This is a genomic window from Bacillus sp. N13C7 (genome assembly GCF_026790065.1).
In the GTDB taxonomy this organism is placed as follows: domain Bacteria; phylum Bacillota; class Bacilli; order Bacillales; family Bacillaceae; genus Bacillus.
On record NZ_JALAMO010000017.1, the window covers coordinates 1 to 55,707 of the forward strand.

72 protein-coding genes, 1 pseudogene and 2 other annotated features (1 of these 75 only partly in view) are annotated in these 55,707 nt (G+C 42.6%); of the genes and pseudogenes, 2 read left to right on the forward strand and 71 right to left on the reverse strand.

All coding sequences use genetic code 11. The annotated features are described in order from the left end of the window. Positions 1-280: 280 nt before the first annotated feature. The gene (gene pdaB / locus MOB98_RS17000) at positions 281-1,045 is read left to right on the forward strand and encodes a polysaccharide deacetylase family sporulation protein PdaB (RefSeq protein ID WP_268362124.1); all 765 of its coding nucleotides are present in this window, start codon (positions 281-283) and stop codon (positions 1,043-1,045) included. Here pdaB and kbaA read toward each other — a convergent pair whose 3' ends face one another. Then, on the reverse strand, positions 1,046-1,642 hold the full coding sequence (kbaA, locus tag MOB98_RS17005) for a KinB-signaling pathway activation protein (RefSeq protein ID WP_268362121.1): 597 nt from the start codon (positions 1,640-1,642) through the stop codon (positions 1,046-1,048). Positions 1,643-1,751: 109 nt separating this feature from the next. Between kbaA and gerD the strand changes: the two genes are divergently transcribed. Continuing rightward, the gene (gene gerD / locus MOB98_RS17010; RefSeq protein WP_003241955.1) at positions 1,752-2,309 is read left to right on the forward strand and encodes a spore germination lipoprotein GerD; all 558 of its coding nucleotides are present in this window, start codon (positions 1,752-1,754) and stop codon (positions 2,307-2,309) included. Positions 2,310-2,348: 39 nt separating this feature from the next. Here gerD and salA read toward each other — a convergent pair whose 3' ends face one another. From salA to MOB98_RS20915, 70 genes and pseudogenes are all read right to left on the reverse strand, one after another. Next, on the reverse strand, positions 2,349-3,407 hold the full coding sequence (salA, locus tag MOB98_RS17015; RefSeq protein ID WP_268362119.1) for an iron-sulfur carrier protein/transcriptional regulator SalA: 1,059 nt from the start codon (positions 3,405-3,407) through the stop codon (positions 2,349-2,351). A gap of 94 nt (positions 3,408-3,501) precedes the next feature. Then, a complete protein-coding gene (gene cwlD / locus MOB98_RS17020) occupies positions 3,502-4,215 on the reverse strand; it encodes an N-acetylmuramoyl-L-alanine amidase CwlD (protein WP_268362118.1) in 714 nt (237 codons plus the stop codon). A 59-nt stretch (positions 4,216-4,274) separates the two neighbouring features. Continuing rightward, complete coding sequence (locus MOB98_RS17025) at positions 4,275-4,718, reverse strand: YbaK family protein (RefSeq protein ID WP_268362116.1); 444 nt, start codon at positions 4,716-4,718, stop codon at positions 4,275-4,277. Positions 4,719-4,890: 172 nt separating this feature from the next. Beyond that, entirely contained in the window at positions 4,891-5,658 is a 768-nt protein-coding gene (locus tag MOB98_RS17030; protein ID WP_268362114.1) for a class I SAM-dependent methyltransferase, read from the reverse strand. A gap of 444 nt (positions 5,659-6,102) precedes the next feature. Continuing rightward, positions 6,103-6,495: a 30S ribosomal protein S9 gene (rpsI, locus tag MOB98_RS17035; protein ID WP_004399691.1), complete on the reverse strand. Its 393-nt coding sequence runs from the start codon at positions 6,493-6,495 to the stop codon at positions 6,103-6,105. A 20-nt stretch (positions 6,496-6,515) separates the two neighbouring features. Continuing rightward, entirely contained in the window at positions 6,516-6,953 is a 438-nt protein-coding gene (rplM, locus tag MOB98_RS17040) for a 50S ribosomal protein L13 (RefSeq protein ID WP_003241966.1), read from the reverse strand. Between the two features lie 161 nt (positions 6,954-7,114). After that, on the reverse strand, positions 7,115-7,858 hold the full coding sequence (gene truA, locus MOB98_RS17045; RefSeq protein WP_268362111.1) for a tRNA pseudouridine(38-40) synthase TruA: 744 nt from the start codon (positions 7,856-7,858) through the stop codon (positions 7,115-7,117). Positions 7,859-7,867: 9 nt separating this feature from the next. Further along, complete coding sequence (locus MOB98_RS17050; RefSeq protein WP_268362109.1) at positions 7,868-8,665, reverse strand: energy-coupling factor transporter transmembrane component T family protein; 798 nt, start codon at positions 8,663-8,665, stop codon at positions 7,868-7,870. Continuing rightward, a complete protein-coding gene (locus tag MOB98_RS17055; protein ID WP_268362107.1) occupies positions 8,662-9,531 on the reverse strand; it encodes an energy-coupling factor ABC transporter ATP-binding protein in 870 nt (289 codons plus the stop codon). Before MOB98_RS17055 ends, MOB98_RS17050 begins: the two co-directional genes overlap by 4 nt. Beyond that, entirely contained in the window at positions 9,507-10,352 is an 846-nt protein-coding gene (locus tag MOB98_RS17060) for an energy-coupling factor ABC transporter ATP-binding protein (protein ID WP_268362105.1), read from the reverse strand. Before MOB98_RS17060 ends, MOB98_RS17055 begins: the two co-directional genes overlap by 25 nt. Before the next feature lie 129 nt (positions 10,353-10,481). Continuing rightward, positions 10,482-10,844, reverse strand: a complete 363-nt coding sequence (gene rplQ / locus MOB98_RS17065) for a 50S ribosomal protein L17 (RefSeq protein ID WP_003225836.1) — start codon at positions 10,842-10,844, stop codon at positions 10,482-10,484. A gap of 77 nt (positions 10,845-10,921) precedes the next feature. After that, positions 10,922-11,866, reverse strand: a complete 945-nt coding sequence (locus tag MOB98_RS17070; RefSeq protein WP_003225835.1) for a DNA-directed RNA polymerase subunit alpha — start codon at positions 11,864-11,866, stop codon at positions 10,922-10,924. Between the two features lie 176 nt (positions 11,867-12,042). Continuing rightward, the gene (rpsK, locus tag MOB98_RS17075) at positions 12,043-12,438 is read right to left on the reverse strand and encodes a 30S ribosomal protein S11 (protein ID WP_009966385.1); all 396 of its coding nucleotides are present in this window, start codon (positions 12,436-12,438) and stop codon (positions 12,043-12,045) included. A 20-nt stretch (positions 12,439-12,458) separates the two neighbouring features. Further along, a complete protein-coding gene (gene rpsM, locus MOB98_RS17080; RefSeq protein ID WP_003235095.1) occupies positions 12,459-12,824 on the reverse strand; it encodes a 30S ribosomal protein S13 in 366 nt (121 codons plus the stop codon). Positions 12,825-12,846: 22 nt separating this feature from the next. After that, complete coding sequence (gene rpmJ, locus MOB98_RS17085) at positions 12,847-12,960, reverse strand: 50S ribosomal protein L36 (RefSeq protein WP_003156543.1); 114 nt, start codon at positions 12,958-12,960, stop codon at positions 12,847-12,849. Positions 12,961-12,993: 33 nt separating this feature from the next. Next, positions 12,994-13,212 carry a translation initiation factor IF-1 gene (infA, locus tag MOB98_RS17090; protein ID WP_003156508.1) on the reverse strand — a complete coding sequence of 73 codons (219 nt, stop codon included), beginning with the start codon at positions 13,210-13,212 and terminating at the stop codon, positions 12,994-12,996. Beyond that, positions 13,190-13,435 (reverse strand): annotated as a pseudogene (locus tag MOB98_RS20845) (RNA-binding protein); the annotation flags it as partial. The gene infA and the pseudogene MOB98_RS20845, both read right to left, overlap by 23 nt. Before the next feature lie 87 nt (positions 13,436-13,522). Next, positions 13,523-14,269 carry a type I methionyl aminopeptidase gene (map, locus tag MOB98_RS17095; protein ID WP_003225828.1) on the reverse strand — a complete coding sequence of 249 codons (747 nt, stop codon included), beginning with the start codon at positions 14,267-14,269 and terminating at the stop codon, positions 13,523-13,525. After that, positions 14,266-14,919: an adenylate kinase gene (locus MOB98_RS17100; RefSeq protein WP_268362104.1), complete on the reverse strand. Its 654-nt coding sequence runs from the start codon at positions 14,917-14,919 to the stop codon at positions 14,266-14,268. Before MOB98_RS17100 ends, map begins: the two co-directional genes overlap by 4 nt. Positions 14,920-14,973: 54 nt before the next feature. Next, a complete protein-coding gene (gene secY / locus MOB98_RS17105) occupies positions 14,974-16,269 on the reverse strand; it encodes a preprotein translocase subunit SecY (RefSeq protein WP_268362102.1) in 1,296 nt (431 codons plus the stop codon). 1 nt (position 16,270) lies between these two features. Continuing rightward, positions 16,271-16,711, reverse strand: a complete 441-nt coding sequence (gene rplO, locus MOB98_RS17110) for a 50S ribosomal protein L15 (protein ID WP_003225819.1) — start codon at positions 16,709-16,711, stop codon at positions 16,271-16,273. Positions 16,712-16,741: 30 nt separating this feature from the next. Then, a complete protein-coding gene (gene rpmD, locus MOB98_RS17115) occupies positions 16,742-16,921 on the reverse strand; it encodes a 50S ribosomal protein L30 (protein WP_003156497.1) in 180 nt (59 codons plus the stop codon). A gap of 13 nt (positions 16,922-16,934) precedes the next feature. After that, positions 16,935-17,435 (reverse strand): 30S ribosomal protein S5, encoded by a 501-nt coding sequence (gene rpsE, locus MOB98_RS17120; protein ID WP_100276429.1) that lies wholly within the window; start codon positions 17,433-17,435, stop codon positions 16,935-16,937. A 24-nt stretch (positions 17,436-17,459) separates the two neighbouring features. After that, positions 17,460-17,822, reverse strand: a complete 363-nt coding sequence (gene rplR, locus MOB98_RS17125) for a 50S ribosomal protein L18 (protein ID WP_003225816.1) — start codon at positions 17,820-17,822, stop codon at positions 17,460-17,462. 32 nt (positions 17,823-17,854) lie between these two features. Beyond that, positions 17,855-18,394 carry a 50S ribosomal protein L6 gene (gene rplF, locus MOB98_RS17130; RefSeq protein ID WP_004399690.1) on the reverse strand — a complete coding sequence of 180 codons (540 nt, stop codon included), beginning with the start codon at positions 18,392-18,394 and terminating at the stop codon, positions 17,855-17,857. A gap of 29 nt (positions 18,395-18,423) precedes the next feature. Continuing rightward, positions 18,424-18,822 carry a 30S ribosomal protein S8 gene (gene rpsH / locus MOB98_RS17135; protein ID WP_003241998.1) on the reverse strand — a complete coding sequence of 133 codons (399 nt, stop codon included), beginning with the start codon at positions 18,820-18,822 and terminating at the stop codon, positions 18,424-18,426. Between the two features lie 31 nt (positions 18,823-18,853). Then, on the reverse strand, positions 18,854-19,039 hold the full coding sequence (gene rpsN, locus MOB98_RS17140; RefSeq protein ID WP_003156488.1) for a 30S ribosomal protein S14: 186 nt from the start codon (positions 19,037-19,039) through the stop codon (positions 18,854-18,856). A 22-nt stretch (positions 19,040-19,061) separates the two neighbouring features. Beyond that, entirely contained in the window at positions 19,062-19,601 is a 540-nt protein-coding gene (gene rplE / locus MOB98_RS17145) for a 50S ribosomal protein L5 (protein ID WP_003225809.1), read from the reverse strand. A 26-nt stretch (positions 19,602-19,627) separates the two neighbouring features. Continuing rightward, positions 19,628-19,939: a 50S ribosomal protein L24 gene (gene rplX / locus MOB98_RS17150; protein WP_003156486.1), complete on the reverse strand. Its 312-nt coding sequence runs from the start codon at positions 19,937-19,939 to the stop codon at positions 19,628-19,630. A 36-nt stretch (positions 19,940-19,975) separates the two neighbouring features. After that, entirely contained in the window at positions 19,976-20,344 is a 369-nt protein-coding gene (gene rplN, locus MOB98_RS17155; RefSeq protein ID WP_003225805.1) for a 50S ribosomal protein L14, read from the reverse strand. A gap of 40 nt (positions 20,345-20,384) precedes the next feature. After that, on the reverse strand, positions 20,385-20,648 hold the full coding sequence (rpsQ, locus tag MOB98_RS17160) for a 30S ribosomal protein S17 (RefSeq protein WP_003225804.1): 264 nt from the start codon (positions 20,646-20,648) through the stop codon (positions 20,385-20,387). A gap of 22 nt (positions 20,649-20,670) precedes the next feature. Continuing rightward, the gene (gene rpmC / locus MOB98_RS17165; RefSeq protein ID WP_003156482.1) at positions 20,671-20,871 is read right to left on the reverse strand and encodes a 50S ribosomal protein L29; all 201 of its coding nucleotides are present in this window, start codon (positions 20,869-20,871) and stop codon (positions 20,671-20,673) included. Further along, positions 20,861-21,295, reverse strand: coding sequence for a 50S ribosomal protein L16 (gene rplP / locus MOB98_RS17170; RefSeq protein ID WP_003225801.1), 435 nt, complete (start codon positions 21,293-21,295; stop codon positions 20,861-20,863). Before rplP ends, rpmC begins: the two co-directional genes overlap by 11 nt. Before the next feature lies 1 nt (position 21,296). Continuing rightward, the gene (gene rpsC / locus MOB98_RS17175) at positions 21,297-21,953 is read right to left on the reverse strand and encodes a 30S ribosomal protein S3 (protein WP_003242001.1); all 657 of its coding nucleotides are present in this window, start codon (positions 21,951-21,953) and stop codon (positions 21,297-21,299) included. A 3-nt stretch (positions 21,954-21,956) separates the two neighbouring features. Then, entirely contained in the window at positions 21,957-22,298 is a 342-nt protein-coding gene (rplV, locus tag MOB98_RS17180; RefSeq protein ID WP_003156475.1) for a 50S ribosomal protein L22, read from the reverse strand. A 16-nt stretch (positions 22,299-22,314) separates the two neighbouring features. Next, positions 22,315-22,593, reverse strand: coding sequence for a 30S ribosomal protein S19 (rpsS, locus tag MOB98_RS17185; protein ID WP_268361328.1), 279 nt, complete (start codon positions 22,591-22,593; stop codon positions 22,315-22,317). A gap of 57 nt (positions 22,594-22,650) precedes the next feature. Continuing rightward, positions 22,651-23,484, reverse strand: coding sequence for a 50S ribosomal protein L2 (gene rplB, locus MOB98_RS17190; RefSeq protein ID WP_003225795.1), 834 nt, complete (start codon positions 23,482-23,484; stop codon positions 22,651-22,653). A gap of 31 nt (positions 23,485-23,515) precedes the next feature. Further along, entirely contained in the window at positions 23,516-23,803 is a 288-nt protein-coding gene (gene rplW / locus MOB98_RS17195; RefSeq protein WP_003156467.1) for a 50S ribosomal protein L23, read from the reverse strand. Then, complete coding sequence (gene rplD / locus MOB98_RS17200) at positions 23,803-24,426, reverse strand: 50S ribosomal protein L4 (protein ID WP_004399658.1); 624 nt, start codon at positions 24,424-24,426, stop codon at positions 23,803-23,805. The genes rplW and rplD overlap by 1 nt, the downstream gene beginning before the upstream one ends. 27 nt (positions 24,427-24,453) lie before the next feature. Beyond that, complete coding sequence (gene rplC / locus MOB98_RS17205; RefSeq protein WP_268361327.1) at positions 24,454-25,083, reverse strand: 50S ribosomal protein L3; 630 nt, start codon at positions 25,081-25,083, stop codon at positions 24,454-24,456. 39 nt (positions 25,084-25,122) lie between these two features. After that, positions 25,123-25,431, reverse strand: a complete 309-nt coding sequence (gene rpsJ / locus MOB98_RS17210; RefSeq protein ID WP_003156464.1) for a 30S ribosomal protein S10 — start codon at positions 25,429-25,431, stop codon at positions 25,123-25,125. A gap of 233 nt (positions 25,432-25,664) precedes the next feature. Then, positions 25,665-26,624 (reverse strand): alpha/beta fold hydrolase, encoded by a 960-nt coding sequence (locus tag MOB98_RS17215; protein ID WP_268361324.1) that lies wholly within the window; start codon positions 26,622-26,624, stop codon positions 25,665-25,667. 98 nt (positions 26,625-26,722) lie between these two features. Next, positions 26,723-27,913 (reverse strand): elongation factor Tu, encoded by a 1,191-nt coding sequence (tuf, locus tag MOB98_RS17220; RefSeq protein WP_268361322.1) that lies wholly within the window; start codon positions 27,911-27,913, stop codon positions 26,723-26,725. 119 nt (positions 27,914-28,032) lie between these two features. Further along, on the reverse strand, positions 28,033-30,111 hold the full coding sequence (gene fusA / locus MOB98_RS17225) for an elongation factor G (RefSeq protein ID WP_268361319.1): 2,079 nt from the start codon (positions 30,109-30,111) through the stop codon (positions 28,033-28,035). A gap of 53 nt (positions 30,112-30,164) precedes the next feature. Beyond that, positions 30,165-30,635 carry a 30S ribosomal protein S7 gene (rpsG, locus tag MOB98_RS17230; RefSeq protein WP_003225784.1) on the reverse strand — a complete coding sequence of 157 codons (471 nt, stop codon included), beginning with the start codon at positions 30,633-30,635 and terminating at the stop codon, positions 30,165-30,167. A gap of 41 nt (positions 30,636-30,676) precedes the next feature. Beyond that, positions 30,677-31,093: a 30S ribosomal protein S12 gene (rpsL, locus tag MOB98_RS17235; RefSeq protein WP_003225781.1), complete on the reverse strand. Its 417-nt coding sequence runs from the start codon at positions 31,091-31,093 to the stop codon at positions 30,677-30,679. A 113-nt stretch (positions 31,094-31,206) separates the two neighbouring features. Then, positions 31,207-31,455 (reverse strand): 50S ribosomal protein L7ae-like protein, encoded by a 249-nt coding sequence (locus MOB98_RS17240; RefSeq protein ID WP_268367361.1) that lies wholly within the window; start codon positions 31,453-31,455, stop codon positions 31,207-31,209. Positions 31,456-31,634: 179 nt separating this feature from the next. After that, on the reverse strand, positions 31,635-35,234 hold the full coding sequence (gene rpoC / locus MOB98_RS17245) for a DNA-directed RNA polymerase subunit beta' (RefSeq protein ID WP_268367362.1): 3,600 nt from the start codon (positions 35,232-35,234) through the stop codon (positions 31,635-31,637). A 61-nt stretch (positions 35,235-35,295) separates the two neighbouring features. After that, positions 35,296-38,877 carry a DNA-directed RNA polymerase subunit beta gene (rpoB, locus tag MOB98_RS17250; protein WP_268367364.1) on the reverse strand — a complete coding sequence of 1,194 codons (3,582 nt, stop codon included), beginning with the start codon at positions 38,875-38,877 and terminating at the stop codon, positions 35,296-35,298. A 249-nt stretch (positions 38,878-39,126) separates the two neighbouring features. Beyond that, positions 39,127-39,732: a class I SAM-dependent methyltransferase gene (locus MOB98_RS17255; RefSeq protein ID WP_268362829.1), complete on the reverse strand. Its 606-nt coding sequence runs from the start codon at positions 39,730-39,732 to the stop codon at positions 39,127-39,129. A gap of 88 nt (positions 39,733-39,820) precedes the next feature. Beyond that, complete coding sequence (gene rplL, locus MOB98_RS17260; protein WP_003156436.1) at positions 39,821-40,192, reverse strand: 50S ribosomal protein L7/L12; 372 nt, start codon at positions 40,190-40,192, stop codon at positions 39,821-39,823. 45 nt (positions 40,193-40,237) lie between these two features. After that, complete coding sequence (rplJ, locus tag MOB98_RS17265) at positions 40,238-40,738, reverse strand: 50S ribosomal protein L10 (protein WP_014662526.1); 501 nt, start codon at positions 40,736-40,738, stop codon at positions 40,238-40,240. 65 nt (positions 40,739-40,803) lie between these two features. Then, positions 40,804-40,944: a sequence feature (ribosomal protein L10 leader region), on the reverse strand. Positions 40,945-40,989: 45 nt separating this feature from the next. After that, entirely contained in the window at positions 40,990-41,688 is a 699-nt protein-coding gene (rplA, locus tag MOB98_RS17270; RefSeq protein ID WP_268362031.1) for a 50S ribosomal protein L1, read from the reverse strand. Positions 41,689-41,782: 94 nt separating this feature from the next. After that, the gene (gene rplK, locus MOB98_RS17275) at positions 41,783-42,208 is read right to left on the reverse strand and encodes a 50S ribosomal protein L11 (RefSeq protein ID WP_003156430.1); all 426 of its coding nucleotides are present in this window, start codon (positions 42,206-42,208) and stop codon (positions 41,783-41,785) included. Positions 42,209-42,375: 167 nt separating this feature from the next. Then, positions 42,376-42,909 (reverse strand): transcription termination/antitermination protein NusG, encoded by a 534-nt coding sequence (nusG, locus tag MOB98_RS17280; protein WP_003225764.1) that lies wholly within the window; start codon positions 42,907-42,909, stop codon positions 42,376-42,378. Between the two features lie 182 nt (positions 42,910-43,091). Further along, positions 43,092-43,271 carry a preprotein translocase subunit SecE gene (secE, locus tag MOB98_RS17285; RefSeq protein ID WP_268362025.1) on the reverse strand — a complete coding sequence of 60 codons (180 nt, stop codon included), beginning with the start codon at positions 43,269-43,271 and terminating at the stop codon, positions 43,092-43,094. A 33-nt stretch (positions 43,272-43,304) separates the two neighbouring features. Continuing rightward, positions 43,305-43,454 (reverse strand): 50S ribosomal protein L33, encoded by a 150-nt coding sequence (gene rpmG / locus MOB98_RS17290; protein WP_003156421.1) that lies wholly within the window; start codon positions 43,452-43,454, stop codon positions 43,305-43,307. A gap of 90 nt (positions 43,455-43,544) precedes the next feature. Further along, positions 43,545-44,201, reverse strand: coding sequence for an RNA polymerase sporulation sigma factor SigH (gene sigH, locus MOB98_RS17295; RefSeq protein WP_003225758.1), 657 nt, complete (start codon positions 44,199-44,201; stop codon positions 43,545-43,547). 62 nt (positions 44,202-44,263) lie between these two features. Next, complete coding sequence (rae1, locus tag MOB98_RS17300; protein ID WP_268362022.1) at positions 44,264-44,776, reverse strand: ribosome-dependent mRNA decay endonuclease Rae1/YacP; 513 nt, start codon at positions 44,774-44,776, stop codon at positions 44,264-44,266. 6 nt (positions 44,777-44,782) lie between these two features. Then, entirely contained in the window at positions 44,783-45,532 is a 750-nt protein-coding gene (rlmB, locus tag MOB98_RS17305; RefSeq protein ID WP_268362019.1) for a 23S rRNA (guanosine(2251)-2'-O)-methyltransferase RlmB, read from the reverse strand. Then, the gene (locus tag MOB98_RS17310; RefSeq protein ID WP_003242030.1) at positions 45,516-45,947 is read right to left on the reverse strand and encodes a mini-ribonuclease 3; all 432 of its coding nucleotides are present in this window, start codon (positions 45,945-45,947) and stop codon (positions 45,516-45,518) included. The genes rlmB and MOB98_RS17310 overlap by 17 nt, the downstream gene beginning before the upstream one ends. A 3-nt stretch (positions 45,948-45,950) precedes the next feature. Next, positions 45,951-47,351: a cysteine--tRNA ligase gene (gene cysS, locus MOB98_RS17315; RefSeq protein ID WP_268362016.1), complete on the reverse strand. Its 1,401-nt coding sequence runs from the start codon at positions 47,349-47,351 to the stop codon at positions 45,951-45,953. Beyond that, on the reverse strand, positions 47,348-48,001 hold the full coding sequence (gene cysE / locus MOB98_RS17320) for a serine O-acetyltransferase (protein WP_003225749.1): 654 nt from the start codon (positions 47,999-48,001) through the stop codon (positions 47,348-47,350). The genes cysS and cysE overlap by 4 nt, the downstream gene beginning before the upstream one ends. Before the next feature lie 70 nt (positions 48,002-48,071). Then, positions 48,072-48,303, reverse strand: a binding site (T-box leader). 2 nt (positions 48,304-48,305) lie between these two features. After that, positions 48,306-49,757 carry a glutamate--tRNA ligase gene (gene gltX / locus MOB98_RS17325; protein ID WP_268362014.1) on the reverse strand — a complete coding sequence of 484 codons (1,452 nt, stop codon included), beginning with the start codon at positions 49,755-49,757 and terminating at the stop codon, positions 48,306-48,308. 90 nt (positions 49,758-49,847) lie between these two features. Further along, complete coding sequence (gene ispF, locus MOB98_RS17330) at positions 49,848-50,324, reverse strand: 2-C-methyl-D-erythritol 2,4-cyclodiphosphate synthase (RefSeq protein ID WP_014475594.1); 477 nt, start codon at positions 50,322-50,324, stop codon at positions 49,848-49,850. Further along, entirely contained in the window at positions 50,317-51,015 is a 699-nt protein-coding gene (ispD, locus tag MOB98_RS17335) for a 2-C-methyl-D-erythritol 4-phosphate cytidylyltransferase (protein WP_268362011.1), read from the reverse strand. The genes ispF and ispD overlap by 8 nt, the downstream gene beginning before the upstream one ends. A gap of 14 nt (positions 51,016-51,029) precedes the next feature. Then, a complete protein-coding gene (locus MOB98_RS17340; RefSeq protein WP_268362010.1) occupies positions 51,030-52,130 on the reverse strand; it encodes a PIN/TRAM domain-containing protein in 1,101 nt (366 codons plus the stop codon). 115 nt (positions 52,131-52,245) lie between these two features. After that, on the reverse strand, positions 52,246-53,328 hold the full coding sequence (gene disA / locus MOB98_RS17345; RefSeq protein ID WP_003225736.1) for a DNA integrity scanning diadenylate cyclase DisA: 1,083 nt from the start codon (positions 53,326-53,328) through the stop codon (positions 52,246-52,248). Positions 53,329-53,331: 3 nt separating this feature from the next. Further along, on the reverse strand, positions 53,332-54,708 hold the full coding sequence (gene radA / locus MOB98_RS17350; protein WP_268362009.1) for a DNA repair protein RadA: 1,377 nt from the start codon (positions 54,706-54,708) through the stop codon (positions 53,332-53,334). 91 nt (positions 54,709-54,799) lie between these two features. After that, positions 54,800-55,707 carry the 3' portion of an AAA family ATPase gene (locus tag MOB98_RS20915; RefSeq protein ID WP_419901013.1) on the reverse strand. The gene runs 22 nt beyond the window's last position, so only the last 908 of its 930 coding nucleotides appear in the window; its start codon lies beyond the right edge, outside the window; it ends in the stop codon at positions 54,800-54,802.

The following is a 55,707-nucleotide window of genomic DNA, read 5'->3' on the forward strand; positions in this document are numbered from 1 at the left end:
TTTAGTTTTCAAAGATCATTACTGCCGCTTAACGAAGCAGCTTTATTACTATAACATTTAGCTTCCTTTAAGTCAACAACTTTTTTCGAAGTATTTAATGAAGCTTTTAGTTGATGTCAGCTGTTTATCAGCGACGAATAATAATATATCACGGATATTATCAAAAGGTCAACACCTAATTTAAGCTATAAGTGAAGAGGCATTTTATCGGTTATATTCAATTGGCCATGCTCATAAGATGTAATACAAGAATGATGGACAAGATAAGGAGGCATCATCAGTGAATCACTTCTATGTGTGGCACATTAAACGCGTGAAACAATTTATTATTATACTTATCGCCGCATTTGCAGCAGCCAGCTTTTTTTATATCCAAAGAGCTGTCCCGCTTCCCGTGTTTTCAACTGACACCGGACCTAAAGCTATTTATAAAGGAGAAACGGATTCGAAAGACATCTCACTTACTTTTGATATCAGCTGGGGGGATGAGAGAGCAGAACCCATTCTTGATACCTTGAAAGCGAACGGAATTAAAAATGCGACATTTTTTCTTTCCGCTTCTTGGGCCGAACGTCACCCTGACACAGTGGCACGTATTGTAAAGGATGGGCATCAAATCGGGAGCATGGGATACGCCTATAAAAACTATGCCAATTTAGAGAGCAGCGAAATAAAAAAGGATATTAACCGTGCTCAAACTGCCTTTGAAAAGTTAGGGCTCAAAGACATACACCTATTAAGACCCCCAACCGGACAGTTTAATAAGAATGTTCTAACGGTCGCAAAGCAATACAATTATACAGTCGTTCATTACAGCGTGAACTCTCAGGATTGGACAAATCCCGGAGTTGAAAAAATCATCGACAATGTGACCAAGCAAGTTTCCGGAGGGGACATCATTCTATTACACGCATCCGACTCGGCAAAACAAACAGAAGAAGCGTTGCCTGATATCATCCATCAACTGAAAGAAAAAGGATTAAATAATGTTACCGTGGGTGATCTCATCGCAAATTCAGATGCCAAGTCTGCAGAAGTAAAGTAATTATTTCGCTGCAAACTTCGGCAGCATCAGCAATTGGAAAGCATTACACGCCATTAACGGAAAAAGCATTAAATAAAGCCAGTCCTCATCATTTACTCTTAATGCAGGGAACCATTCTAGTGCAGTAATCACAACCATTAAAAACAACGATGACACAAACGTTTTCTTAGAGGACTGCTTTTGCTTAATATAAGCTGTAATCACTCCAAAGATCAATAAAAATACTGGTAACCACGCATAGCCAGCCATCGATTCTCCGCTATCTCCAAAAAATAAAAAACGCACGTACATGAGATCAAAAGCAACAAACAGGATGAAAAACAGCTGAAGCAGATTCCATAATGATGAGGATCTTAATATCTCAAGCGCAAACCGGTGAACGGTTAGAAACACGAAAAAACCCATTTGGCTGATCACACTGAATATCATGCCAACACCGATAAACCAAAATAATACAGAGAAAATCTGTCCCGCTTCAAAAGCAAGAAACAGCCCCTTATATTCTCCCCACTTTAAAGCAAAACCCACGATACTCGTGATAAGCGCTCCGACAGCTAAAATAGAAAAGAAAAAACGAACTAAACCACGGCTTTTCATTTCTTTATTCAACCCCTCAAAAATCGCTAACCGCGATATTTTGTTATGTATAATTCCAAACAGATGAATCATATTAAAAGTAAGACAAGTATGTGAAAGGAGCTTAAGCATGTCAAAAGCCAAAACGCTATTGATGAGCTGTTTTTTGTTATTATCTGTAACAGCTTGTGCTCCAAAAGACCAAGCAGCGGATATGGACTATGATCAGACCAAAAAAATGGTTGTTGATATATTAAAAACTGATGATGGAAAGAAAGCCATTAAGGAATTATTAAACGATGATGCGATGAATGAAGCGCTGGTGATTGACCAAGATGCGATTAAAGGAACAATAGAGAAAACACTCACCTCTAAAAAGGGTGAAGAATTTTGGAAAAACATCTTTGAAGACACTGATTTTGCCGAAGGCTTTGCGAAAACTCTTCAGACAGAACATGAAAAAGTGATTAAAAAACTGATGAAGGATCCGGATTACCAGAAGATGCTGATGGGCGTTATGCAGGATCCGGGCATGAATAAAAAGTACAGCGAACTGGCAAAAAGCCAAGAATTCCGCAGTTATTTAGAAGAGGTTATTAACGAAACACTTTCAAGCCCGCTTTACAAAAAACAGTTCGAAGATGAACTGAAAAAAGCAGCAAAAGACACTGCCAAGGAAAGTGAATAAGAAGGAAGCCGGGATGCAGAGAATCCCGGTTTACCTTTTTTATACTTGCACTGACATTTTTGCAACAATTTTTTTTGCGATGTCTTGATATATTTCTCCTATAGGATGGCTTTTGTCATAAACAGACGGAGCAAATTGGTCCTTATCCCAATCTGGCTGTTTCAGCGGGATTCGTCCGAGTAAAGGCACATTCAATTCCTCAGCCAGTTTATCTCCGCCGCCCTTCCCAAACACATATTCTCTTTCTCCTGTCTTTGCGCTCTCATAGTAAGCCATGTTCTCTATGACACCAACGACCTCGTGATCGGTTTTAATTGCCATAGAACCCGCTCTGGCTGCTACAAAAGCAGCTGTGGGATGCGGCGTTGATACGATGATTTCTTTACAGCTCGGAAGCATTGTATGTACATCTAGAGCAACGTCCCCTGTTCCAGGCGGTAGATCGAGAACGATATAGTCTACTTCTCCCCACTCTACTTCATGGAAAAAATTATTCAGCATTTTGCCAAGCATCGGGCCTCTCCATACAACCGGCGCATTCTCTTCTACGAAAAAGCCCATTGACATCACCTTTACCCCGAAGCGTTCAACAGGAAGAAGTTTCTCCCCTTCAATGGTTGGTCGTACAGTGATACCCATCATATCCGGCACACTGAAGCCATAAATATCTGCATCAATTAAACCGACCTTTTTCCCAAGACGAGCCAGAGAAATAGCAAGGTTTACTGACACAGTTGACTTGCCTACGCCGCCTTTACCGCTTGCTACAGCAAGAAAGACTGGCGGGTTATCCATATTTAACAATGTTTTGTGCTCAGCTGAAGGCGCCCGGAATTTAGCAACCGTTTCTTCAGGCAGCTCTTCAAATCGAAGGCCAACTGTCTCAGCACCTGCCCCTTTTAACACGTTTACGATCTCTTGCTGAATCTGCATTTGTTCTGCAGTTCCGGTTTTTGCAAGTGCTATTTTTACACTAACATGCCGTTTTTCAGGCTTTATTTTAATTTCCTTAACGGCATCCAATTCTCCCAGAGGTCTTTGAAGAAAAGGTTCGCGCATTTCACCGATTAGTTTTCTTACTTCATCTTCTCTTATCATCGAACCTCACCCTTTTGTGTATTCGTTTACAATTATTATTATATCATACATAAATGGCGGGTGTCTTATGCTTAGAACCATAAGAAAACCCTCCTTACTCCGGAGGGTCTCCTTTTTCTGTGAAATATCGCAAAATGCCCTTATATATGGAGGATGCCACCTTGTCCTGATATTTCGGCTTCCCGAGCATCCTCGCTTCGTTAGGATTGGATAAAAATCCGACTTCTACAAGCGCTCCCGGTTTGGTGACGTTTTGCATTAAATAGATACCATGAATCCGCTTTGCCTTCCGGGTCGTATTTTCTAGATTTCTTCTCAATTCATCCTGAATATATTTTGCGACTTTCTCATTTTCCGCATATTTTCCGTAGTAAAAGCTTTGCGCTCCGCTCCACTTTTGCGACGGAATCGCATTGAGATGAATGCTAAGATAGAGTTCAGCCTCTGAATGGTTGATTAATTTAACCCGCTGTCTTAAGTCTTCGGCTTTTCGTCTGCTATAGCCCTTCGTTCCTTCTGGAGCGAGATCGGTATCACTTTCCCTGGTCATAATGACAAGCGCTCCTTGTTCCTGAAGGTAATCCCTGACTCTAAAGGCCACTTCCAAGGTTACATCCTTCTCTAACAGCTTTCCGCCGACTGCCCCGCCGTCTGGCCCGCCATGACCTGGATCTAAATATATAATTTTCCCGCTCAAAGGCAGACTCCATGGCTTCCAAGAATCATTATTGCTGAATTGATACTTGAATAGAAACAGTAATACGATGAAGCCTAGCAAAAAACTGAGCCATTTAAGCTTTTTCCTCATCCCTTCCCCTCCCGCTTGTCCGTTATTACATAACTATGGGACAGGGCCGGGAAATATGATTATCGCATGCGTAGCTTACATTGTTTTTCTCTTTGGACAAATCCTGCTGTCCACCAATCTTTAATAAACTTGTGTGCTGCTTCGTAAACCGTGTTTTTATCAAATGTTGCGTATTGCTCATGTATCCAATTATAGAGATAATCAAAAAACTCCAGACGAAGCTCTTCTTCTTCTCTTGCAGAGCGGGCACTGATGCTCTGCATGGATTCTCCGTAATAGCCGAATATCCCAAAACGTCCGCCTAACAAATAAGCCTCTATAGCAAAATCAATACAGCCTTCGCTAATAATATCTCTTTCATCGTGTAAAAACGGGAATAATGGTTCCAGACAGTCCTTAACAGACTGAATAATTTGCCTTAGCGAGAGTTCTTTAAGCAAGTTCTTTTCTAATTCAAAATCCTTTTGGCGTTTCACATCCATAAAAGACAGTACCTCTGCCATACAAATTCACTCTCCTTTTACCGATATTTTGAGGTTTGGATGGTGAAACCATGCCCGAATTCGGATGGAAATTCGCCCAAATGAAGGTGCAGAGACTGATAACACAGGGAAGGAACAAATGTTCTGCAGACAATAATTAAAAAAGCAGCCCCTTTAATAGGTCGCTGCTATTTCATAATTTCACGCTTCTTGTTGCAGAATATGTATGAATATACTGGTCCAATACAAATCCGCCTTTATCTTCATAAAAACCTGTGACGACAAAACCGGCATCAATTTGGCCTTTGATTTGGTCTTCTAGAGAATGTCCGAATTCCAGAGCCTCCTGATTTTCAATCAATTTTTTCACTTTATGTTTTGGAAGATCCTCTGAGTCGGCATATGGAATGGAGTGTTTTACTTTTAAAATGCCTTGCTGTTCCAATTCTACATCAAACAGGAACACGACTGGATTGACAAACCCGGAAATGAGAACGCCGTTTGTTTTCAGCACACGGTACGCTTCCTTCCAGACCGGGAGGACATTCTCAACAAAAACATTGGCAACAGGATGTACAATGACATCAAAAGATTCATCATTAAACTGACTGAGATCATCCATGCTTCCTTTGACAGTATGTATTGTGAGACCGTCGCGCTCAGCAACCATTCTGTCCTGATCCAGCTGTCTTTCTGAGTTATCTAATACAGTGACATCAGCGCCTGCAGCCGCCAAAATCGGGCCTTGTTGACCGCCACCTGATGCTAAACAGAGCACCTTCAGCCCTTTGATAGGGGGAAACCAATCCTTCGGTACATTTTTCATTGGTGTCACCCTTATATCCCAATTACCTTTTTTCGCTTGTTCGATGACAGGCTGCTCAACAGCAACAGTCCATTCATTGCCTGTTTCTACTTTTTGATCCCAGGCTTTGCTATTATGATCTACTAATACATTCATTAATCGTTCTCCTTACTTTAATGTATAGAGTATAACAAATATTTCTAGATTGAAATCGCTTTCCCTCTGCGTATTTAGAAGAAATTCATAAAAACGCAAAAAAACCACAAAGGAAATATGTGATTTACGTCAACAGATCTCATAAATAATGTCATCCGGACAGTTGGAAAATCAGCTGTGAGATTTAACAGGTAGGTGATCAGTTTTTAATTGAACTGGATTGACGACATGCCTATTAAAACACTTTGACCAGCTTTCCAAGCTTCATTCAATTAAATGAGCTGGTAAAGAAATGAAAGATACAATGATTATTACAACAGGACTGTTTAGAAGCAAGCAATTTGTTTAGATGTATGCAGTGTACCAAGAAATTGTATATCGGCGTTATATTAAAACACAAAAAAGCTCCCAACACAAGGTCGAGAGCTTTTTGAAAACGCAAAATTAACGTTTTGAGAACTGAGGTGCACGACGAGCGCCTTTAAGACCGTATTTTTTACGTTCTTTCATACGAGCGTCACGAGTCAGAAGACCTGCACGTTTAAGAGTTGTACGGTATTCTGGATCTGCTTCAAGCAAAGCACGAGCGATACCGTGACGGATTGCTCCAGCTTGACCAGATAAGCCGCCTCCATGTACGTTTACTAAAACATCATAAGTGCCAGCTGTTTCAGTCAAAGTTAATGGTTGTTTGATATCTTCGATTAAAGCTGCAGATGGGATGTGTTCGCTGATTTCACGATTATTAACGACGATACGACCTTCTCCTGGAACTAAACGCACACGCGCTACAGAGCTTTTACGACGGCCAGTACCGTAATATTGAACCTGTGCCAAATTGGTAACCTCCTTTTTAATTAACCGCGAAGTTCGTAAACTTCAGGTTTTTGTGCTTCGTGTGGATGCTCAGAACCACGGTATACGTTCAATTTTTTGAACATTTGACGACCTAGAGAACCTTTTGGAAGCATGCCTTTGATAGCAAGCTCAAGCATTTTCTCAGGGTAGTTTGTACGCATTTCAAGAGCAGTTCTTGATTTTAATCCGCCTGGATGTTGAGTATGACGGTAGTAGATTTTGTCAGTTAACTTTTTACCAGTTAACTCGATTTTTTCAGCGTTGATGATGATCACATGATCTCCAGTATCAACGTGTGGTGTGTAAGTTGGTTTGTGTTTTCCGCGAAGGATAGCTGCAACTTCTGAAGAAAGACGACCTAAAGTCTTGCCAGCAGCATCAACAACTAACCACTTGCGTTCAATAGTACTTGCGTTAGCCATAGGTGTTGTACGCATTGAATTTCCCTCCTAAATGATCTGTCATTTTCAATAAACTTCGATTACGTTCTATTTCACAACACAATAAGTTCCGGGGCTTATCGTGGGGTTGAAATACATACCATATGATATCTTATAACTTTATGCAGACTCTGTCAAGAAAATATTATACACCTGGTTTAGTTGTCATAGTAAACGTTCCATAAATATAGCCCGTGCCCCGGTGCTGTGCGCCCTGCCGCTTCGCGGTCCTTCGCTTCCAGCATCCATTTCACGTCATCGGGAGAAATTTTTCCAATACCTGCATCCAGCAAAGTGCCCGCAATAATTCTGACCATATTATATAAGAAACCGCTGCCTGTGATCCGCATTTGCAGGCCGTCAGCCGTCTCAGTCCAATCAAGTTCGTAAATCGTCCTTACCTTGTCCTGCACCTCTGTTTTAGCCGCGCAAAAGCTCGTAAAATCATGTGTCCCTAAAAGATGCTTTGCCGCTTCTCTCATGTTCTGCACATTAAGGCGATATGAAAAATGGTAAGCGTAATGCCGTTTAAATACGTCCGGGTATTTCTCCGTGTATACAAAATAGCGATATTCTTTTTTGACTGCGCTAAATCGTGCATGGAACCCATCATCCGCAATTTCTGCCTTTTTAACTGCGATATCGTCCGGAAGCAGTGCATTTAAGGCATACGGCCATCTCTCAACAGGGATAGACAGCGGAGTGTCAAAATGAATCACCTGTCCGGCTGCGTGAACCCCGCTGTCTGTTCTTCCTGACGAAACGACCGGAACTCTGTCTTTCGACTTATGCAGGACAGCCAAAGCCTTCTCCAGTTCATCCTGAACCGTTCTTTTACCTGGCTGAACCTGATAACCATTAAACAAATGTCCGTCATAAGAAATCGTGCATTTCAGTCTCATACAGCACCTCTAAGCTCTTAAGAAAAATAGCAAAGCAGCTAATATCACCAAGCTGACAATGACAGAAGTGTCTTTTCCTGTCCAAACAAGCTTTCTGTATTTCGTACGTCCCTCTCCGCCTTGATAGCCTCTGGCTTCCATTGCCACTGCGAGCTCCTCAGCGCGTTTGAATGCACTGACGAAGAGAGGAACAAGAAGCGGGACAATAGCCTTCACTCTGTCTTTGACAGGTCCGCTTGTAAAATCAACGCCTCGGGCCATCTGAGCCTTCATAATCTTATCTGTCTCCTCCATCAAGGTCGGAATAAACCTTAAAGAAATTGACATCATAAGCGCCAGCTCGTGAACAGGAAGTTTTAATTTTTTCAGCGGATTCAGCAGCTGTTCCATTCCATCAGTAATTTCAATCGGAGTTGTTGTCAACGTTAATAACGTTGTAATTAAAATCAGATAGACGAATCTAAGAGAAATGAATATCCCTTGAACCAAACCGCCCTCATAGACTTTGAAAACACCTAAAGTAAAGATAACCGGCCCTTCATGTGTCATGAAAATATGAAGAAGGAACGTAAAGAGGACAATCCAGATGATAGGCTTTAACCCTTTCATTAAAAAAGAAAAGGAGACTCTTGTTAAAGAAACGACGCCAATTGTAAATAAACCAAGCAACGCATATGTCTGAACATTATTGGCTAAGAATACAATGCAGACAAATAAAAAGATCGTGATGAGTTTTGTTCTGGGGTCAAGCCGGTGCACAAGTGAGGAGCCCGGTACATACTTGCCGATAATCATGCTGTCCATCATAAGGTTTTCTCCCCCTGAAAAAGAGCATGGATTTCAGCTGCGGCATCTTCAATTGTAAGCATCGGCTCTTTGAATCTGACACCAAGCGCAGCTTCCAGCTGCTTTTGGAATTTTATCGTTTCCGGAAGATCCAGCCCCCAGCCGGCCATCTCTTCGCCTTTTAAAAACAAATCACGCGGACTGCCTGATGCTTGGATCGTGCCTTTATGCATGACAATCATTTCATCAGCGTATGCAGCCGCATCCTCCATGCTGTGTGTCACAAGGATCGTCGTCAGGTTCCCCCGTTGATGAAGCTCATAGAACATGTCCATAATCTCTTTTCGCCCTCTTGGATCCAATCCTGCAGTCGGTTCATCAAGAACAAGCACTTCAGGATCCATTGCAAGTACGCCGGCAATTGCAACTCTGCGCATTTGCCCCCCGCTTAATTCAAAAGGTGATCTGTCCAGAAGCTCTTCAGATAAACCTACAAGCTTCAGCATCTCTCTCGCCTTTCGTTCTGCATCTTCTTTTTTTACACCAAAGTTCATCGGTCCGAACGAGATATCTTTAAGAACTGTTTCTTCGAATAATTGATGCTCAGGAAATTGGAAAACGATTCCGACTTTTTTACGAAGGGCTTTTAGCTCTTTATTCTTTTTCCCTGCCTGAATGACAGTGCTGCCTAGTGATATCTGCCCCTTCGTCGGCTTCAGGAGACCATTCAGGTGCTGAAGAAGAGTGGACTTGCCGGAGCCTGTATGCCCAACAACGGCTACATAGCTGCCTTCTTTAATCGATGCATTGATATCATACAGTGCAAGGCGCTCAAAAGGCGTCTTCATCTGATAACGATGCTCTACATCTTTGATTGTAATGTCCATAGCTCTTTCACCAGCCCTTCCTGAGTCAGATGATTTTCTTCTAAAGCTAGTCCATTTTCTCTTAAAAGCTGGCTTAGCTGGAATGAGAAGGGTAAATCAAGCCCGATTTGAACAAGTTCCCTATTCAATTTAAAAATCTCTTCAGGCGGCCCTTCGGCGTATTTTTTACCGCCATTCATGACAATGATTCTGTCTGCTTTTGCAGCCTCATCCAGATCATGAGTGATGGAAATGACAGTCGCCATGCCATGCCCCTTTAAATGTCTTACCGTTTCAAGCACTTCTTCTCGCCCGATCGGGTCAAGCATAGATGTTGCTTCATCTAAGATAATAATATCAGGACGTGCGGCAATAACCCCCGCAATCGCAACTCTCTGCTTTTGGCCTCCGGAGAGATGGTGCGGCTCTTGATCGAGAAAATCTTGCATATTCACCTGTTTTACTGCCCAGTCTACTCTCTCAATCATTTCTTCCCGCGGTACACCATTGTTTTCTAAACCAAAAGCCACATCATCGCGAACAGTCGTTCCGACAAATTGGTTATCCGGATTTTGAAAGACCATACCTATCTTCTTACGCACTTCCCAAACCGATTCCTCTGTTAATTGAATCCCGGCAACCTTGATGTCGCCTGATTCAGGAAGGATTAAACCGTTCAATGCCCGTGCCAGTGTTGATTTCCCAGAACCGTTATGACCTACAATTGCAAGCCATTCACCCTCATACACCTGCAGGGAGACGCCGTCTAGTGCTCGTCTTTCTGCGTCTTTCCGATATCGAAATACGATATCCTCTACCGATATCAACTGATTTTGATTCATGGAAAACCGGCCTCCTCTCAGCTCATGCTCTGCTTTTCTCTCTATCTAAAAAGTTGCAGTATCTAAAAAAAGGGCATAGATCCAGTTAGAAACTGTCCCGCCCTTCTTTAGATACACAAAAATATGTGATTAAACCAATTCGATAATTGCCATTGGTGCTCCGTCACCACGGCGAGGACCAAGCTTCATAATACGTGTGTATCCACCTTGGCGCTCCTCGTAACGAGTTGCAATGTCAGAGAATAATTTTTGAAGTGCATCTTGGTTATTTTCTTCGTTTGCAACCTCGTTGCGGATGTATGCAGCAGCTTGACGGCGAGCGTGAAGATCACCGCGTTTGCCAAGCGTGATCATTTTTTCAACTACAGAGCGAAGTTCTTTCGCACGTGTTTCAGTTGTTTCGATTCTTTCGTTGATGATCAAATCAGTTGTAAGATCACGAAGCATAGCTTTACGCTGTGCACTCGTACGTCCTAGTTTTCTGTATGACATGTGATGTCCCCTCCTTTATTGGAATGCTGTTTCTGAATAATAAACACACGAAAATCCTAGTTCACAAGGGAAACTAGTCAATCGTCTTTGCGAAGTCCGAGTCCAAGTTCTTCTAGTTTTGCTTTCACTTCTTCAAGTGATTTGCGTCCTAGGTTACGAACTTTCATCATATCTTCTTCCGTCTTATTCGCAAGCTCTTGAACCGTGTTAATGCCCGCACGCTTTAAACAGTTGTAAGAACGAACAGAAAGATCTAATTCTTCAATTGTCATTTCAAGAACTTTCTCTTTTTGATCTTCTTCTTTTTCAACCATGATTTCAGCATGTTGAGCTTCGTCAGTTAAACCAACGAATATATTAAGGTGTTCAGTTAAAATCTTTGAACCAAGCGCAATGGCTTCTTTCGGTCCAGTGCTTCCATCAGTCCAAACATCAAGTGTAAGTTTATCATAGTTTGCAACTTGGCCTACACGAGTGTTCTCTACCTGATAAGATACACGAGAAACTGGCGTATAGATAGAATCGATCGGAATCACGCCGATTGGCTGATCGTCTCTCTTGTTTGCGTCAGCAGGCGTATACCCACGTCCTCTTTGAGCAGTAAGGCGAACTCGGAAACTCGCATTCTCACCAAGAGTCGCGATATGAAGATCAGGATTTAAGATCTCTACATCACTATCGTGTGTAATATCAGCTGCCGTTACAGTTCCTTCACCCTGTACATCAATTTCTAGCGTCTTCTCTTCATCAGAGTAGATTTTCAATGCAAGCTTTTTAATGTGTAAGATAATCGTTGTAACATCTTCCACAACGCCTTCAATTGTCGAGAATTCGTGCAGTACACCATCTATCTGGATTGATGTTACAGCGGCACCAGGGAGTGAGGATAAGAGGATACGACGTAAGGAGTTACCCAGAGTTGTACCATATCCACGCTCAAGTGGCTCTACGACAAACTTACCAAATTTGGCATCGTCGCTGATTTCAACCGTTTCGATTTTTGGTTTTTCAATCTCGATCATTACTTAAAACCCTCCTTCAAAACGTCGAAACCTCGAATAGAATCATATGAGATTCCATCCGAAATTCCCCATTGTTTAGTCCCGTATGTGCTCAGGCAACGAGTCGGTGCATTCGTTTCATAAATAACTGTATCATAACCCATTATTGACAGGGACACAAAATCTATACAAACAAATTACACGCGGCGACGTTTTGGTGGACGGCATCCGTTATGAGGAACAGGAGTTACGTCTCTGATAGCAGTGACTTCTAGTCCAGCAGCTTGAAGTGCACGGATTGCAGCTTCACGGCCTGAACCAGGTCCTTTAACAGTAACCTCTAGAGTTTTAAGACCATGTTCGATTGAACCTTTAGCAGCTGTTTCTGCAGCCATTTGCGCAGCAAAAGGAGTAGATTTACGAGAACCTCTGAATCCTAAAGCTCCGGCACTAGACCAAGAAATAGCATTACCATGAGTATCAGTGATCGTAACGATCGTGTTATTGAAAGTTGAACGAATATGAGCAATTCCAGACTCAATATTCTTTTTCACGCGACGTTTACGCGTGTTAGATTTACGAGCAGCAGCCATTGTTTAAGAACCTCCCTTACTTATTTTTTCTTGTTAGCTACAGTACGACGCGGACCTTTACGAGTACGCGCGTTGTTTTTAGAGTTTTGTCCGCGAACAGGTAATCCTCTGCGATGACGGATTCCGCGGTAGCTTCCGATTTCAATCAGACGTTTGATATTAAGAGAAACTTCACGGCGAAGGTCACCTTCTACTTTCAGTTTGTCAATAATATCACGGATTTTACCAAGTTCTTCTTCAGTAAGATCGCGCACACGAGTATCTTCTGAAACTCCAGCTTCTTTTAAAACTTGCTGAGCCGTTGTGCGGCCAATTCCGAAGATGTATGTTAAAGAAATAACAACACGTTTGTCACGTGGGATATCTACACCAGCAATACGAGCCATTCTCTGGGCACCTCCTTATAAATTATCCTTGTTTTTGTTTATGCTTTGGATTTTCACAGATCACCATTACTTTTCCTTTTCTGCGAATAACTTTACATTTTTCGCAGATTGGTTTAACTGATGGTCTCACTTTCATGTGTTTCCAACCTCCTTCAGTTTCCGGAGTGCTTTATTTGTAACGGTACGTAATCCTGCCACGAGTTAAGTCATATGGAGATAATTCTACCGTAACTTTGTCTCCAGGTAAAATGCGAATGAAGTGCATGCGGATTTTACCAGATACGTGAGCCAAAACAGTGTGGCCATTTTCAAGTTCAACTTTGAACATCGCGTTTGGCAGTGTTTCGACTATAGTACCTTCCACTTCAATTACATCGTCTTTCGCCATTCAAGTGTTCTCCCTTCTTCAAATCAGTAACTTGCTTTCTGACAAATTTCAAAAGAAGTTTGTCACACGCCCTGTTTCGTTTATACTGTTCTGAACTTCCGGAGATACGCAATCATAAAGGGTTAAATGATTGATATTCTTATTCTTAGGAGAATGTAATGTACGCATTTCTCCGTCTGCTGTTAGTACATTGATGATGGTCAACAATTCCTATGACAACGGCAAGATGAATTCGGTCCTGCCAATGTTCATCCAAACTTTCTGCCCTATCAAGCCGGAAAAACACCTGCCTTCGGAACGTTTACATCACCTAGACTCTCGTCAGTATATCAAAACCCGTTTCCGTAATCGCAATTGTATGTTCAAAATGAGCACACTTTTTCCCATCTACCGTTACAACCGTCCAGTTATCAGCCAATGTTTTCACGTAGCGGCTGCCAGCGTTCACCATAGGTTCAATAGCGAGAACCATGCCAGGTTTGAGCCGTGGTCCTTTGTTGGGCGGACCGTAATGAGGAATTTGCGGGTCCTCATGCAAGTCTTGACCAACACCATGTCCGACATACTCCCTAACAACTGAAAACTGCTCATTTTCGACATACGTTTGTATTGCGTGGGAAATATTCGACAAACGTTCACCTGGTTTTGCTTCCTGCAAGCCTTTATATAAAGACTCCTCTGTCACTTCCAGAAGTTTTTTGTCATCATCGCTGATGTTTCCTACCGGATATGTCCATGCAGAGTCACCATGATAACCATTTAATTTAGCACCGATATCAATACTGATGATGTCACCGTCCTTCAGAACCCTGCTGCCAGGAATGCCATGAACGAGTTCTTCATTAACTGATACGCAAATGCTCCCGCGAAACCCATTATACCCCTTAAAAGATGGGATTGCACCCTGCTTCTTAATAAAACGTTCGGCAATTTGATCCAATTCTTTTGTCGAGATTCCTGGTTTAATGTGCTTTTTTAGCTCTTCATGAGTTAAAGCCACGATTCGCCCTGCTTCCCGCATGATACCAAGTTCACGTGGGGTTTTACAGATAATCATTTTTTTAATCCTCCAAGAAGATCCTTCACATCTGCATAAACGTCTTGAATGTCCTGTTGGCCATTCACGTTTACAAGATAACCTTTCTCAGAATAGAAATCGAGTAAAGGCTGAGTTTGCTTCATGTTTACCTCAAGCCGTTTAGAGACTGTTTCCTCATTATCATCTGCCCGTTGATAGAGTTCGCCTCCGTCTTTATCACAAACACCCGGCGTTTTTGGCGGATTAAAGACTAAATGATAGGTTGTGCCGCAAACACTGCAAATTCTGCGTCCAGTCAGACGTTCCATCAGAACATCTTTGTCGACTTCAATGTTAATGACATAATCAATCGGCTTGCCGTATTCCTCAAGAATTTCTTCAAGAGCTTCGGCTTGAGCGACTGTTCGCGGAAATCCGTCCAGAAGAAAACCTCTTTCACAATCGTCTTTGCCAAGTCTTTCTTTTACAATTCCGATTGTGACTTCGTCAGGTACGAGCTCTCCCTTATCAATATAAGATTTTGCTTCGAGTCCGAGTGGTGTCTCTTCTTTCATAGCAGCACGGAACATATCTCCTGTTGAGATATGAGGAATCCCATAATCCTCAACAATTCGTTCGCCCTGTGTACCTTTACCGGCACCAGGAAGCCCCATTAAGACTAAGTTCATTCGGATTTCCCCCGTCCTCTCTTTATTAAGAGGGAATGGATAAATCCATTTCCTCTAGTTTTTCATAAATCCACGGTAGTTTCGTTTCACCAACTGGCTTTCTAGTTGTTTCATTGTCTCCAAGGCTACCCCGACAACAATTAACAAAGATGTTCCGCCAATTTGTGCACTTTGAGGCAATCCAGCGAATTGAATGAAAAAGATAGGAAGAATGGAAATCACGGCTAAGAATATAGAACCCACAAACGTAAGTCGATACAAAATGCTCGTAATTCTATCTTGAGTCATTTTCCCTGGACGAACCCCCGGGATATAGCCACCCTGTTTTTTAAGGTTATCAGCCATTTGTTCAGGATTCACCTGTACAAAAGCATAAAAGTACGTAAAGGCAATAATCAATGCAACATATATCGCCATACCCACCGGATGCGTATTATCAAAGTAGTTTTGAATCCACTTCGTCACATCGTTTGTTCCAAAGAATGACGCGATCGTCCGCGGCGTTATCAAAAACGCAACCGCAAAGATTACCGGAATAACCCCTGCAGGGTTCACTTTCAATGGAAGGTGTGTAGACTGACCTCCGCCAGCAGGTGAACGACCTGTTCCTTTAGCATATTGAATCGCAATTTTCCGTACGGCTTGCTGAATGAAAATAACTCCAACAATAACTGCTAAAATCGCAATCACAAGAAGTGCGACTTTCACAATATGAATAAACAACTGATCGTTGCTGCCAACAAATTGAGTCTCATATATTTGTCCAATCGTTTTTGGAATACTAGCCACAATCCCCGCGAAGATAATGATCGATATTCCGTTGCCTACTCCATGAGACGTAATTTGTTCTCCAAGCCACATTAAAAAGGCAGTTCCGCCAGTGAGCACTAAAGCAATGATGAGATATGTGGATACACCGGATTTTTCGATCAGCATACCGTTTGCCAGATTGTTAAATCCGTAAGACATACCTAACGCCTGGATAAAACCAAGCACAATCGTAAAGTACCTTGTGAACTGAGCTAATTTACGGCGGCCAACTTCACCTTGCTTAGACCACTCGGTAAACTTCGGCACAACATCCATCTGAAGCAGCTGAATGATGATTGAAGCCGTGATATAAGGAGTGATTCCCATTGCAAAAATGGAAAATTGGTAAAGCGCACCGCCGCCAAATGTATTAAGGAGATCAAAAACACCCATTTGAGACTGTGCCTGTAACACCTCAGCGTTAACATATGGCACAGGAATAAACGCACCTATGCGAAAGACGATAAGCATGAGTAAAGTGAATATGATTTTATTCCTGATATCACTCACACGCATAAAGTTGGAGATTGTTTTAAACAAGTTAGATCACCTCAGCTGTACCGCCAGCAGCTTCAACAGCTTCTTTCGCAGAAGCAGAGAATTTATTGGCTTTTACAGTTAATTTTTTCTCTAATTTACCGTTGCCAAGAATCTTTACTCCTGCATTAAGTTTGCTAATTACACCAGTCTCAAGAAGAAGTTCAGGAGTGACTTCCGTTCCTTCTGCAAAACCGTTCAATTTGTCTAGGTTGACTACAGCGTATTCCTTGCGGTTGATGTTAGTGAAACCGCGTTTAGGAAGACGTTGGAATAAAGGCATTTGTCCCCCCTCGAATCCTGGACGTACACCGCCGCCAGAACGAGCGTTTTGACCTTTGTGACCTTTACCAGCTGTTTTACCGTTGCCAGAACCAATACCACGACCTACGCGATTACGCGTTTTGCGTGAACCTTCTGAAGGTTTTAATTCATGAAGTTTCATTAGGACACCTCCTTATCCGATCAAATATTTTTATTGTTCTTTAACAGAAACTAAATGAGATACTTTATTAATCATGCCACGGATCGCAGCGTTGTCTTCATGTACAACAGTTTGGTTTGTTTTCTTTAAACCAAGTGTTCTTACAGTAACGCGTTGATCTTCCGGGCGACCGATTACACTTCGTTTGAGGGTAATTTCTAATTTAGCCATTAATGTTCCCTCCTTATCCTAACAGTTCTTCTACAGATTTTCCACGAAGCTTCGCAACGTCTTCAGCACGCTTAAGTTCACTTAAGCCTTGAAGTGTTGCACGAATCATGTTGATCGGTGTGTTAGAACCTAAAGACTTAGAAAGGATGTCAGATACACCAGCAAGCTCAAGTACCGCACGTACAGGGCCTCCAGCGATAACTCCAGTACCTTCAGAAGCAGGTTTTAACAAGATGTTACCTGCACCGAAACGTCCGATGATTTCATGTGGAATTGTAGTTCCAACCATTGGTACTTCAATCAAATTCTTTTTCGCATCTTCAACAGCTTTGCGGATCGCTTCTGGTACTTCTTGTGCTTTACCAGTACCGAATCCTACGTGTCCGTTTTTGTCACCGACAACGACTAGAGCTGCGAAGCGGAAACGACGACCACCTTTAACAACTTTCGCTACGCGGTTAACCGTAACTAAGCGTTCTTCTAACTCTAATTTGCTTGGGTCAATACGACGCATAATCATGTGTCCCTCCTTCTTTTATTAAAATTTAAGTCCAGCTTCACGAGCGGCATCAGCCAAAGCTTTTACACGTCCATGGTATAAGTATCCGCCACGGTCAAATACTACGTCAGAGATGCCTTTTTCAGCGGCGCGTTTTGCAACTAATTCTCCAACTTTAGTAGCAGCAGAAGTATCTCCAGTGCTTTCAACGTTCAAGTCTTTATCGAGAGTAGATGCACTAGCAAGTGTAACACCATTTACATCATCGATGATTTGAGCGTAAATGTGCTTGTTAGAACGGAAAACGTTCAGACGCGGTCTTTCAGCAGTACCGGAAAGTTTAGCGCGAACACGAGCGTGTCTTTTAAGACGAGCAGCATTTTTGCTAGTTTTCGTAATCATCTAGGTCACTCCTTTCTTCACTTTAAGCGATCTTACTTAGCAGATTTACCTTCTTTACGGCGAACAACTTCACCTTCGTAGCGGATTCCTTTACCTTTGTAAGGCTCTGGAGAACGTACAGCGCGGATGTTAGCAGCAATAGCTCCTACACGTTCTTTGTCTGTACCTTTTACAACTACTTTAGTTTGAGAAGGAACTTCGATTTCGATGCCTTCTTCAGGAACGATCTCAACAGGGTGAGAGTATCCAACGTTTAAAACAAGTTTATTTCCGGATTTAGACGCACGGTAACCGACACCGACTAATTCCAAACCTCTTTCAAATCCTTTAGATACACCTTCAACCATGTTGCCAAGCAGACTGCGAGTCGTACCATGCAGTGCACGGTGCTCTTTCTGATCAGAAGGACGAGCGACTGTAAGCACATTGTCCTCTACTTTAATCTCCATATCAGGGTGAAACGTACGAGTTAATTCTCCTTTTGGTCCTTTCACAGCTACAGTATTGTTATCGTTTAACGTTACTGTAACATCAGAAGGAATCTCAAGTAGCTTCTTACCTACACGAGACATACCAAACACCTCCATTCATGTTAAACTTCTTACCAAACGTATGCTAGAACTTCTCCACCAGCTTGTTTTGCACGGGCTTCTTTGTCCGTTAAAACACCTTGTGATGTAGAAATAATCGCGATTCCAAGACCGTTAAGTACGCGAGGTACTTCATTAGATTTAGCATAAACACGCAAACCAGGCTTGCTGATTCTTTTAAGACCAGTGATAACGCGCTCGTTGTTTTGTCCGTATTTCAAGAAAACGCGGATGATACCTTGTTTGCTGTCTTCTACGAACTCAACGTCACGAATGAAACCTTCACGCTTTAAAATTTCAGCAATTTCTCTTTTCAATTTAGAAGCAGGAATTTCAAGCTTCTCATGACGTACCATGTTTGCATTGCGAATACGAGTTAGCATATCTGCAATTGGATCTGTCATAACCATTATATAATTACCTCCTTCCCTTTCTTGGGGATTACCAGCTGGCTTTTTTCACGCCAGGAATTTGTCCTTTATATGCAAGCTCACGGAAACAAATACGGCAAAGTTTAAATTTACGAATGACTGAATGCGGACGTCCGCAGCGTTCACAGCGTGTGTACTCTTGTACTTTAAACTTTGGTGTACGTTGTTGTTTCGCAATCATAGACTTTTTAGCCACGATTTCGCCTCCCTTTCATTGATTATTTCTGGAACGGCATACCTACTTGAGTTAATAGCTCACGAGCTTCTTCGTCAGTATTAGCAGTTGTTACGATAACGATGTCCATTCCTCGAACCTTTGTTACTTTATCGTAGTCAATTTCAGGGAAGATTAACTGTTCTTTGATACCAAGTGTGTAGTTACCGCGACCGTCGAAAGATTTTTTAGAAACCCCGCGGAAGTCACGTACACGCGGTAAAGATACAGAAATAAGTTTATCAAGGAAATCATACATGCGCTCTCCGCGAAGAGTTACTTTCGCACCGATAGGCATTCCCTCACGAAGACGGAATCCAGCAATTGATTTCTTCGCACGAGTAACGACAGGTTTTTGACCTGCGATAAACGTTAATTCTTCAACAGCACTGTCGATTGCTTTCGCGTTTTGAACAGCGTCACCAACACCCATGTTGATTACGATTTTTTCGATTTTAGGCACTTGCATGACTGAATCATAGTTGAATTTAGTCATTAAAGCAGGTGCAATTTCTTTATTGTACTTTTCTTTAAGGCGGTTCATGAGATAGACCTCCCTTCCTTTTAATACTATTTATCTAGAACTTGCCCAGATTTTTTTGCTACACGAACTTTTTTGCCATCTTCCACTTTGTATCCTACGCGAGTCACTTCACCTGTTTTAGGATCGAGCGGCATAACGTTTGATACATGAATTGGCGCCTCTTGATTAGAAATACCGCCTTGAGGGTTAGCTTGAGTTGGTTTAGAGTGTTTCTTCACCATGTTAACACCTTCAACTAAAACGCGGTCCTTTTTAGGGAAAGCAGCAAGGATTGTTCCTTGTTTGCCTTTATCTTTACCAGAGATAACCATAACTTTATCGCCTTTTTTTACATGCATCCTGATCGCACCTCCTTGACTAAGGCATTTATTTCATTAGATAACTTCTGGAGCTAGAGAAACAATTTTCATAAAGTTGTTTTCACGCAATTCACGAGCAACTGGTCCGAAGATACGAGTTCCGCGTGGGCTCTTGTCGTCACGGATGATAACACATGCATTCTCATCGAAGCTGATGTATGAACCGTCACTTCTGCGCGCTCCGCTTTTCGTGCGAACGATAACAGCTTTTACGACTTCACCTTTTTTGACAACGCCTCCTGGTGTTGCTTGTTTAACCGTGCAAACAATTACATCACCAATGTTAGCTGTTTTACGTCCAGAACCACCAAGAACTTTAATAGTAAGTACTTCACGTGCGCCAGAGTTGTCAGCTACTTTTAAACGAGTCTCTTGTTGAATCATTATTTGTTACCTCCCTTCGGAAAAAGAATTCCGAACTTTATTAGATAATAACAGCTTCTTCGACAACTTCAACTAGACGGAAACGCTTAGTTGCAGACAATGGACGAGTTTCCATGATCTTTACGATGTCACCGATTTTAGCTTGATTATTTTCATCATGTGCTTTGAATTTTTTTGAGTATTTTACGCGTTTACCGTAAAGTGTATGTTTTTTGTATGTTTCAACAACAACAGTGATGGTTTTATCCATTTTGTCAGAAACAACACGGCCTTGGTAAACTTTGCGCTGGTTACGTTCGCTCATGCTCACGACCTCCCCTCAGTGATTATTTATTAGCAGCAATTTCTCTTTCACGAATCACAGTTTTCATGCGCGCGATAGCTTTGCGCACTTCACGAATGCGAGCAGTATTTTCAAGTTGTCCTGTCGCTAATTGAAAGCGAAGATTGAAAAGTTCTTCTTTAAGAGACTTTACTTTTTGTTCAATTTCAGCAGTGGTAAGGTCACGAATTTCATTAGCTTTCATTTGATTCACCACCAATTTCTTCACGTTTTACGAACTTCGTTTTAATTGGCAATTTGTGAGATGCAAGACGAAGCGCTTCACGAGCAACCTCTTCAGACACACCAGAAATTTCAAATAAAACTTTGCCCGGTTTTACAACAGCTACCCAACCTTCTGGAGCCCCTTTACCGGATCCCATACGTACCTCAAGCGGTTTAGCAGTGTAAGGTTTAGAAGGGAAAATTTTGATCCAAACTTTACCGCCACGTTTCATGTAACGAGTCATCGCAATACGTGCAGCTTCGATTTGACGGTTAGTGATCCATGAAGCCTCTAGAGCTTGGATACCGAATTCACCGAAATGTACTTCAGTACCGCCTTTCGCACGGCCACGCATTTTTCCGCGATGCTCTCTGCGATATTTAACGCGTTTTGGTAATAACATATTATTTTCCTCCTTCCTCAGTTTTCTTCTTAGTAGGAAGAACCTCTCCACGATAGATCCAGACTTTTACACCAAGCTTACCGTAAGTAGTGTCAGCTTCAGATGTTGCATAGTCAATGTCCGCACGCAATGTGTGCAATGGAACAGTTCCTTCACTGTAATATTCAGAACGAGCGATATCTGCACCGCCAAGACGACCAGAAACCATTGTTTTCACACCTTGTGCTCCAGCACGCATAGTACGTTGGATTTGTTGTTTCTGCGCACGGCGGAAAGAAACACGGTTTTCTAATTGACGAGCGATGTTGTCAGCAACTAGCTGTGCATCAAGATCTGCTCTTTTGATTTCAAGAATGTTAATGTGTACACGCTTGCCAGTAAGGCTGTTAAGGGCTTTGCGAAGTGCTTCAACTTCTGAACCGCCTTTACCGATAACCATACCAGGCTTAGCTGTGTGGATCGTAATGTTAACGCGGTTTGCTGCACGCTCGATTTCTACTTTAGAAACAGAAGCGTCAGAAAGGCGTTTGCTAATGTATTCACGAATTTTTAAATCTTCGTGCAGGAAGTCAGCGTAATCTTTACCAGCGTACCACTTAGATTCCCAATCACGAATGACTCCGATACGAAGACCGACTGGATTTACCTTTTGACCCACTACTTATCCCTCCTTCTTTTCTGATACAACGATTGTAATGTGGCTCGTACGTTTGTTGATTTGGCTCGCACGTCCCATAGCACGTGGGCGGAATCTTTTTAACGTAGGGCCTTCGTCAACGAATGCTTGAGAAATAACCAGGTTGTTAGCGTCCATTTCATAGTTATGCTCAGCATTTGCAATAGCGGATTTTAATACTTTCTCAATAATTGGAGAAGCAGCTCTTGGTGTAAGGTTCAAGATTGATACTGCCTCACCTACTTGCTTGCCTCGAATCAGGTCCATTACTAGACGTGCTTTACGAGGAGCAATACGGACTGTTCTTGCAACAGCTTTAGCTTGCATTTAAAAGCCTCCTCTCTTAGCGTCTTGTTTTTTTGTCATCACTAGCATGACCTTTGTACGTACGAGTTGGAGCGAATTCACCCAACTTGTGCCCTACCATATCTTCAGAGATGAATACAGGCACGTGTTTACGTCCGTCATAGACTGCAATTGTGTGACCAATAAACTGTGGGAAAATAGTAGAACGACGAGACCAAGTTTTTACGACTTGTTTCTTGTCTGCTTCATTTAATTTCTCGATTTTTGTCATCAAGTGTCCATCAACAAATGGTCCTTTTTTCAAGCTGCGAGCCATTTTGGAACCTCCCTTCGTGATTGCACTACGGTCCGAAGAGAACCGTAGACAACCCCGTTATTTATTTTTACGACGACGTACGATAAATTTATCAGATTTGTTCTTTTTCTTACGTGTCTTGAATCCAAGAGTTGGTTTACCCCATGGAGACATTGGTGATTTACGTCCGATTGGCGCACGTCCTTCACCACCACCGTGTGGGTGATCGTTAGGGTTCATTACAGAACCACGAACTGTAGGGCGGATGCCTTTCCAGCGAGAACGTCCAGCTTTACCAATGTTGATAAGTTCGTGCTGTTCGTTACCTACTTGACCGATAGAAGCACGGCAAGCAGAAAGAATCATGCGAACTTCACCAGAGTTAAGACGTACAAGAACGTATTTACCTTCTTTACCAAGAACCTGAGCAGATGTACCAGCTGAACGTACAAGCTGTCCGCCTTTACCAGGTTTTAATTCAATGTTATGCACAACTGTACCAACAGGGATGTTGATAAGTGGAAGTGCATTACCTACTTTAATGTCAGCTTCAGGACCTGACATGATTTCAGTACCCACTTGAATTCCTTTAGGAGCAAGAATGTAACGTTTTTCTCCGTCTGCATAGTTGATTAGAGCGATGTTAGCTGAACGGTTTGGATCGTATTCAACTGTAGCAACGCGTCCAGGTATACCATCTTTATCGCGTTTGAAGTCGATAACACGGTATTGGCGTTTATGTCCGCCACCTTGGTGACGTACAGTCAATTTACCTTGGTTGTTACGTCCGCCTTTTTTGTGAAGGGGAGCAAGCAAGGATTTTTCCGGCTTGTCAGTCGTGATTTCAGCAAAATCTGAAGTTGTCATGCCACGACGTCCATTAGAGGTCGGTTTATACTTTTTAATCGCCATTTTGAATTTCCCTCCTTCTTTTTACAGATAATTAAGCTTCAAAAATTTCGATTTCTTTGCTGTCTGCAGTAAGTTTTACGATCGCTTTTCTGCGACGGCTAGTCATACCAGTGTAGCGTCCGACACGTTTTGATTTACCTTTGTAGTTCATGATGTTGACTTTGTCAACTTTCACTCCAAAGATGCTTTCAACAGCGTCTTTCACTTCTGTTTTGTTAGCTCTAACATCGACTTCAAAAGTATATTTCTTTTCAGTCATTAAATCAGCAGAACGTTCAGTAATGACGGGGCGCTTTAGAACATCACGAGGATCTTTCATTATGCAAGCACCTCCTCTACTTTTTCAACCGCTGCTTTTGTAATCAGAAGCTTCTCGTGGTTGACAACGTCTAAAACGTTGATTCCGTTAGCTTCAACTACAGTAACTCCAGGAATGTTGCGAGCAGATAAAGCTACTGCTTCGTTAGCATCCGCAGTTACGATTAAAGCTTTTTTCTCAACAGATAATCCTTTAAGGATAGCTGCCATTTCTTTTGTTTTAGCCGTATCAAGAGTAAGATCTTCAAGAACGATGATGTTGTTGTCGATCACTTTAGAAGACAATACTGATTTGATTGCCAAGCGGCGAACTTTTTTAGGTAATTTATAAGAATAGCTGCGTGGTGTTGGGCCGAATACGACACCACCTCCGCGCCATTGCGGTGAACGGATAGAACCTTGACGGGCACGTCCAGTACCTTTTTGACGCCATGGTTTACGACCTCCGCCGCGTACTTCAGAACGATTTTTTACTTTGTGAGTTCCTTGACGTAAGGAAGCTCTTTGCATAAGAATAGCGTCGAATACAACACTCTCATTTGGCTCGATACCAAATACAGAAGCGTTTAATTCGATGTCACCAGCAGTAGAACCGTTTTGGTTGTATAATGCTACTTTTGGCATGATCAATTTCCTCCTTTCCTAAGAGAGTTATTTAGATTTAACAGCACTTTTAACAGTGATTAAAGATTTCTTCGCACCAGGTACGTTACCTTTGATCAAAAGAAGATTGCGTTCTGCATCAACTTTTACGACTTCAAGGTTTTGAACAGTGATTTGATCTCCGCCCATACGTCCAGGTAATAATTTACCTTTGAATACACGGTTAGGATCTACAGGTCCCATTGAACCAGGACGACGGTGGTAGCGTGAACCGTGAGACATAGGTCCGCGAGATTGTCCGTGGCGCTTGATTGCACCTTGGAAACCTTTACCTTTAGATACTCCTGTTACATCTACGATTTCTCCAGCAGAGAAAATTTCAACCTTGACTTCCTGACCAACTTCATACGCATCCATTTCCACTCCGCGTAATTCTTTAACGAAGCGCTTAGGAGCAGTTTCCGCTTTTGCAACGTGTCCTTTTTCAGGTTTGTTAGAAAGCTTTTCACGCTTGTCATCAAAACCAAGCTGGACTGCTTCATAACCGTCGTTTTCAGTTGTTTTCTTTTGAAGAACAACGTTTGGAGCAGCTTCAATAACAGTTACCGGAATAAGATCACCATTTTCAGCGAATACTTGCGTCATACCAATTTTTCTTCCTAAGATTCCTTTGGTCATTCGTCACACCTCCTATTAAGATCATTCTATATTTTAGAATTAAAGTTTAATTTCGATATCGACACCAGATGGTAAATCTAATCGCATGAGAGCATCAACAGTTTGTGGTGTTGGGTTCACAATGTCGATTAAACGTTTATGTGTACGCATTTCAAATTGCTCACGAGAATCTTTGTATTTGTGCACCGCACGAAGGATTGTGTAAACTGATTTTTCAGTTGGCAATGGGATCGGACCAGATACGCTGGCACCAGAACGTTTTGCCGTTTCAACAATCTTCTCTGCAGATTGATCAAGGATTCTATGATCATATGCTTTCAAACGAATACGAATTTTTTGTTTTGCCATTATTTTCCCTCCTTTTCGCCTACATCACGTTAGACAGTTCTCCGTGAGAAAAACCTGAACACCTTGCCATGGCAAAGCGGCCGGGTGTGTCAGCAACCTCTCACTTCATCGCAGTCAAAGACCAACATACACCATTATACAGAAAATAGACGTATGTTGCAAGACTTATTTAATATATGCATGGTTTGCACACTTTTTTTATTATACAGGTGTTTTTCTTATTTATCAAGGCTCTAACATAAGTGGTGCAATGCGTGGAGATTTAGTGTGCTCGCAAATAATGACGGCTCCTCGATATGCGGCGCATGAGCAGAATTCTCAAATTGAAGCCAGCGCTTTTCAGGTGCCTCAAGCCTTCGATAATACTGTTTCGAAATTTCTGCAGGAACAATTAAATCGTGTCTTCCCGAAATAAAATAACATGGTACTTTAATAGAAGGAACTGATGTGAATGCATTAAACCTGTACAACTCATCAGTTAAATGTTTTTTGGCAAATCGCTGTCCTTTCAGGAATTTGTGCATGTTTTTTATTCCATACTCACTGCCAGTGAGCATTTGAAAAAATACGGAAAAGATATGACGACGATGGTAAGTGAATCCTCCCCTGCTCACCTCGATACAAAACCGATAAATAAGATGCTGGATATCCTTTTCCCAAGGCGGGGGGCCGATGAAGCGTATGAGCGGAGAAATTATACTTGCACTCTTTGCATCAGAGATTTCGCGTAGATATTGGTAGGAAGCTGATTCTTCATAGAGAGGGTTAACAACCTGGCTAATTCCATAGTACGCGTAAAACAAATCCGGACGCTGCTGCAGTACATAAAGTGCTAGCAGGGAGCCCCACGAATGGCCGACAAGATATAATTTTGTTTTTGAAAAATGAGCTAGAAGCCATTGAGTGACATGAATTGCATCATTAATAAAATGTTGAATGTTCATGGAGTGATGGGGAATTCTCTTTGAATAAGAAAGCCCTGAACCTCTTTGATCCCAATGTACTACTGTAAAATGCTGTTCCAGTTCTTTTTGATAATGCCTAACATATCCGATTTGGGGTGTCCCCGGACCGCCATGTAAAAAAAGCAGCAATGGATTCTTCACATCAGTTCCATTAATCATCAGCATTTGCTTGGTATTTTCAATGTTCAGTTCTTTCATGATAGCGATTGATCTCTTTTCAGGAATCATAAAAATTAGCCCCTCAAATATGATAGCTCTTATTATACAAGAAAAAGATAAGTAAACAAAAAACGAGACCCGCAGGGGTCTCGTTTATCATGATACTATTACTCAGTGATTGTAGAAACAACGCCTGAACCAACAGTACGTCCGCCTTCACGAATAGAGAAACGAGTTCCTTCTTCGATAGCGATTGTAGAGATAAGTTCAACGTTCATTTCAGTGTTGTCTCCAGGCATAACCATTTCTACGCCTTCTGGAAGTTGGATGATACCAGTTACGTCAGTTGTACGGAAGTAGAACTGAGGACGGTAGTTAGAGAAGAATGGAGTATGACGTCCACCCTCTTCTTTAGAAAGAACGTAAACTTCAGCTTTGAATTTGCTGTGTGGAGTGATTGTACCTGGTTTAGCAAGTACTTGACCACGTTGGATTTCTTCACGAGATACACCGCGAAGAAGGGCACCAATGTTGTCACCAGCTTCAGCGTAATCAAGAAGCTTACGGAACATTTCAACACCTGTAACAGTTGTTTTCTTGTTCTCATCTTGAAGACCGATGATTTCAACTTCGTCACCGACTTTAACTTGTCCGCGTTCTACACGGCCAGTAGCAACTGTACCACGACCAGTGATTGAGAATACGTCCTCAACTGGCATCATGAATGGTTTTTCAGTGTCACGTTCTGGAGTTGGGATGTACTCATCAACTGCATCCATAAGTTCGAAGATTTTTGCTTCCCACTCAGCATCTCCTTCAAGAGCTTTAAGAGCAGAACCTTTAACAACTGGTACATCATCACCAGGGAAGTCATATTCGCTAAGAAGATCGCGAACTTCCATTTCAACTAGTTCAAGAAGCTCTTCGTCGTCTACCATGTCGCATTTGTTTAAGAATACAACGATGTATGGCACACCAACGTTTTTAGAAAGAAGGATGTGCTCACGAGTTTGTGGCATTGGGCCATCAGCAGCAGATACTACAAGGATAGCTCCGTCCATTTGCGCAGCACCAGTGATCATGTTTTTAACATAGTCAGCGTGTCCTGGGCAGTCAACGTGTGCATAGTGACGAGTTTCAGTTTCGTACTCAACGTGTGCAGTAGAGATTGTGATACCGCGCTCGCGTTCTTCTGGTGCACCATCAATTTGATCGTACGCCATAGCTGTACCTTTACCAGATTTCTTATGAAGTACTGTTGTGATAGCAGCAGTTAAAGTTGTTTTACCATGGTCAACGTGTCCAATTGTACCAATATTGGCATGTGATTTGGAACGGTCGAATTTTTCTTTAGCCATTCTAAAATCCTCCTTAAGAGCTTTTAATTAGTAATGTATAGAGTGATAGGAAGTGAAAGAAAGCTTTCACTTCCTCATCTTACAATAGTAGTTATACTTGAGTTAAGCGGCAAAATCAATTATTCGCCTTTATTTTTTTTGATAATTTCTTCTGCGACGCTCTTCGGCACTTCTTCGTAGTGATCCATGTGCATAGTGAACGTACCGCGACCTTGCGTGTTAGAACGAAGTGCAGTAGCGTAACCGAACATTTCAGCAAGAGGAACCATAGCACGAACAACTTGAGCGTTACCGCGTGCTTCCATACCTTCTACGCGTCCGCGACGTGAAGTGATATCACCCATGATATCTCCCATGTATTCTTCTGGAATAACCACTTCTACTTTCATGATTGGTTCAAGAAGAACTGGGTTACATTTGCTGACTGCATTTTTCAATGCCATAGAAGCAGCAACTTTAAATGCCATTTCGTTTGAGTCAACATCATGGTAAGAACCGTCGAAAAGTTTAGCTTTAATGTCGATAAGCGGGAAGCCTGCTAGTACACCATTTTCAAGTGCATCTTCCAGACCTGCTTGAACAGCTGGGATGTATTCACGAGGAACAACCCCACCGACAATCGCATTTTCAAATTCAAAGCCAGCGCCTTCTTCGTTTGGTTCGAATTCGATCCAAACGTGTCCGAACTGACCGCGTCCACCAGACTGACGTACGAATTTACCTTCAACTTTTGCACCGGTACGGAATGTTTCACGGTACGCAACCTGAGGAGCACCAACATTGGCTTCTACTTTAAATTCGCGTTTCATACGGTCAACAATGATATCAAGGTGAAGTTCACCCATACCAGAGATGATCGTTTGGCCAGTTTCTGGGTTTGTTTGAGTACGGAATGTAGGGTCTTCTTCAGCAAGTTTCGCTAAAGCGATACCCATTTTATCTTGGTCAGCTTTTGATTTAGGCTCAATAGCGACGTCGATAACTGGTTCTGGGAATTCCATTGACTCAAGGATAACAAGATCCTTCTCATCACATAGAGTATCTCCAGTAGTAGTATCTTTTAGACCTACAGCAGCTGCGATATCCCCTGCGTAAACAGTAGAGATTTCTTCACGGCTGTTAGCGTGCATTTGAAGAATACGTCCAACACGCTCACGTTTGCCTTTAGTAGAGTTTTTCACGTATGAACCGGAATCAAGTGTTCCAGAGTACACACGGAAGAACGTCAGCTTACCAACGTAAGGGTCAGTCATAACTTTAAATGCTAATGCAGAGAATGGCTCTTCATCAGAAGAATGACGCTCAATCTCTTCATTTGTATCAGGACGAACACCTTTGATTGCAGCAACGTCAGTTGGTGCAGGAAGGTAGTCAAGAACAGCATCAAGTACTAGTTGAACACCTTTGTTTTTGAAGGCAGAACCAACAAGAACAGGGTAGAACTCAACATTTAATGTACCTTTACGAATACCTGCTTTTAACTCGTCAATCGTGATTTCTTCACCCTCAAGGTATTTATCCATAAGCTCTTCATCAAGCTCACATACAGCTTCAATAAGACTGTTGCGAAGCTCTTCAGCTTGCTCTTTGTACTCTTCAGGGATTTCTTTCGCATCAGAGCGAGTTCCAAGGTCATCTTCATAGAAATACGCAACGTTTTCTACAAGGTCGATGATACCTTCGAAGTTATCTTCAGCACCGATCGGCAATTGAATTGCATGAGCGTTTGCTTGAAGACGGTCTCTTAAAGTTCCTACAGAGTAAAGGAAGTCCGCACCTATTTTGTCCATTTTGTTAACAAAAACGATACGAGGTACTCCGTAAGTTGTTGCCTGACGCCAAACAGTTTCTGTTTGAGGCTCAACGCCTGATTGAGCGTCAAGTACAGCAACAGCACCATCAAGTACACGAAGAGAACGTTCAACTTCAACTGTGAAGTCTACGTGTCCTGGAGTATCGATGATGTTTACGCGGTATCCTTTCCACTGTGCAGTTGTCGCAGCGGAAGTGATTGTGATACCACGTTCTTGTTCCTGCTCCATCCAGTCCATTTGTGAAGCTCCTTCGTGAGTTTCACCAATCTTGTGGATACGACCAGTATAGAACAAGATACGTTCTGTAGTAGTCGTTTTACCGGCATCGATGTGAGCCATGATTCCGATATTACGAGTTTTTTCTAAGGAGAACTCTCTTGCCATTGGGTAATTTCTCCTTCCTTATTAGGAAATTGTGTTTTGTTAATATATAAATCCTACCAGCGATAGTGAGCAAATGCTTTGTTTGCTTCAGCCATCTTGTGAGTGTCTTCACGTTTCTTAACAGCAGCACCAGTGTTGTTAGCTGCGTCAAGGATTTCGTTAGCTAAACGCTCTTCCATCGTTTTTTCACCGCGAAGACGAGCGTAGTTAACTAACCAGCGAAGTCCAAGAGTCGTACGACGTTCAGGACGAACTTCTACAGGAACTTGGTAGTTCGCACCACCTACACGGCGTGCTTTTACTTCAAGTACAGGCATGATGTTTTTCAATGCTTGTTCGAAAACCTCCATTGCATCATTGCCAGTACGTTCTTTAATGATATCGAATGACTTGTATAGGATTGTTTGAGACTTACCTTTTTTACCATCGATCATCATTTTGTTGATTAGACGAGATACAAGCTTAGAGTTGTAAATCGGATCAGGTAAAACGTCTCTTTTTGCTACAGGACCTTTACGTGGCATCTGAATATCCTCCCTTCATCAATTATGCGTATTTTCGTTTATTATTTTGCTTTAGGTTTTTTCGTACCGTATTTAGAACGGCCTTGCGCACGGTTTTCAACTCCAGCAGTGTCAAGCGCACCACGAACGATGTGGTAACGTACCCCTGGTAAGTCCTTTACACGTCCGCCGCGGATAAGTACAACACTGTGCTCTTGCAGGTTGTGACCGATACCAGGAATGTAAGCAGTAACCTCGATTCCGTTAGTTAAACGAACACGAGCATATTTACGAAGTGCTGAGTTCGGTTTTTTCGGTGTCATTGTACCAACACGAGTACATACCCCGCGTTTTTGTGGAGAAGATACGTTAGTGTGCTCTTTTTTAAAGCTGTTGTATCCTTTGTTAAGTGCAGGAGACTTTGAGTTTTCTACTTTACTCACGCGTCCTTTGCGAATTAGCTGATTAATTGTAGGCATATTATTTTCCTCCCTTCATTGCGTTTTATAACCCACATACCCAGGTGGTTCATCAAAAGGCAAAAAACAATGTCTTTACACAAGATGAAATCTTACGCAAAAACAAAAGTACGTTATAAAATAATGGCAACAGCGGCTGCTCCTACCTCAATTCCGCAGGCTTTGCCGAGCTTTTTCATGGATTCAACCATTGAGACAGAGATCCCTTGATCTTCCGCAAGTGAAACTACACTTGACGTGAGTACCGGATCTGCATCTTTTGCAACGACTACTTCCTTTACTGAACCTCGTTTTAGAGCTTTCACTGTTTGCTTCGTACCAATAATAATTGATTTGGCCTGTGATACTTTATCATAAGACATAAACATATCCTCCAAAGTAACAGGTTTATTTCGAGCACCTTGGTTATATTATCATTCTAGGAGACGAATGTCAACAAGGTATGACATTTTTTAGTTTCGCTCATCTCATAGAGTGATTTTTTCATTAAATATATCTGCTGAAAGACTGTTTTGGCAGTCTTTCAGCAGTTTTAAATCAATTATTCAACCGGAACCATGTCTTCAGTTGGCTGAACATTTGAAACTGGCTTTACTTTACGGTATTTCATCATACCTGTACCAGCTGGAACAAGCTTACCGATGATAACATTCTCTTTCAAGCCGAGAAGCTCGTCACGCTTACCTTTAATTGCTGCATCTGTAAGGACACGTGTGGTTTCCTGGAAGGAAGCAGCAGATAAGAATGAATCTGTCTCAAGAGATGCTTTTGTAATACCGAGTAAGACAGGACGCCCTGTAGCAGGACGATTGCCTTCAAGCAATACCTTTTTGTTCGCTTCAGTAAATTGGTGAATATCAAGCAATGTACCTGGAAGCACATCAGTGTCACCAGCGTCAATCACGCGGACTTTGCGAAGCATCTGGCGAACCATTACCTCTACGTGTTTATCACCAATTTCAACACCCTGCATACGGTAAACCTTTTGAACCTCATGGAGAAGATACTCTTGAACAGTAGTCAGGTCAGTCACTTTGAGAAGCTCTTTCGGATCGATTGAACCTTCTGTCAGTACTTGGCCTCGAGTAATTTTATCTCCTTCCGCTACTTTCAAGCGGGAGTTATAAGGTGCCGTATAAGAACGTGTTTCTACTGCGCCTTGAACCACAATTTCCTGTTGCTTATCACGAACTTCATTGATCTCAACGACTGTACCGTCGATCTCTGTAATTGTTGCCTGACCTTTCGGATTACGTGCTTCGAAAAGCTCTTGAATACGCGGAAGACCCTGTGTGATATCGTCTCCGGCAACCCCGCCTGTATGGAATGTACGCATTGTTAACTGCGTACCAGGCTCACCGATTGATTGGGCAGCAATGATACCGACAGCTTCACCGACTTCAACATCGGATCCAGTTGCAAGATTTCGGCCATAGCATCGTTTACATACACCATGAGGCGTATTACATGTGAAGGCAGAACGGATCCACACTTCTTCAATTCCAGCTTCCACAATTTCTAAAGCCTTATCTTCATCGATCAGTTCGTTTTCATTAACAAGCACTTCACCTGTTTCAGGGTGCTTCACTTGTTTTCGTGCAAAACGGCCGACTAAGCGTTCTTCTAAACGCTCAATGGTTTCAGTTCCTTCTTTAAGAGGCTTAGCAAGGATGCCTCGGTCAGTTCCACAATCAGTTTCACGAATGATAACATCTTGCGCAACGTCAACGAGACGGCGTGTAAGGTAACCTGAGTCAGCAGTTTTAAGGGCGGTATCGGCAAGACCTTTACGCGCACCGTGAGTGGAGATAAAGTACTCCAATACTGTCAGACCTTCACGGAAACTTGATTTGATCGGCAACTCAATGATACGTCCAGCCGGGTTGGCCATCAGACCGCGCATTCCGGCAAGCTGCGTAAAGTTAGACGCGTTACCACGGGCACCAGAGTCACTCATCATGTAGATCGGGTTGAGTTCATCAAGTGATTTCATCAGTTTGCCTTGGATAACGTCTTTTGCAGCACTCCAGATAGAGATGACTCTCTCATAGCGCTCTTCTTCTGTAATAAGACCGCGGCGGAACTGCTTCATAACGTTATCAACTTTGCTTTGCGCTTCCTCAAGAATTTCTTGTTTATCATCGAGTACGACGATGTCAGAAACCCCAACTGTAATACCAGCTTTTGTTGAATATTTGAAACCTAGGTTTTTCATGCGGTCAAGCATTTTAGACGTTTCCGTGATATGGAATCGTTTAAAGATTTCCGCGATGATTTTACCCAGAATACCTTTTTTAAATGGTGCATTGATTGGCTGCTGTGCAATGATAGCTTTAACATCAGCACCTTTTTCTAAGAAGAAACGGTCAGGTGTTTTCTCTTCAATATTGCTCTTCGTTGGTTCATTCATGTAAGGGAATGATTCCGGAAGAATTTCATTGAAGATCAGCTTACCGACAGTTGTAATTAACAATTTTGAGCGCTGTTCTTCGGTAAATGTCACATTCTTAAGGGAGTTCGCTGCAACAGCCACTCTCGTATGAAGGTGAACATATCCGTTTTGATACGCGAGAAGCGCTTCATCAGTATTCTTGAAGACCATACCTTCACCGACAGCACCGGCACGCTCAAGAGTCAGGTAGTAGTTACCCAGTACCATATCCTGAGACGGCGTTACAACCGGTTTACCATCTTTAGGGTTCAAGATGTTTTGGGCAGCAAGCATCAAGATGCGTGCCTCAGCTTGTGCTTCAGCAGATAATGGTACGTGTACCGCCATTTGGTCACCGTCAAAGTCAGCGTTATAAGCTGTACATACGAGCGGGTGAAGACGGATTGCGCGTCCTTCAACAAGTGTTGGTTCAAACGCTTGGATACCCAATCTGTGAAGTGTAGGGGCACGGTTCAGAAGTACCGGATGCTCCTTAATAACTGATTCCAGTACATCCCATACTTCAGGCTGTACGCGCTCAATTTTGCGTTTCGCACTCTTAATGTTGTGAGCAAGACCTTTTTCAACAAGCTCTTTCATAACGAAAGGTTTGAAAAGTTCAAGCGCCATTTCCTTCGGTAATCCGCATTGGTACATTTTTAAATGAGGACCAACAACGATTACAGAACGTCCGGAGTAATCGACACGTTTACCAAGAAGGTTTTGACGGAAACGACCTTGCTTCCCTTTCAGCATGTGAGAAAGAGATTTTAACGGTCTGTTACCAGGACCTGTTACAGGACGTCCGCGGCGGCCGTTGTCAATTAGGGCATCGACAGCCTCTTGAAGCATACGTTTTTCGTTTTGAACGATGATGCTAGGCGCACCAAGGTCCAGAAGGCGTTTCAAACGATTGTTACGGTTGATGACACGACGATAAAGGTCGTTCAAATCAGAAGTCGCAAAACGTCCGCCATCTAGCTGAACCATCGGTCTAAGCTCAGGAGGAATAACAGGCAGCACATCAAGGATCATCCAAGAAGGCTTGTTTCCTGAGTTACGGAAGGCTTCTAAAACTTCAAGGCGTTTGATCGCACGAGTACGACGCTGACCTTGTGATGTTTTCAGCTCTTCTTTTAACATATCCACTTCTTTTACAAGATCGATATCTTGAAGAAGTTTGTGAATCGCTTCTGCACCCATAGACGCTTGGAATTTATTACCGTATTTATCAAGATAAGCACGGTATTCCTTCTCAGACAGAAGCTGTTTCTTTTCAAGCGGTGTGTTTGCCGGATCAGTTACAACGTAAGAAGCAAAGTAAATGACTTCCTCTAAAGCACGAGGTGACATATCCAGCACAAGACCCATACGGCTTGGAATACCTTTGAAATACCAAATGTGGGAAACTGGGGCAGCCAGTTCAATGTGCCCCATTCTCTCACGACGGACTTTAGCCCGTGTTACTTCGACTCCGCAGCGGTCACAAACTACGCCTTTATAACGAACTCGCTTGTACTTCCCGCAATGACATTCCCAGTCCTTAGTCGGTCCGAAAATGCGTTCGCAGAATAGACCGTCCTTTTCAGGTTTTAACGTACGATAGTTTATCGTTTCAGGCTTTTTCACTTCACCAAAAGACCATGAACGGATTTTATCCGGTGAAGCAAGACCGATGTTCATATACTCAAAATTGTTCACATCTAGCAAGGGGCCTACCTCCCTTTTTATCTTCGGATTAACCGATGTCACTTGCCTTTATAACTAGAGATTATTCTTTTGTTACTACATCGCGTTCAACGTCTGCAGATGCTGTTTCTTCCGGCTCTTCATCACCTGATAATGCCAGGCCGTCAGCTTGTTTCGCATCTTCTTCGTCTTCTAAATCTCTCATTTCTATTTCTTCTTCATCACTGGAGAGGATTTTGACATCCATACCTAAGCTTTGAAGTTCTTTGATTAATACTTTGAATGATTCCGGAACACCTGGTTCAGGAACGTTGTCGCCTTTAACGATGGCTTCATATGTTTTCACACGTCCAACCACGTCATCAGACTTAACAGTCAGAATTTCTTGAAGAGTGTAAGCCGCACCGTAAGCTTCAAGTGCCCAAACCTCCATCTCACCGAAACGCTGTCCGCCAAATTGCGCTTTACCGCCAAGAGGCTGCTGCGTAACAAGTGAGTAAGGACCAGTAGAACGTGCATGAAGTTTATCGTCAACCATGTGGGCCAGTTTGATCATGTACATGATACCGACAGATACACGGTTATCAAACGGTTCACCAGTACGTCCGTCGTAAAGCACTGTTTTGGCGTCACGAGACATGCCGGCCTCTTCAAGTGTTTCCCAGACATCCTCTTCACGCGCTCCGTCAAATACAGGAGATGCGATGTGAATGCCGAGATAACGAGCGGCCATACCCATATGAAGCTCCAATACCTGCCCGATGTTCATACGAGATGGTACGCCCAGCGGGTTAAGCATGATATCAATTGGTGTGCCGTCAGGAAGGTAAGGCATATCCTCTTCAGGAAGAATCTTAGAGATAACACCTTTGTTACCGTGACGACCGGCCATTTTATCCCCTTCAGAAATCTTACGTTTCTGAACGATATATACGCGCACCAACTGGTTAACACCTGGAGGAAGTTCATCTCCGTCTTCACGGTTGAAGACTTTAACGTCGTGAATAATTCCGCCGCCGCCGTGAGGCACACGAAGAGAAGTATCACGAACCTCGCGGGCTTTTTCACCAAAGATGGCGTGAAGCAGGCGTTCTTCTGCAGTCAGTTCAGTTACGCCTTTAGGCGTTACTTTACCAACAAGAAGATCTCCGTCTTTTACTTCTGCCCCAATACGGATGATTCCGCGGTCATCAAGATTGCGAAGCGCATCTTCACCGACGTTTGGTATATCACGAGTGATTTCTTCAGGTCCAAGTTTCGTATCACGTGCTTCTGATTCATATTCTTCAATGTGGATAGATGTATAAACATCATCCTTCACAAGGCGTTCACTCATGATGATGGCATCCTCATAGTTGTAGCCATCCCATGTCATGAAGCCGACCATTACGTTACGGCCAAGTGCAAGTTCACCAAGCTCCATAGAAGGACCGTCAGCAAGGATTTCTCCTTTTACCACTTCATCGCCGACACTTACGATCGGGCGCTGGTTGTAGCACGTACCTTGGTTAGAGCGGACAAATTTCAGCAGGCTGTATTTATCCAGGTTTCCTTTAACTTTTTGACCGTCTACTTCTTCATAACGGCGAACCCAAACGTTTTTCGCTTCTACGCGTTCAACGATACCAGGGTGTTTACAAATAACAGCGGCACCAGAGTCTTTACCTGATACGTATTCCATACCAGTTCCAACGAATGGCGCTTCCGGCTGCATCAAAGGCACAGCCTGACGCTGCATGTTCGCTCCCATGAGGGCACGGTTGGAGTCATCGTTTTCTAAGAACGGGATACATGCTGTCGCAGCAGAAACAACCTGCTTAGGCGATACATCCATGTAGTCCACACGGTTTCTGGAAACAACGGTGTTCTCCCCGCGGAAACGGGCTACGATACTGTCATCAATAAATCCGCCTTCGTCATCAAGACGAGCGTTCGCTTGAGCGACAACGTAGTTATCCTCTTCATCAGCAGTTAAGTAATCGATTCTGCCCGTTACCTTCCCTGTTTCTGGGTCAACGCGGCGATACGGCGTTTCAATGAAGCCAAAACGGTTTACTTTTGCATAAGATGAAAGTGAGTTGATCAAACCGATGTTCGGGCCCTCAGGCGTTTCAATCGGACACATACGGCCATAGTGGGAGTAGTGAACGTCACGCACTTCCATTCCGGCACGCTCACGTGTCAATCCGCCCGGTCCTAATGCTGACAGACGGCGCTTGTGCGTTAATTCAGCAAGCGGGTTCGTCTGATCCATGAATTGAGAAAGCTGAGAGCTTCCAAAGAACTCTTTAATGGACGCAATAACAGGACGAATATTGATCAGCTGCTGAGGCGTAATTGTATTCGTATCTTGAATTGACATTCTCTCACGAACCACACGCTCCATACGGCTTAAACCGATACGGAATTGGTTCTGGAGAAGCTCGCCTACAGAACGTAAACGGCGGTTTCCAAGATGATCAATATCATCAGTGTCGCCTACTCCGTGCAGCAGATTGAAGAAGTAGCTGATAGAAGAAATAATATCAGCAGGTGTAATGTTTTTAATCTCTTCTTCAATGTAAGCATTGCCGATTACATTAATAACCTGTTCTCCTTCTTGATCAGTCGGAGCAAAGATTTTAATTGATTGAAGGGTTACTTCATCTTCAACAACGCCGCCATTCGGATACAGCTTTCTGAAACCGATTCCGTTTTCTAAGTATGGCAGTACTTTATCAAGTGTTCTTCTATCAAGAATCTGACCTTTTTCAGCCAGGATTTCTCCTGTTTCTGGGTCAACAAGCGTTTCAGCAAGTCTCTGATTAAAGAGGCGATTCTTAATATGAAGTTTTTTATTAATTTTATAGCGTCCTACATTGGCAAGATCGTATCGTTTCGGATCAAAGAAACGAGAATCAAGCAAGCTTTTCGCATTTTCTACTGTAGGCGGCTCTCCAGGACGGAGGCGCTCGTAAATTTCAAGCAGCGCTTTGTCGCTGTTTTCTGTGTTATCTTTATCAAGCGTATTTCGCAGGTATTCATTTTCTCCTATGAGATCAAGAATCTCTTGATCGGAGCCGAAGCCGAGAGCACGCAAAAGAACCGTAACCGGCAACTTACGTGTGCGATCAATGCGGACATAAACAACATCTTTCGCATCAGTTTCGTATTCTAACCATGCGCCACGGTTTGGAATGACAGTTGCGGTAAAACCTTTTTTACCGTTTTTGTCTACTTTACCACTGAAATATACACTTGGAGACCGTACAAGCTGGGAAACGATAACGCGTTCCGCACCGTTAATGATAAAAGTACCTGTGTCTGTCATAATAGGGAAATCTCCCATGAAGACATCTTGGTCTTTTACCTCTCCAGTTTCTTTGTTAATTAAACGAACCTTCACTCTTAGCGGAGCTGAGTAAGTCACATCACGTTCTTTTGATTCCTCTACAGGATATTTAGGCTCACCTAAACTATAATCAATGAACTCAAGAGAGAGGTTACCAGTGAAATCCTCAATTGGCGATATGTCTTGAAACATCTCTCTAAGACCCTCATCAAGAAACCACTGATAAGAAGAGGTTTGAATTTCAATGAGATTTGGTAATTCTAACACTTCGCTAATGCGAGCATAGCTTCTGCGCTGGCGGTGTCGTCCATACTGAACTAGTTGACCTGTCAACTGATTCACCCCTCAAATCATGCGTATTATATGTGTAATAAGCATTTTCTTCTTTCTAAGAAAGAAAATACTTTTACAAGACAAAAGAAAAAAGGGTTTCTAATTAAGAAAACCACATCCAAAAACAAATACCGATTTTATTAGCATTTCCATACTTGTATAATTTATACATAGATATTGACATTTCATCATATCAAGCAAAATATATACATTGGCATTTTATAATATTAACATAGCTAAAATACCGAGTCAAACTTTTTTTGCTTTTATGATATAATAGCCTTTCTTTTTTTGAAAGACTGAAACTTCATCGAACAATTCCTCGAGCTTTTCAATGGCAGAAGGCGCGCCTTGCTTTTTCTGTATGACGATCCACAACTCACCTGAAGCTTTTAAGTGTTCAGCGCTTTTCTCAAAGATAGCATGGACAACTTTTTTTCCGGCTCGGATTGGGGGATTTGTAAGAATAGAAGCAAATGTTTGAGCAGAATCAACGTTCGAAAACAAATCACTCTGATAAATCTTAACGTTTGTTATTCCGTTTTGTTCCGCATTTTCATTTGATAGCTCTACGGCTCTCTCATTAACGTCAATCATGTGGATGGTCCGGTCTTTAAAGTCGCTAGCCAGTGATAAACCAATTGGGCCGTATCCGCAGCCTACATCCAGAAAGCTGCCCTCAACTTCAGGCTCTTCAAAAGAATCGATCAGCAGACGGGAGCCGAAATCAACTTCCTTTTTCGAAAAAACCCCGCTGTCGCTGGTAAACGTGAAATCTTTATTACGAAGCCGGAAAGACCAGGTTTGCCTGTTGCTTTGTACTGAAGGTTTTTCTGAATAATAATGCTCACTCATTATTAGAACCTCCTTTTTTATGGCTTAAAGAATGGCAAAGAAAAAGCCCGCCTCATAAAAGCGAGCTTCCCCTACAGGTAAGTGAAGATTACTTAACTTCTACAGAAGCGCCAACTTCTTCAAGTTTAGCTTTAAGCTCTTCAGCTTCTTCTTTAGCAATACCTTCTTTAAGTGGTTTTGGAGTGTTGTCAACAAGTTCTTTAGCTTCTTTCAAGCCAAGACCAGTGATTTCACGTACAACTTTGATAACTTTGATTTTTTGAGAACCTGCACCAGCAAGGATAAGGTCGAATTCGCTTTGCTCTTCAGCAGCGCCGCCTGCAGCAGCTCCGCCAGCTACAGCTACAGGTGCAGCAGCAGTTACGCCAAATTCTTCTTCGATTGCTTTTACTAGGTCGTTCAATTCAAGTACAGTTGCTTCTTTAACGGAAGCAATGATTTCTTCGATATTTAAAGCCATTTGTAATTCCTCCATTTTGTTTTAATTTATGAAAAACTGATTAGATTAAGCGCCTTGTTCTTCCTTTTGTTCTGCCACAGCTTTTGCAGCAAGAGCAAAGTTGCGAACTGGAGCTTGAAGTACGCTAAGCAACATAGAAAGCAAGCCTTCGCGTGATGGAAGTTCAGCAAGAGCTTTCACTTCTTCAACAGTAGAAACTTTACCTTCGATAACGCCAGCTTTGATTTCAAGAGCTTCGTGATTTTTAGCGAAGTCATTAAGAACTTTAGCCGGAGCGACAACATCTTCAGTGCTGAATGCGATCGCGTTCGGTCCAGTTAGAAAATCATTCAAACCATTAAGCTCAGCTTGTTCAACCGCACGGCGAGTCATCGTATTTTTGTAAACTTTGAACTCAACGTTAGCTTCGCGAAGCTGTTTACGAAGTTCTGTTACTTCAGAAACGTTAAGTCCGCGATAGTCAACGATGATCGTTGATTTACTTTCTTTCAGTTTAGAAGCAATTTCTTCAACAACAACTTTTTTTGTTTCAATTGCGCTGCTCATGGTTACACCTCCTGTAGATTCTTGTGTAACACTTATACCGTTAGGTGATCACGACTGAGACGACGGATTCCATATAAAAAGCCTCCATGAGACATGGAGGCTGTATATACAAGCATACGTAACGTAATAGCTGTGATAATATACACCTCGGTAGGATGATTAAGCGGTTAGGCCCCTACTGTCTACGGTATAAATGATATTCTATTTTACAACATTTTGAATCATATCAGAATGTTGATGTCATGTCAATATTATTTTACGTTGAAAGTTGAAGCGTCTACTTTAACACCAGGTCCCATAGTAGAAGTTACAGCAACGTTTTTCACGTATACGCCTTTTGCTGCAGCAGGTTTAGCTTTCAGGATTGTATCGTACATTGTTGTGAAGTTCTCAACAAGTTTTTCATCCTCGAAAGAAACTTTACCGATAGGAACATGGATGTTTCCAGCTTTATCAACACGGTATTCAACTTTACCAGCTTTGATTTCATTAACAGCTTTTTCAACTTCGAAAGTAACTGTACCAGTTTTAGGGTTTGGCATTAAACCTTTTGGTCCAAGTACACGACCGATTTTACCAACTTCACCCATCATGTCAGGTGTAGCTACGATTACATCAAAATCGAACCAGCCTTGTTGAATTTTGTTGATGTAGTCAGTATCGCCAACGAAATCTGCACCAGCAGCTTCAGCTTCTTTCGCTTTTTCGCCTTTTGCGAAAACGAGAACGCGCTGAGTTTTACCAGTTCCGTTTGGAAGAACAACTGCTCCACGGATTTGCTGGTCGTTTTTACGAGGGTCAACCCCTAGACGGAAAGCTACTTCAACTGTAGCGTCGAATTTAGCTGTGTTTGTTTTTTTAACGAGAGCTACTGCTTCAGAAACGTCGTAAGCTTTTGAACGGTCTACAAGCTTAGCAGCTTCAACGTACTTTTTACCTTTTTTAGCCATTTTAAAATTTCCTCCTTATGTGGTTATAGCGGAATAACCTCCCACGAATAAGGGTTGCGAACTTGTGAAAACTCGCAACCCGACAAGAAACAAATTAATCCTCGATTACAATACCCATACTGCGGGCAGTACCTTCAACCATGCGCATTGCCGCTTCAACGTCTGCTGCGTTTAAGTCAGGCATTTTCGTTTCAGCGATTTCGCGTACTTTATCGCGCTTAACGGTTGCCACTTTATTACGGTTTGGTTCACCAGAACCAGACTCAATTCCAGCTGCTTTTTTAAGCAATACTGCAGCAGGTGGAGTTTTTGTAATAAATGTAAATGAACGGTCTTCGTAAACCGAAATTTCAACAGGAATGATTAAACCAGCTTGGTCAGCTGTACGAGCGTTAAACTCCTTACAGAATCCCATGATGTTAACACCGGCTTGACCAAGTGCAGGTCCAACTGGTGGCGCTGGGTTAGCTTTTCCAGCAGGAATTTGCAATTTTACAACTTTTACTACTTTTTTAGCCACGAGACACACCTCCTTAAGTCCGTGATGTGGTAATAGGGTAAACCCTCCCACTCAAGGTTTCATTCTTTATATGAATGACGAAATATCAAGCTAGTTGCCTTGGATAAGTCCAAGACGTACCTTTGCTATATTATCATTTATATATAGCAATTTCAAGTTTTTTCACATTACAATTTATCGATTTGGGTAAATTCCAGCTCAACCGGGGTTTCACGGCCGAACATATTAACGAAAACTTTGACCTTGCTTTTATCATAATCAATCTCTTCAATTGATCCGGTAAAGTTCGCAAAAGGCCCGTCTATTACTTTCACTGTTTCTTTCAGTTCAAAGTCAATATCAGTTTTGCGTTCATCCATGCCCATTCTCTTCAGAATGGTTTCTGCTTCGCCAGGAAGCAGCGGCGTCGGTTTTGAACCAGAGCCGGCAGATCCTACGAATCCAGTAACGCCCGGCGTGTTGCGCACAACATACCAAGAGTCGTCTGTCATTACAATTTCAACAAGCACATAACCAGGGAATACTTTCTTTTTCACGACTTTCTTCTTGCCGTTTTTGATATCCGTTTCTTCTTCTTCAGGTACGACTACACGGAAAATTTTATCCTGCATCCCCATTGATTCAACACGTTTTTCCAAGTTGGCTTTTACTTTATTCTCATAACCAGAGTACGTGTGAACAACATACCAATTCTTTTCCATTCTCTTCAGGACTGTCCAGTCCTTCCCTCCCCGCATTTGGTTTTAGTGAATGACCATAACGCTTCAAGCAAAAAATAGGCGGCAAGCCTATGATAACTTTCATTTTAAGCCACAATAAAAAACCCGCTGAACGGGTTTTGGCAAGTGATATTATGATCTATTATAGCACGTATTGCTGATCATTATTCAACTATTAAACGAATTAATTGAGAAATTCCTGTGTCAAGGAGGGCAAAAAAGATAACAAAAAAGATAACTGTTGAAATCACCGTAACGGTATAACGCGTTAACTCTTTTCCTTTAGGCCAGCTTACCTTTTTCATTTCTTTCCCAACATCTTTAAAGAATCTCATAATACGCATGTAAAAGACCTCCACAATTTAAAAGCGCAAAAACTATTTTGTTTCAAGATGAGCTGTATGTGAATTGCAAGTACTGCAGTATTTCTTTACTTCTAATCGCTCAGCCGCTGATGCAGAGCTCTTCATTGTCGTATAATTACGGTTTCCGCATGTCTTGCATGCTAGCGTAATCTTTTTTCTCATGTCATTACACCTTTTTCTAAATAGACATTAGTTTATCTTTAGTAACATATCATAGTCAGAAAAATACTGTCAATATAGCATAAATCCCTATTACAAACTGATTTCGCGAATTTCCAAGTACTTCTCCAGCTTGCGTTTCACCCGCTGAAGGGCATTGTCGATTGATTTCACATGCCTGTTCAGTTCATCGGAAATCTCCTGGTAACTTCTTCCATCAAGATATAAGACGAGTACTTTTCTCTCTAAATCACTTAATAGTTCTCCCATTTTCATTTCAATATCATCAAATTCTTCTTGATTGATAATCATTTCTTCAGGATTTAAGGTTTTCGCTCCTGAAATGACATCAAGCAGCGTTCGGTCCGATTCTTCATCAAAAATCGGCTTATCTAATGAGACGTAGGAATTCAAAGGAATGTGTTTCTGGCGAGTAGCTGTCTTTATTGCGGTAATAATTTGGCGGGTAATACATAATTCTGCGAAAGCTTTGAATGAGGTAAGCTTGTCCTCTTTGAAGTCACGAATAGACTTATAGAGGCCTATCATACCTTCCTGAACAATATCCTCTCTGTCCGCTCCTATTAAAAAATAGGATCTTGCTTTTGCCCGAACAAAGTTTCGGTACTTCGTAATCAAGTAATCTAACGCATCACTGTCCCCAACATGAACCTTTTCAATGACCTGCTCGTCCTCCAACTGGCAAAACTGCTCTTTGTTGAATTTTCCCTTGTTGTTCTGTAGATTCACTCCGATCCCCCCGGCGCACGTAGATAGAAATATTATACAGTATTGGGCAAAAAAGCGTCAACTTAATCTAAGTCCCCACGCCTCCACTTTTCAAACGTTTTCAAAACCTCTTCCGATAAAGCAATTTTACCCGCCGGCTTTTCGGAAGTGATTTTCCTTACTCGTCTCTCTATTCGCCTTTCAATTGCTTCTACCTCTCTCAAAAGCTCCCGGGCCGATTTCCGCAATGCCCCTTGTCCGAAAATCGCCCACTGCTCAGTGTAGTCAGAGGTCGCAACATGAATTTGAGTCGCCACATTATTCAAAGCCTGAGCAAGCTTTTCTATCCGCTCATCAGCCGTCTCATTTTCTTTTGTGAAAATCACTTCAACTCTGTGGTTGGTCTGTTTTTTCTCAAGCCCTTTAACGAGATGTGCGTCAAAAACAACAATCACCCTGTTTCCTGTATACGATTGATATTCCGCCATTTTCTGAATCAGTACGTCTCGCGCCTCTTCAAAACTGTTCGCTTTTAAATCCTTCAGCTGCGGCCAGGCTCCAATCATGTTGTATCCGTCTACTAACAGGATATCCATGGGTCTTTATTCTCCCAAAGGGTTTCGTTTCCGGTAGACTTCATACATCAATAGACCAGCCGCGACAGATGCATTCAGTGAAGTTACCTTCCCGGCCATCGGGAGTTTAATGAGAAAATCACATTTTTCTTTAACGAGACGGCCCATCCCTTTTCCTTCACTTCCAATGACTAAAGCCAAAGGCATATTGCCGTCCATATTGCGGTAATCTTCACGCGCGGATGCATCCGTTCCGACAACCCAGATTCCCCGCTCTTTCATCTCTTCTAACGTCCGTGCTAAATTAGTGACTCTTGCTACAGGAATGTGCTCAATTGCCCCTGTTGAAGCTTTTGCCACTGTTGTTGTCAGCCCGACAGCTCTCCGTTTTGGAATCACGATGCCATGGGCGCCGACCGCATCAGCTGTTCTCATAATGGAGCCAAGATTATGAGGGTCTTCAAGCTCGTCCAGAATGAGGATGAAAGGCTGTTCATTTCTTTCTTCGGCTGCTTTATATAAATCATCCAGCTCCGCATATTCATACGCTGCAACCTGTGCCACTACGCCTTGATGCTGCCCTGTCACCATTTGGTCGAGTTTTTTTCTCGGGACATATTGAATTGTAATTCCCTGCTTTTTCGCAAGTTCAATCACCTGCTGTGCTTGCCCCTTTACGGTGTTTTCCGCCATCCACAGCTTATACAGCTTACGATCTGACTTTAACGTCTCGATCACTGCATTTTTCCCTATGACGTAATCATGTTGCTGACTCATTAGTTTTCCTCCCTGACGTCCCGAATTGTATGGCTTCGGCAACGAGCTGACTAAGTCTTTCCTCTTTTTTCTCTAGAAAAAGGTAGCCCAGCAGCGCTTCAAATGCTGTACTATAGCGGTACGTCTGAACATCTGTATTTTTAGGTGTTGTTCCCGACTTGGCATTTCTGCCTCTTTTCAGCACCGCTTCCTCTTCTTCCGTAAAAAATGATTGATCCTGCAGAAAGAAAAGGATCTCAGCCTGTGACTTTGCCGAAACGATCCGGCTAGATTTCTTATGAAGATCATTTGGTTTGGTAAAACCCTGCTTAAGCAGGTGATGCCTGACATACACTTCAAAAATGGCATCACCTATATAAGCAAGTGCAAGACCGTTAAGCTGCTTTGAATCTTTTATCGTCTCAAAATCAAGCATTCGTTATTCTCCCCGTTTCCAGCGAGTGCCTTGAGCCGTATCTTCAAGAATGATATTCATGCTTTTCAGCTGGTCGCGGATCTGATCTGACAATGCAAAATCGCGATTCCGGCGCGCTTCATTTCTTTTTTCGATTAAGTCTTCAATCTCTTGATCGAGCAGCTCCTGCTCACCCAATGAAAACCCGAGGACAGAAACAATGCGGTCAAACATTTCAATAAACGCCTTAATCACATGATCAGCCGTATGATCTTTCTGAAGATAGTAATTGGCATGCTTCGCTAAGTCGAACAAGACAGAAATGGCATTCGCCGTATTAAAATCATCGTCCATCGCTTCTTCGAATGCTTTGCGGTGCTCTTCGACCTTCTCCAGCCATTGATCGTCATCTTCCGTTAAATTCGTACTGCTGTTCAGACGGTGCTGAAGGTTGCTGTACGCCGTTTTTAAACGGTTAAACGCGCTTTTTGTATTCTCCAGAAGTTCTTCAGAATAGTTAATCGGATGACGATAATGAACCGAAAGCATAAAGAATCTCAAAAGCTGCGGATCATGCTGTTTAATGATGTCATGCACAAGCACAAAGTTGCCTAGTGATTTTGACATTTTTTCGTTATCAATATTGATATAGCCATTATGGAGCCAGTATTTCGCAAACGTTTTGCCTGTCAGCGCCTCAGATTGTGCAATTTCGTTTTCATGGTGCGGGAAGGTTAAATCCTGTCCGCCCGCATGGATATCAATCTGGTCACCCAGATACTTTTTCACCATCGCTGAGCATTCAATGTGCCAGCCCGGACGTCCTTTTCCCCAAGGGCTATCCCAAGAGATTTCTCCTTCTTTCGCCGCTTTCCACAGCGCGAAATCAAGAGCATCTTCTTTTTTCTCGCCGACCCGGATGCGTGCACCTGATCTCAGTTCATCAATTGATTGCTGAGAAAGCTTTCCGTATCCTTCAAATGCTCTTGTTTTGAAATAAACGTCGCCTTCTGATTCATAAGCGTAACCCTTTTTCACGAGCTGATCTACGAATTCGATAATCGCATCCATGTTTTCCATCACTCGCGGATGAAGATCGGCTTTTCGGCAGCCGAGCGCACCTACATCTTCAAAGTATGCTTTAATAAAACGCTCTGAAATGGTAGGTACATCCTCACCAAGTTCATTTGCCGCTTTAATTAATTTATCGTCTACATCAGTAAAGTTAGAGACGTATTGCACATCATAGCCTTTATACTCCAGATAGTTTCGAATCGTATCGTAAACGATAGCCGGACGTGCGTTCCCAATGTGAATGTAATTGTAAACCGTCGGTCCGCACACGTACATTTTTACTTTCCCCTCTTCAAGAGGAACAAACGTTTCCTTCTGTCTAGTCAATGTATTATAAAGTGTGATTGTCATTTTTGATTGATCCTTTCTTTTCTGTCTTCAAGTTCTGCCTTCAGCTCTAAAATCTGCTGTTCCAAAGACTTAAAGCGATCAGCAACCGGATCGGGCAAATCCTGGTGGTTTAAATCGCGTCTTACTTTTTTCCCATTTTGTACAACGACCCGTCCAGGGATGCCGACAACTGTTGAAAAATCAGGAACATCGTGCAGCACTACTGATCCAGCGCCAATCTTTGAGCCCTCACCGACAGTAATTGAACCGAGCACTTTAGCACCTGTGGCTATCAATGCGTCATCTTTAATGGTTGGGTGCCTTTTTCCCTTTTCTTTCCCCGTTCCCCCGAGGGTAACCCCCTGAAAAACGGTTACGTTATTGCCGATTTCACATGTCTCCCCAATGACAACCCCCATACCATGGTCTATGAAAAATCTTCTCCCGATTGTAGCGCCGGGGTGTATTTCTATTCCGGTAAAAAATCGGCTTACCTGAGATATAAGGCGTGCAAGGAAATAAAATTTTCGTTTATATAAAGCATGTGCAATCCGATGCGCCCATATAGCATGTAAACCGGAATAAGTTAAAATCACTTCAAAATAGCTTCTTGCTGCAGGATCTTGATCGAACACAGTATCAATGTCTTCTTTGAGCATTCTAAAAAACACATGCTTCCCCCCATTTCTCTATCTGATTTCCTCTTCACCCAATAAAAAAAGCGCCTCTGCATGAAAACATGACAGAGACGCTTTAACCGCGCGGTTCCACTCTGTTTGAAAAGCAGACTTCTGCTCTCCCAACTTCAGCCTGTAACGGCGGCGGCCGCCTTTGAATACTGATTTTGAAAAAACGTTCTTCAAAGGTCTTAAGGGCGCACTTCTAAAACCCGGCTCATGGATCTCTCTCAGCCAATGAAGATCCTTTCTGTAATGGCCTTAAGCTTTATACTCTTCCCTGTCAACAATCATCTATTTAGATGTTTTTTAAACGCTGAATTGCAGTCTCTTTACCGATCAATTCAATTGATTGCGGCAGTTCCGGACCGTGAGTTTGCCCTGTTACAGCGACACGGATCGGCATAAACAGTTTTTTCCCTTTATGGCCAGTTTCTTTCTGCACTGCTTTGATTGCTGCTTTGATGTTATCCGGAGTGAACTCCTCAAGCTCTTCAAGCTTTGCAGCGAATGCGCTGAGCACTTCAGGAACCTGTTCTTCTTCCAGAACAGCTTTCGCCTCTTGATTATACTCGATCTCATCCGTAAAGAACAAATCAGTCAACTCAACAATTTCCGCACCGTAGCTTAATTGCTCATGATACAGGGAAATCAGTTTACGAACCCATTCTTGTTCTTCAGCAGAAAGCTCAGTGCCTACTTTGCCGGCTTTTTGCAAATGCGGCAGAGTAAGTTCAACAACCTGATCAAGATCCAGCTTCTTCACGTATTGGTTGTTAACCCATTTTAGCTTATGCATATCAAACAAAGCTGGTGATTTAGATAAACGGTTTACATCAAAAATGTCAATAAACTGTTCTTTAGTGAAAAGCTCTTCTTCTCCAACCGGTGACCAGCCAAGCAGGCCGATAAAGTTGAACAGCGCTTCTGGCAAGTAGCCAAGCTCTTTATACTGCTCAATGAATTGAATAATGGACTCATCGCGTTTGCTGAGCTTTTTACGGCTTTCATTTACGATCAGCGTCATGTGTCCGAACTGAGGAATATCCCATCCGAATGCTTGATAAATCATAATCTGTTTCGGTGTGTTAGAAATATGATCCTCACCGCGCAGCACGTGTGTCATTTTCATTAAGTAGTCATCAATAGCTACCGCGAAGTTGTAAGTCGGCGTTCCGTCCTTTTTCACAATAACAAAGTCGCCAATGCCATCTGATTCGAAAGAAATTTCACCTTTTACGATATCGTTAAAGGCAATCACTTTTCCTTCCGGCACGCGGAAACGAATACTTGGTTTTCTGCCTTCAGCAATAAACTTCTCCTGTTCTTCCTGAGTCAGATTTCTGTGTTTTCCGGAATAACGCGGCATTTCTCCGCGGGCAATCTGTTCTTCACGCTCTTTTTCAAGCTCTTCTTCCGTACAGTAACATTTATAAGCAAGCCCTTTTTCAAGAAGCTCTTCATAGTACACTTTGTAGATATCATTACGCTCTGACTGACGGTATGGGCCGTACTCACCGCCGACATCCACACTCTCATCCCAGTCGATACCAAGCCACTTCAGATAATTCAGCTGGCTTTGTTCTCCGCCCTCAATGTTGCGCTTTTTATCAGTGTCCTCAACACGAATAATGAACTTACCGCCTTGATTGCGGGCAAATAAATAATTAAAAAGCGCCGTTCTGGCATTTCCAATATGCAAATGTCCGGTTGGACTCGGTGCATAACGGACGCGTACTTCGTTTCCCATTTTCAAATACTTCCTTTCATGTCATGTATGGCCTCATGCAAAAATGTATGAATCTATTCTACCACCAAATAGACCCGGCATCAAAACAAGTTAGCCTTTTTGTATCAGCACTGTCGCCTGAGCCGCTATTCCTTCCGCTCGGCCTGTAAATCCAAGCTTTTCTGTCGTTGTTGCTTTTACATTCACTTGAGAAACCTCTGCCTCAAGCCCTTCAGCAATTCTTTTTCTCATATCTTCTATATACGGCAGCATCTTCGGCTTCTGCGCAATGATGGTGCAGTCAATGTTTCCAAGGACATATCCCTTCTGTTTCACAATCCCCCAGACATGCTGAAGTAATTTGAAAGAGTCAGCGTCCTTGAACTCAGGATCCGTATCAGGAAAATGCTTGCCGATGTCGCCTTCTCCCACAGCTCCGAGGCAGGCGTCAGCGACGGTATGCAGCAATACGTCCGCATCAGAATGGCCGAGCAGCCCTTTTTCATAAGGGATTTCAATTCCGCCAATAATCAAAGGACGGCCCTCCACTAATTGATGCACATCAAATCCTTGTCCAATTCTAAACATGTTTATTCCCACTTTCTGATTCCATGATAGCTTCAGCTGACGTCAAATCGTCTGGTGTCGTCAGCTTAATATTTGTATAGCTGCCTTCTACAACACGGACCGAACCGCCTTCCATCTGTTCAACGAGACTGGCGTCATCCGTCCCTAAAAATCCCTTGTGCTCGGCCTCAGCATGTGCCTTCATCAATAAAGAAAGACGAAAAGCTTGTGGCGTTTGGACAGCCCACAAGCTTGAACGTTCAATCGTCTCACTGACTTGGAGATCTTGAACGCGTTTAATCGTATCTTTTACCGGGACAGCGAGGATAGCCGCTCCTGTCTGTTCCGCTTCAGCGATTAGTTCGTCAATTTGTTTATGCTTTATAAAAGGCCGGGCGCCGTCGTGAACAAGGACTATCTTTTCTTGTTTCACGGCTTTCAGCCCCTTATACACACTGTGCTGGCGTTCATCTCCGCCTGCCACAAGCTCAATAGCGGTTTGAAACGGATAGTCGGTGAGCAATTGCTGAAAGTGCTCCCGCTCGCGCTCGTTTATCACCAAAATGATTTTTTCACACGGCCGGTGGCTGTCAAACACTCTTAACGTGTGAATGATCACCGGATCTCCTTTCAGCTCAATGAACAGTTTATTTCTCCCTGCTTTCATCCGTTTTCCCTGTCCGGCTGCAGGAATGACCACATCATAACTCATTGTTTTTTCTCCCTTTACAGCGCCTTCTCCAACAGCTTAGGCTTAGCAAAAATCATTCGTCCCGCTGCTGTCTGCAGCACACTTGTAACGAGTACATCAATATGCTTGCCGATATAATTGCGTCCTTCTTCAACGACAATCATCGTACCGTCATCCAAGTAGGCAACTCCCTGATTATGCTCTTTCCCGTCCTTAATGACCTGAACATTCATTTCCTCGCCAGGAAGCACAACAGGCTTAACTGCATTGGCAAGGTCATTAATGTTTAATACTGCTACCTTCTGAAGCTCGCATACTTTATTTAAATTAAAATCATTTGTCACGACGACCCCGGAAGTCAGCTTAGCGAGTTTGACGAGCTTGCTGTCAACCTCCTGTATATCTTCAAAGTCGCCTTCGTAAATCTCGACTTCAATGTCTAATTCCTTTTGAATGCGATTCAGGATATCAAGGCCGCGGCGTCCTCTGTTTCGTTTTAAAACATCTGAAGAGTCAGCAATATGCTGCAATTCCTCAAGGACAAACTGCGGAATCACGATAACTCCTTCTAAAAAACCAGTCTGACAAATATCTGCTATTCTTCCATCAATAATAACACTTGTGTCCAAAATTTTCAGCTTCTTGTCCTGAACCTCGTGTTCTTCATCGGCTGTTCCTTTTTTCTTTTGCATTCTGGAGGAAATAGAGAACAGGTTGATCAGTTCATCCTTTTTCTTAAAGCCCACCTGGAAGCCGAGATAACCGAGGAAGAATGCTAAAAATACAGGGATAATTGTACTGAATATGCGGTAAGGTATATTGTCTAAAGGAATAACATTTACAATAAGATAAGCGATTATAAGTCCAAAAACTAGGCCAAGACTTCCAAATAACAAATCTGGAACCGGCGCTTTTAACAATGAATCCTCTATCCACTTCACCCAGTTCACAACGTAATCTGTACCCCATATACTGATGAGAAAAAAGATAATTGCACCTATTGCCGCAGACGTATATGCGTTTGTTATTAAAGGTATGTCCTGTAAACTTAACAGTACAAACAATTCAGGTATTAAAAATATACCAACAACGCCGCCAAAGATAATGAAGAACGCCTGAACTATTCGTTTTAACATACCCCCCACCTCCTTTTTTAACATTTTATTTCACAAGGTTTTATGCATCCTACGAATATCAGAATAAACAAAAACCATCATTAATATACCCGTATTCATAAGGTTTTAACCGAAATCACAGCTGTCTGTCTAAATAATGCTTCTCTTGCAGGCGTTTTAGTCCTTTTTTGATCTTTTGGGCTCGTACTTCACCGATTCCCTCTACTTCATCTAATTCTTCTGCACTCGCCTCAATAATCCTTGGAAGGACTCCGAATGCTTCTACAACATTTTCAACAATCGGCATTGGAAGACGCGGTATTTTATTTAACAGCCTGTATCCTCTAGGCAATACATAATCATCAAGATTTGTAGAAGCTGGATAACCGAGCAGCTTATAAACAATGGAATCATCAAGCAGATCATAACTGGACATGTCCTGCAGCTCTTTCAAGAGAACAAATGGATCTTTGATTTTTTCTTTCACATAATCCTTAATAAATAATGCGGCCTCTTCTTCCATATCCGTAATCAATTCAATGACTTGCAGTTTGATCAGATGGCCTTCTGTCCCCAGTTCTTTGATATACATGTTGATTTCGTTTTTGATTCGCAGCACCATTTCATAACGGTGCATGACAGACAAGACATCGCTGAAGGTGACAAGCTCCTCAAACTCTAATGCATTCAGTGCGTTAATTGTTTTGTCGAGGATTGTTTTATATTTTTCAAGTGTTTGAATGGCTTGGTTCGCTTTGGTTAAAATAAAGCCTATATCTTTTAGTGTATACTTCATGTTTTCCTGATATAACGTTATAACATTTCTTCTTTCTGAAATAGCGATCACGAGACAGCCAGTTTGCTTAGCTACTCTTTCGGCAGTGCGGTGCCGCATTCCTGTTTCTGACGAAGAAATTGTGGCATCCGGCATCAGTTGTGTATTGGCGTAGAGGATTTTTTGGCCTGAATCACTTAAAATGATCGCCCCATCCATTTTAGCCAGCTCATATAAATGGGCCGGAGAAAAAGCCGTGTTGATGTGAAAGCCGCCGTCGACCACTTCTTTTACTTTATCGTTATATCCAACAACAATCAGACCGCCTGTATTTGCTCTCAAGACGTTTTCCATTCCCGCTCTGAGCGGTGTACCCGGAGCAACAAACTGCAATATAGATGACAGGTCTAACTCGTGTTTCGCCCCTTTTTTCTCTTTTTCCATCTATTATCCTCCTAATGAAGTACGAAGCGCCTCTGCAACATTTGCTACTCCGATAACCTCAATCCCTTTTGGTTTTGTCCATCCATCCAGATTTGCCGCGGGTATGATCATGCGTTTAAAACCAAGCTTAGCCGCTTCTTTTACACGCTGTTCAATTCTTGAAACCCGCCGGACCTCTCCGGTTAATCCCACTTCTCCTATAAAACAATCTGCAGGATTTGGAGGTGTATCTCTAAAGCTTGACGCGATACTGATCGCGATAGCAAGGTCAATTGCCGGTTCATCAAGCTTAACGCCGCCGGCCACTTTCAAATAAGCATCCTGATTTTGCAGCAGCAGCCCGACTCTTTTTTCTAATACAGCCATTAACAGTGAAACCCTGTTATGGTCTATTCCCGTTGCCATACGCCGCGGATTGCCAAAGCTTGTTGGCGAGATGAGCGCCTGGATTTCAACGAGAATCGGTCTTGTGCCTTCCATAGAAGCTGTTATGCTCGAGCCTGCGGAACCCGCAGAGCGTTCTTCCAAGAAAATTTCTGAAGGATTCAAAACCTCTGTGAGCCCCTCTTCCCGCATTTCGAAAATGCCCATTTCGTTTGTTGATCCGAAACGGTTTTTTACAGCCCGCAAAATACGGAACGTATGATGACGTTCACCTTCAAAATATAAAACAGTGTCAACCATATGCTCCAACAGTCTCGGACCTGCAATAGACCCTTCTTTCGTCACGTGCCCTACGATAAAAATCGGAATGCCTTTTGTTTTTGCAATTTTCATCAGCTCAGCCGTACATTCTCTGACCTGTGACACACTGCCCGGAGCTGATGTGATATCGCTTTGGTAAACCGTTTGAATAGAGTCAACAACAACAAATGATGGATTCATCTCTTGTATAGCAGACGAAATATACTCCATATCGGTTTCAGATAAAACGTGCAGCGACGCATTATTTATGCCGAGACGGTCTGCTCTCAGTTTCGTTTGTTTGACCGATTCTTCTCCCGAAATATACAGTACACTATTCGATGAATCTGATAATTGAGCGGAAACCTGCAGTAATAACGTTGACTTTCCGATACCGGGATCGCCGCCGATTAAAACGAGGGACCCTTTAACAACGCCCCCGCCGAGCACTCTGTTAAATTCGCCAAGCTGGGTTTTTACTCGGGGTTCTTCTGATGTTTCGATTGATGTAATAGGTGAAGGTTTCTGTACAGTTTGAACAGAATGAGAAAAAGCCGCTCTCCGATTGGCCGGTGCTTTTTTAATCATTTCTTCCACCATGGTATTCCAAGCACCGCAGCCCGGACATTTCCCCATCCATTTTGGAGACTCGTAACCGCAGGATTGGCAGATGAATTTCGATTTTGTTTTAGCCATATATAGTGTAAGACCTCTCCCTTGTTCTATTTCTTGATATGAAAGTGAGGCATACACTTACATGCTGTATGCCTCATTTCCGTCTTCTATATTAATTCGTTTTAGCAGTCGTTTTTACGACAAATTCGCCATCTTCTACATCGAGAACAATATGCTGTCCTTTATGAATATTTCCTCTAAGGAGTTCTTCAGATAAACGATCCTCGACATGTTTTTGGATCGCTCTTCTTAACGGACGGGCACCGTATTCCAAGTCTACGCCCTCTTCCGCGACTTTCGCTTTTGCAGCATCTGTCAATTCGATAGAAAGATCCTGTTCTTTCAGGCGTTTCGTTAATTGATCAGACATTAATGACACGATTTCAGTGAGATGTTTTTTCTCAAGTGAATGGAAGACGATGATTTCATCGATACGGTTGATGAACTCCGGTCTGAATGCACGTTTCAGCTCACCCATCACTTTATCTTTCATGTCTTTATGATTTTGCGTCTCATCCTGAACGTTAAAGCCGACATATTTATTGCGTTTCAGCTCACTTGCTCCGACGTTTGACGTCATGATCAGAATGGTATTGCGGAAATCGACTGTACGCCCTTTAGAATCAGTCAATCGTCCGTCTTCAAGAACTTGCAATAAAATATTGAAGACATCAGGGTGCGCTTTCTCAATCTCATCAAGAAGCACAACAGAGTAAGGTTTTCTTCTGACTTTCTCTGTTAACTGGCCGCCTTCGTCGTATCCCACATATCCCGGAGGTGAACCGACAAGTCTTGAAGTGGAGTGTTTTTCCATGTATTCAGACATATCAATTCTAATCATGGATTCTTCATCGCCGAAAATAGATTCAGCAAGTGCGCGCGCAAGCTCTGTTTTACCTACGCCTGTAGGGCCTAAGAAAATGAATGAGCCGATTGGGCGTTTAGGGTCTTTTAACCCTGCTCTTGCACGTCTGACTGCTTTTGCAACAGCTACAACTGCTTCATCCTGGCCGATAACAC

Coding starts and splice junctions, on each gene's coding strand:
- rplD (WP_004399658.1), bottom strand. CDS start 24,426: ATGCCAAAAGTAGCATTATACAACCAAAACGGTTCTACTGCTGGTGAC.
- rpsG (WP_003225784.1), bottom strand. CDS start 30,635: ATGCCACGTAAAGGTCCTGTAGCAAAAAGAGACGTTTTACCTGATCCG.
- rplQ (WP_003225836.1), bottom strand. CDS start 10,844: ATGTCATACAGAAAACTAGGACGTACGAGTGCACAGCGTAAAGCTATG.
- MOB98_RS17050 (WP_268362109.1), bottom strand. CDS start 8,665: ATGATGGACAGCATGATTATCGGCAAGTATGTACCGGGCTCCTCACTT.
- rpsK (WP_009966385.1), bottom strand. CDS start 12,438: ATGGCTGCTGCTCGTAAATCTAACACGCGTAAACGTCGCGTGAAAAAG.
- fusA (WP_268361319.1), bottom strand. CDS start 30,111: ATGGCAAGAGAGTTCTCCTTAGAAAAAACTCGTAATATCGGAATCATG.
- MOB98_RS17215 (WP_268361324.1), bottom strand. CDS start 26,624: ATGATTCCTGAAAAGAGATCAATCGCTATCATGAAAGAACTGAACATT.
- rpsS (WP_268361328.1), bottom strand. CDS start 22,593: ATGGCTCGCAGCTTGAAAAAAGGACCATTTGTTGATGGACACTTGATG.
- rplA (WP_268362031.1), bottom strand. CDS start 41,688: ATGGCTAAAAAAGGTAAAAAGTACGTTGAAGCTGCTAAGCTTGTAGAC.
- MOB98_RS17255 (WP_268362829.1), bottom strand. CDS start 39,732: ATGAGTGAGCATTATTATTCAGAAAAACCTTCAGTACAAAGCAACAGG.
- rpmD (WP_003156497.1), bottom strand. CDS start 16,921: ATGGCTAAATTAGAAATTACCCTCAAACGAAGTGTAATCGGTCGCCCG.
- rplV (WP_003156475.1), bottom strand. CDS start 22,298: ATGCAAGCTAAAGCTGTTGCAAGAACAGTCCGTATTGCTCCTCGTAAA.
- rplJ (WP_014662526.1), bottom strand. CDS start 40,738: ATGAGCAGCGCAATTGAAACAAAAAAAGTTGTTGTTGAAGAAATTGCT.
- gltX (WP_268362014.1), bottom strand. CDS start 49,757: ATGGGAAACGAAGTACGCGTCCGTTATGCACCGAGTCCAACCGGACAT.
- rplN (WP_003225805.1), bottom strand. CDS start 20,344: ATGATTCAACAAGAGACTCGTTTAAAAGTAGCTGACAACTCTGGCGCA.
- MOB98_RS17240 (WP_268367361.1), bottom strand. CDS start 31,455: ATGTCTTATGATAAAGTATCACAGGCCAAATCAATTATTATTGGTACG.
- rplE (WP_003225809.1), bottom strand. CDS start 19,601: ATGAACCGCCTTAAAGAAAAGTACAATAAAGAAATTGCACCTGCTTTA.
- rpmJ (WP_003156543.1), bottom strand. CDS start 12,960: ATGAAAGTGAGACCATCAGTTAAACCAATCTGCGAAAAATGTAAAGTT.
- rpsM (WP_003235095.1), bottom strand. CDS start 12,824: ATGGCTCGTATTGCTGGTGTAGATATCCCACGTGACAAACGTGTTGTT.
- rpmG (WP_003156421.1), bottom strand. CDS start 43,454: ATGAGAAAAAAGATTACGCTAGCATGCAAGACATGCGGAAACCGTAAT.
- rae1 (WP_268362022.1), bottom strand. CDS start 44,776: ATGGATATCCTGTTAGTAGACGGATACAACATGATTGGAGCCTGGCCG.
- disA (WP_003225736.1), bottom strand. CDS start 53,328: ATGGAAAAAGAGAAAAAAGGGGCGAAACACGAGTTAGACCTGTCATCT.
- rplF (WP_004399690.1), bottom strand. CDS start 18,394: ATGTCTCGTGTAGGTAAGAAGCTACTTGAGATTCCTTCTGATGTTACA.
- MOB98_RS17100 (WP_268362104.1), bottom strand. CDS start 14,919: ATGAACTTAGTCTTAATGGGGCTTCCTGGTGCCGGTAAAGGTACACAG.
- cwlD (WP_268362118.1), bottom strand. CDS start 4,215: ATGAGGAAAAAGCTTAAATGGCTCAGTTTTTTGCTAGGCTTCATCGTA.
- rpsQ (WP_003225804.1), bottom strand. CDS start 20,648: ATGAGCGAACGTAACCAGCGCAAAGTTTACCAAGGCCGTGTTGTTTCT.
- rplX (WP_003156486.1), bottom strand. CDS start 19,939: ATGCATGTAAAAAAAGGCGATAAAGTTATGGTTATCTCTGGTAAAGAT.
- rplR (WP_003225816.1), bottom strand. CDS start 17,822: ATGATTACGAAAACTAGCAAAAATGCTGCTCGTCTTAAAAGACACGCT.
- radA (WP_268362009.1), bottom strand. CDS start 54,708: ATGGCTAAAACAAAATCGAAATTCATCTGCCAATCCTGCGGTTACGAG.
- rplC (WP_268361327.1), bottom strand. CDS start 25,083: ATGACCAAAGGAATCTTAGGAAGAAAAATTGGTATGACGCAAGTATTC.
- nusG (WP_003225764.1), bottom strand. CDS start 42,909: ATGGAAAAGAATTGGTATGTTGTTCACACGTACTCTGGTTATGAGAAT.
- MOB98_RS17055 (WP_268362107.1), bottom strand. CDS start 9,531: ATGGACATTACAATCAAAGATGTAGAGCATCGTTATCAGATGAAGACG.
- ispF (WP_014475594.1), bottom strand. CDS start 50,324: ATGTTTAGAATTGGACAAGGATTTGATGTGCATCAATTAGTGGAGGGC.
- MOB98_RS17030 (WP_268362114.1), bottom strand. CDS start 5,658: ATGAATGTATTAGTAGATCATAATAGCAAAGCCTGGGATCAAAAAGTA.
- rpsE (WP_100276429.1), bottom strand. CDS start 17,435: ATGCGTCGTATTGACCCAAGCAAATTAGAGTTAGAAGAACGCTTAGTT.
- MOB98_RS17340 (WP_268362010.1), bottom strand. CDS start 52,130: ATGTTAAAACGAATAGTTCAGGCGTTCTTCATTATCTTTGGCGGCGTT.
- ispD (WP_268362011.1), bottom strand. CDS start 51,015: ATGAGTTATGATGTGGTCATTCCTGCAGCCGGACAGGGAAAACGGATG.
- rlmB (WP_268362019.1), bottom strand. CDS start 45,532: ATGAGTCAGCAACATGATTACGTCATAGGGAAAAATGCAGTGATCGAG.
- truA (WP_268362111.1), bottom strand. CDS start 7,858: ATGAGACTGAAATGCACGATTTCTTATGACGGACATTTGTTTAATGGT.
- map (WP_003225828.1), bottom strand. CDS start 14,269: ATGATTATCTGTAAAACCCCACGTGAACTTGGTATCATGCGGGAAGCA.
- rpsH (WP_003241998.1), bottom strand. CDS start 18,822: ATGGTTATGACAGATCCAATTGCAGATATGCTAACTCGTATTCGCAAT.
- rplW (WP_003156467.1), bottom strand. CDS start 23,803: ATGAAAGATCCTCGTGATGTTCTAAAGCGCCCCGTCATTACTGAACGT.
- secE (WP_268362025.1), bottom strand. CDS start 43,271: ATGCGTATTATGAGATTCTTTAAAGATGTTGGGAAAGAAATGAAAAAG.
- rplP (WP_003225801.1), bottom strand. CDS start 21,295: ATGTTATTACCAAAACGCGTTAAATATCGCAGAGAGCATCGCGGAAAA.
- MOB98_RS17310 (WP_003242030.1), bottom strand. CDS start 45,947: ATGCTTGATTTTGAGACGATAAAAGATTCAAAGCAGCTTAACGGTCTT.
- rplL (WP_003156436.1), bottom strand. CDS start 40,192: ATGGCTTTAAATATCGAAGAAATCATTGCTTCCGTTAAAGAAGCAACT.
- gerD (WP_003241955.1), top strand. CDS start 1,752: ATGTCAAAAGCCAAAACGCTATTGATGAGCTGTTTTTTGTTATTATCT.
- rpsL (WP_003225781.1), bottom strand. CDS start 31,093: ATGCCTACAATTAATCAGCTAATTCGCAAAGGACGCGTGAGTAAAGTA.
- cysS (WP_268362016.1), bottom strand. CDS start 47,351: ATGACAATCACACTTTATAATACATTGACTAGACAGAAGGAAACGTTT.
- tuf (WP_268361322.1), bottom strand. CDS start 27,913: ATGGCTAAAGAAAAATTCGACCGTTCCAAATCACATGCCAATATTGGT.
- rplO (WP_003225819.1), bottom strand. CDS start 16,711: ATGAAACTTCATGAATTAAAACCTTCAGAAGGTTCACGCAAAACGCGT.
- kbaA (WP_268362121.1), bottom strand. CDS start 1,642: ATGAAAAGCCGTGGTTTAGTTCGTTTTTTCTTTTCTATTTTAGCTGTC.
- rplB (WP_003225795.1), bottom strand. CDS start 23,484: ATGGCGATTAAAAAGTATAAACCGACCTCTAATGGACGTCGTGGCATG.
- rpsJ (WP_003156464.1), bottom strand. CDS start 25,431: ATGGCAAAACAAAAAATTCGTATTCGTTTGAAAGCATATGATCATAGA.
- rpmC (WP_003156482.1), bottom strand. CDS start 20,871: ATGAAAGCTAATGAAATTCGTGACCTTACCACTGCTGAAATTGAACAA.
- infA (WP_003156508.1), bottom strand. CDS start 13,212: ATGGCGAAAGACGATGTAATTGAAGTGGAAGGTACTATAGTCGAAACA.
- MOB98_RS17025 (WP_268362116.1), bottom strand. CDS start 4,718: ATGGCAGAGGTACTGTCTTTTATGGATGTGAAACGCCAAAAGGATTTT.
- rplM (WP_003241966.1), bottom strand. CDS start 6,953: ATGCGTACAACACCTATGGCTAACGCAAGTACTATTGAACGCAAGTGG.
- MOB98_RS17060 (WP_268362105.1), bottom strand. CDS start 10,352: ATGAATCAAAATCAGTTGATATCGGTAGAGGATATCGTATTTCGATAT.
- MOB98_RS17070 (WP_003225835.1), bottom strand. CDS start 11,866: ATGATCGAGATTGAAAAACCAAAAATCGAAACGGTTGAAATCAGCGAC.
- salA (WP_268362119.1), bottom strand. CDS start 3,407: ATGATAAGAGAAGATGAAGTAAGAAAACTAATCGGTGAAATGCGCGAA.